This window comes from Bacteroides caccae (genome assembly GCF_002222615.2).
GTDB classification, from domain to species: Bacteria; Bacteroidota; Bacteroidia; order Bacteroidales; family Bacteroidaceae; genus Bacteroides; species Bacteroides caccae.
The window spans coordinates 2,820,802-2,878,472 of record NZ_CP022412.2 but is presented as its reverse complement, the minus strand read 5'-3'; the positions used below and the strand labels follow the sequence as shown (position 1 = coordinate 2,878,472).

At 43.7% G+C, this 57,671-nt stretch carries 44 protein-coding genes, 1 tRNA gene and 1 pseudogene (2 of these 46 only partly in view); 32 read left to right on the top strand and 14 right to left on the bottom strand.

From position 1 onward, the window contains the following. Positions 1–859 carry the 5' portion of a Na(+)-translocating NADH-quinone reductase subunit A gene (locus CGC64_RS11590; RefSeq protein ID WP_005676347.1) on the bottom strand. Its footprint begins 491 nt before the window's first position, so the window shows 859 of its 1,350 coding nt (coding positions 1–859); the start codon lies at positions 857–859; its stop codon lies beyond the left edge, outside the window. 168 nt (positions 860–1,027) lie between these two features. Further along, a complete protein-coding gene (locus CGC64_RS11585) occupies positions 1,028–2,428 on the bottom strand; it encodes a C1 family peptidase (protein ID WP_005676348.1) in 1,401 nt (466 codons plus the stop codon). Between the two features lie 232 nt (positions 2,429–2,660). On the opposite strand from CGC64_RS11585, the gene CGC64_RS11580 reads away from it, so the two are divergent. From CGC64_RS11580 to CGC64_RS11550, 7 genes are all read left to right on the top strand, one after another. After that, positions 2,661–3,896, top strand: coding sequence for a BamA/TamA family outer membrane protein (locus CGC64_RS11580; protein ID WP_005680712.1), 1,236 nt, complete (start codon positions 2,661–2,663; stop codon positions 3,894–3,896). A gap of 127 nt (positions 3,897–4,023) precedes the next feature. Then, positions 4,024–4,770 carry a TolC family protein gene (locus CGC64_RS11575; protein WP_005676350.1) on the top strand — a complete coding sequence of 249 codons (747 nt, stop codon included), beginning with the start codon at positions 4,024–4,026 and terminating at the stop codon, positions 4,768–4,770. A gap of 11 nt (positions 4,771–4,781) precedes the next feature. Beyond that, positions 4,782–7,004 carry a GumC family protein gene (locus tag CGC64_RS11570; protein WP_032854986.1) on the top strand — a complete coding sequence of 741 codons (2,223 nt, stop codon included), beginning with the start codon at positions 4,782–4,784 and terminating at the stop codon, positions 7,002–7,004. After that, on the top strand, positions 6,997–8,307 hold the full coding sequence (locus CGC64_RS11565) for an O-antigen ligase family protein (protein ID WP_005676352.1): 1,311 nt from the start codon (positions 6,997–6,999) through the stop codon (positions 8,305–8,307). The genes CGC64_RS11570 and CGC64_RS11565 overlap by 8 nt, the downstream gene beginning before the upstream one ends. Further along, positions 8,304–9,212: a glycosyltransferase family 2 protein gene (locus CGC64_RS11560; protein WP_005676354.1), complete on the top strand. Its 909-nt coding sequence runs from the start codon at positions 8,304–8,306 to the stop codon at positions 9,210–9,212. Before CGC64_RS11565 ends, CGC64_RS11560 begins: the two co-directional genes overlap by 4 nt. Continuing rightward, positions 9,209–10,369 (top strand): glycosyltransferase family 2 protein, encoded by a 1,161-nt coding sequence (locus CGC64_RS11555; RefSeq protein ID WP_005676355.1) that lies wholly within the window; start codon positions 9,209–9,211, stop codon positions 10,367–10,369. Before CGC64_RS11560 ends, CGC64_RS11555 begins: the two co-directional genes overlap by 4 nt. After that, positions 10,359–11,468 (top strand): glycosyltransferase, encoded by a 1,110-nt coding sequence (locus tag CGC64_RS11550; protein ID WP_005676357.1) that lies wholly within the window; start codon positions 10,359–10,361, stop codon positions 11,466–11,468. The genes CGC64_RS11555 and CGC64_RS11550 overlap by 11 nt, the downstream gene beginning before the upstream one ends. On the opposite strand, the gene CGC64_RS11545 is transcribed toward CGC64_RS11550, so the two are convergent. The 3 genes from CGC64_RS11545 to CGC64_RS11530 form a co-directional block, all read right to left on the bottom strand. Next, entirely contained in the window at positions 11,469–11,912 is a 444-nt protein-coding gene (locus CGC64_RS11545) for an N-acetylmuramoyl-L-alanine amidase (RefSeq protein ID WP_005676358.1), read from the bottom strand. A gap of 119 nt (positions 11,913–12,031) precedes the next feature. After that, positions 12,032–12,562 carry an HU family DNA-binding protein gene (locus CGC64_RS11540; protein ID WP_005676360.1) on the bottom strand — a complete coding sequence of 177 codons (531 nt, stop codon included), beginning with the start codon at positions 12,560–12,562 and terminating at the stop codon, positions 12,032–12,034. Between the two features lie 624 nt (positions 12,563–13,186). After that, entirely contained in the window at positions 13,187–14,272 is a 1,086-nt protein-coding gene (locus CGC64_RS11530) for a DUF4373 domain-containing protein (RefSeq protein WP_005676362.1), read from the bottom strand. Positions 14,273–14,844: 572 nt separating this feature from the next. Here CGC64_RS11530 and CGC64_RS11520 point away from each other — a divergent pair. From CGC64_RS11520 to CGC64_RS11475, 10 genes are all read left to right on the top strand, one after another. Then, positions 14,845–15,972 (top strand): glycosyltransferase family protein, encoded by a 1,128-nt coding sequence (locus CGC64_RS11520; protein ID WP_032855053.1) that lies wholly within the window; start codon positions 14,845–14,847, stop codon positions 15,970–15,972. A gap of 52 nt (positions 15,973–16,024) precedes the next feature. Next, positions 16,025–17,230: a glycosyltransferase gene (locus CGC64_RS11515; RefSeq protein ID WP_005676366.1), complete on the top strand. Its 1,206-nt coding sequence runs from the start codon at positions 16,025–16,027 to the stop codon at positions 17,228–17,230. After that, the gene (locus tag CGC64_RS11510; RefSeq protein ID WP_005680703.1) at positions 17,227–18,681 is read left to right on the top strand and encodes a lipopolysaccharide biosynthesis protein; all 1,455 of its coding nucleotides are present in this window, start codon (positions 17,227–17,229) and stop codon (positions 18,679–18,681) included. The genes CGC64_RS11515 and CGC64_RS11510 overlap by 4 nt, the downstream gene beginning before the upstream one ends. Positions 18,682–18,720: 39 nt before the next feature. Further along, positions 18,721–19,851 (top strand): glycosyltransferase family protein, encoded by a 1,131-nt coding sequence (locus tag CGC64_RS11505; protein ID WP_005676369.1) that lies wholly within the window; start codon positions 18,721–18,723, stop codon positions 19,849–19,851. A 30-nt stretch (positions 19,852–19,881) separates the two neighbouring features. Beyond that, a complete protein-coding gene (locus CGC64_RS11500; RefSeq protein WP_005676370.1) occupies positions 19,882–21,039 on the top strand; it encodes a glycosyltransferase family 4 protein in 1,158 nt (385 codons plus the stop codon). Positions 21,040–21,041: 2 nt separating this feature from the next. Next, positions 21,042–21,899, top strand: a complete 858-nt coding sequence (locus tag CGC64_RS11495) for a glycosyltransferase family 2 protein (RefSeq protein ID WP_005676371.1) — start codon at positions 21,042–21,044, stop codon at positions 21,897–21,899. A gap of 13 nt (positions 21,900–21,912) precedes the next feature. Then, entirely contained in the window at positions 21,913–22,692 is a 780-nt protein-coding gene (locus CGC64_RS11490; protein ID WP_005676373.1) for a class I SAM-dependent methyltransferase, read from the top strand. Between the two features lie 151 nt (positions 22,693–22,843). Further along, the gene (locus tag CGC64_RS11485; RefSeq protein ID WP_005676374.1) at positions 22,844–24,058 is read left to right on the top strand and encodes a glycosyltransferase family 2 protein; all 1,215 of its coding nucleotides are present in this window, start codon (positions 22,844–22,846) and stop codon (positions 24,056–24,058) included. Positions 24,059–24,126: 68 nt separating this feature from the next. After that, positions 24,127–26,829 carry a hybrid sensor histidine kinase/response regulator gene (locus CGC64_RS11480; protein WP_032855055.1) on the top strand — a complete coding sequence of 901 codons (2,703 nt, stop codon included), beginning with the start codon at positions 24,127–24,129 and terminating at the stop codon, positions 26,827–26,829. A 21-nt stretch (positions 26,830–26,850) separates the two neighbouring features. Beyond that, a complete protein-coding gene (locus CGC64_RS11475; protein ID WP_005676376.1) occupies positions 26,851–27,951 on the top strand; it encodes an endonuclease/exonuclease/phosphatase family protein in 1,101 nt (366 codons plus the stop codon). Between the two features lie 109 nt (positions 27,952–28,060). Here the strand turns inward: CGC64_RS11475 and CGC64_RS11470 are convergent, their stop codons facing one another. Continuing rightward, complete coding sequence (locus CGC64_RS11470) at positions 28,061–31,366, bottom strand: TonB-dependent receptor (protein ID WP_032837656.1); 3,306 nt, start codon at positions 31,364–31,366, stop codon at positions 28,061–28,063. Between the two features lie 215 nt (positions 31,367–31,581). Continuing rightward, positions 31,582–33,273 (bottom strand): energy-dependent translational throttle protein EttA, encoded by a 1,692-nt coding sequence (ettA, locus tag CGC64_RS11465; RefSeq protein WP_005676378.1) that lies wholly within the window; start codon positions 33,271–33,273, stop codon positions 31,582–31,584. A 121-nt stretch (positions 33,274–33,394) separates the two neighbouring features. On the opposite strand from ettA, the gene CGC64_RS11460 reads away from it, so the two are divergent. Then, a tRNA-Lys gene (locus CGC64_RS11460) sits at positions 33,395–33,467 on the top strand. 223 nt (positions 33,468–33,690) lie between these two features. Next, positions 33,691–33,966, top strand: coding sequence for a GyrI-like domain-containing protein (locus tag CGC64_RS11455; protein ID WP_005676379.1), 276 nt, complete (start codon positions 33,691–33,693; stop codon positions 33,964–33,966). Positions 33,967–34,010: 44 nt separating this feature from the next. Here CGC64_RS11455 and CGC64_RS11450 read toward each other — a convergent pair whose 3' ends face one another. Continuing rightward, positions 34,011–35,885 carry a PAS domain-containing sensor histidine kinase gene (locus CGC64_RS11450; RefSeq protein ID WP_032855056.1) on the bottom strand — a complete coding sequence of 625 codons (1,875 nt, stop codon included), beginning with the start codon at positions 35,883–35,885 and terminating at the stop codon, positions 34,011–34,013. 246 nt (positions 35,886–36,131) lie between these two features. Next, positions 36,132–37,516: pseudogene (locus CGC64_RS11445) on the bottom strand (GDSL-type esterase/lipase family protein). A 90-nt stretch (positions 37,517–37,606) separates the two neighbouring features. Here CGC64_RS11445 and CGC64_RS11440 point away from each other — a divergent pair. From CGC64_RS11440 to mtgA, 3 genes are all read left to right on the top strand, one after another. Next, positions 37,607–38,962: an MATE family efflux transporter gene (locus CGC64_RS11440; RefSeq protein ID WP_005676383.1), complete on the top strand. Its 1,356-nt coding sequence runs from the start codon at positions 37,607–37,609 to the stop codon at positions 38,960–38,962. 148 nt (positions 38,963–39,110) lie between these two features. Further along, complete coding sequence (locus CGC64_RS11435) at positions 39,111–39,827, top strand: OmpA family protein (protein WP_005676385.1); 717 nt, start codon at positions 39,111–39,113, stop codon at positions 39,825–39,827. Further along, positions 39,805–40,545 (top strand): monofunctional biosynthetic peptidoglycan transglycosylase, encoded by a 741-nt coding sequence (gene mtgA, locus CGC64_RS11430; protein ID WP_005676386.1) that lies wholly within the window; start codon positions 39,805–39,807, stop codon positions 40,543–40,545. The genes CGC64_RS11435 and mtgA overlap by 23 nt, the downstream gene beginning before the upstream one ends. Positions 40,546–40,615: 70 nt before the next feature. On the opposite strand, the gene CGC64_RS11425 is transcribed toward mtgA, so the two are convergent. After that, positions 40,616–41,119: an RNA polymerase sigma factor gene (locus CGC64_RS11425; RefSeq protein WP_005676387.1), complete on the bottom strand. Its 504-nt coding sequence runs from the start codon at positions 41,117–41,119 to the stop codon at positions 40,616–40,618. 239 nt (positions 41,120–41,358) lie between these two features. Here CGC64_RS11425 and CGC64_RS11420 point away from each other — a divergent pair, with 239 nt between their 5' ends. The 3 genes from CGC64_RS11420 (at position 41,359) to CGC64_RS11410 (ending at position 43,549) form a co-directional block, all read left to right on the top strand. Next, positions 41,359–41,919, top strand: a complete 561-nt coding sequence (locus CGC64_RS11420) for a LemA family protein (RefSeq protein ID WP_005676388.1) — start codon at positions 41,359–41,361, stop codon at positions 41,917–41,919. 44 nt (positions 41,920–41,963) lie between these two features. After that, the gene (locus CGC64_RS11415; RefSeq protein WP_022042200.1) at positions 41,964–42,926 is read left to right on the top strand and encodes a M48 family metallopeptidase; all 963 of its coding nucleotides are present in this window, start codon (positions 41,964–41,966) and stop codon (positions 42,924–42,926) included. Positions 42,927–43,054: 128 nt separating this feature from the next. After that, positions 43,055–43,549, top strand: a complete 495-nt coding sequence (locus CGC64_RS11410; protein ID WP_005676390.1) for a DUF4251 domain-containing protein — start codon at positions 43,055–43,057, stop codon at positions 43,547–43,549. Between the two features lie 15 nt (positions 43,550–43,564). Here CGC64_RS11410 and CGC64_RS11405 read toward each other — a convergent pair whose 3' ends face one another. Further along, on the bottom strand, positions 43,565–44,206 hold the full coding sequence (locus CGC64_RS11405) for a trimeric intracellular cation channel family protein (RefSeq protein WP_005676391.1): 642 nt from the start codon (positions 44,204–44,206) through the stop codon (positions 43,565–43,567). Between the two features lie 92 nt (positions 44,207–44,298). On the opposite strand from CGC64_RS11405, the gene wecB reads away from it, so the two are divergent. The 4 genes from wecB to CGC64_RS11385 all read left to right on the top strand — a co-directional run bounded on the left by wecB (position 44,299) and on the right by CGC64_RS11385 (position 50,668). After that, positions 44,299–45,384, top strand: a complete 1,086-nt coding sequence (gene wecB, locus CGC64_RS11400; protein WP_005676392.1) for a non-hydrolyzing UDP-N-acetylglucosamine 2-epimerase — start codon at positions 44,299–44,301, stop codon at positions 45,382–45,384. Positions 45,385–45,792: 408 nt separating this feature from the next. Further along, complete coding sequence (locus tag CGC64_RS11395) at positions 45,793–48,369, top strand: DUF5686 and carboxypeptidase-like regulatory domain-containing protein (RefSeq protein ID WP_005676393.1); 2,577 nt, start codon at positions 45,793–45,795, stop codon at positions 48,367–48,369. A gap of 4 nt (positions 48,370–48,373) precedes the next feature. Next, positions 48,374–49,645 (top strand): replication-associated recombination protein A, encoded by a 1,272-nt coding sequence (locus CGC64_RS11390; RefSeq protein WP_005676396.1) that lies wholly within the window; start codon positions 48,374–48,376, stop codon positions 49,643–49,645. 66 nt (positions 49,646–49,711) lie between these two features. Further along, positions 49,712–50,668: a D-2-hydroxyacid dehydrogenase gene (locus CGC64_RS11385; RefSeq protein ID WP_005676399.1), complete on the top strand. Its 957-nt coding sequence runs from the start codon at positions 49,712–49,714 to the stop codon at positions 50,666–50,668. 125 nt (positions 50,669–50,793) lie between these two features. Here the strand turns inward: CGC64_RS11385 and cydB are convergent, their stop codons facing one another. Genes cydB through CGC64_RS11370 form a run of 3 tightly spaced genes read right to left on the bottom strand, consistent with a single transcriptional unit; the run spans position 50,794 to position 53,801 of the window. Then, positions 50,794–51,936 carry a cytochrome d ubiquinol oxidase subunit II gene (gene cydB / locus CGC64_RS11380; protein WP_005676400.1) on the bottom strand — a complete coding sequence of 381 codons (1,143 nt, stop codon included), beginning with the start codon at positions 51,934–51,936 and terminating at the stop codon, positions 50,794–50,796. A gap of 60 nt (positions 51,937–51,996) precedes the next feature. Continuing rightward, positions 51,997–53,544, bottom strand: coding sequence for a cytochrome ubiquinol oxidase subunit I (locus CGC64_RS11375; RefSeq protein ID WP_005676401.1), 1,548 nt, complete (start codon positions 53,542–53,544; stop codon positions 51,997–51,999). A gap of 20 nt (positions 53,545–53,564) precedes the next feature. Beyond that, positions 53,565–53,801, bottom strand: a complete 237-nt coding sequence (locus CGC64_RS11370) for a DUF4492 domain-containing protein (protein ID WP_005676402.1) — start codon at positions 53,799–53,801, stop codon at positions 53,565–53,567. Positions 53,802–54,019: 218 nt separating this feature from the next. Between CGC64_RS11370 and CGC64_RS11365 the strand changes: the two genes are divergently transcribed. The 3 genes from CGC64_RS11365 to CGC64_RS11355 all read left to right on the top strand — a co-directional run. Further along, complete coding sequence (locus CGC64_RS11365; RefSeq protein ID WP_005676403.1) at positions 54,020–55,417, top strand: TolC family protein; 1,398 nt, start codon at positions 54,020–54,022, stop codon at positions 55,415–55,417. Between the two features lie 46 nt (positions 55,418–55,463). Continuing rightward, positions 55,464–56,684 carry an efflux RND transporter periplasmic adaptor subunit gene (locus CGC64_RS11360; RefSeq protein ID WP_005680682.1) on the top strand — a complete coding sequence of 407 codons (1,221 nt, stop codon included), beginning with the start codon at positions 55,464–55,466 and terminating at the stop codon, positions 56,682–56,684. Between the two features lie 372 nt (positions 56,685–57,056). Continuing rightward, positions 57,057–57,671: the 5' portion of an ABC transporter ATP-binding protein gene (locus tag CGC64_RS11355; protein WP_005676406.1), read on the top strand. The gene runs 129 nt beyond the window's last position; the window shows 615 of its 744 coding nt (coding positions 1–615); it begins with the start codon at positions 57,057–57,059; its stop codon lies beyond the right edge, outside the window.

Below are 57,671 nucleotides of genomic sequence, written 5' to 3'. Positions count from 1 at the left end.
CGTTAGTCAGCAACGCACCTACCTGAAGTTTGCAGTAAGCAGGTTTCAACACTTCGGAACCAGTCACAGCTACTGTACGGGTGAAATCCACACGACCTGTATTAAAGAGACGGCCGATAAAGATAACTGCCTGCGGGTCGATCGTCCACACAGTCTCACCTTTGGATACAGGAGCGATGTGATTGATTTGAACACCTACGTTACCGGCAGGGTTCGGTCCATCGAATGCAGTAATTGTAACGTTCTTAGCCTGAGTCAGTGCAGTAGCGTTTTGTTTTACGCTGATACTCAGGTAAGTTTTTGCCATTTTGGCGAGAGCATCGAGTCCGGTCTGGAAGTTTGCTTCCTCTCCTTTCAAAGCAAATTCGAAGTTGGGAGCCAGCGGATTGGTATCGAATGCAGATACGAAGATTCCCTTCGGGGTAACCGTCGGGTCGGCGATGATGTCATAAGGACGTTGTTTGATAAACGCAAAAATACCGGCTTCCAACAAAGCGGTTTTCACAGCATCAGCATCCATTGAGGCAACATTCTTCTTTCCAAATTCTTCGTAGTCCTGTTCGGCAGCCGCCTCTACTACGATGTTTAACACCTTGCGGCGAGCACCACGTTCAACACTCGTCACCACGCCACTCACGGGCGAAACAAATTTCACTTCAGGATGATACTTGTCGATAAACAAGGGTCCACCAGCCATCACATACTCCTGCTCTTTTACGACTACCTTCGGCGTCACTCCAGGAAAATCATCGGGTACGAGTGCGTAAAATCCCGGTTCTTTCACTGTTGCGTACGTTTCAGCAGCTTTACCTTTCAGGTTTATGTCAAGGCCTTTACGTAACTTTATTACATTTGCCATGCTATATAAAATAATGGTTTCATAAATTTGCCGCAAAAGTAATAAATAAGATTGGGATTCGTGAGGAAAAAAGAAAGGAATTACGGAAAAATATCCGCAATTCCTTTCGTGGTCGCACACAATATTCTTTAGAGTGCCTTTCTTTTGTTCTCAAAAAGAAGAAAAAGACTATTCTTCTCCGACAAACATCGGGTCCCAGGCAGGGAGACGAATCGGTTTCTGCTTGAGTATTTCCTGTATTTTGGAAGACGCATATTTCGTTTCAACCACCAGACGGAACATATATTCGTCAAACCATTCGTCAGTCATGATAAGATGCCCCTGATAACCGGAAGCAGGTCCCCAACTATTCTCAACCATCCATTTGGTCGGTTTTCCATTTTCATCGAGGTCAACCGCCATAAGAGTCATGGCGTGACTTGAGCCGCTGGCAAAGCTTTGGATACGTTCTTTCTTGTCCATGCCGAAAGTGGTGCCCATGAGAGATTCGTAGTCGTAGTTTTTAACATCCAGCAAGCCACGGTCGGAGTTGAGGAATTTGCCGACATCGCAAGAGAAATACATCATCGTACTGTCTTTCAGAGAGGCGATTGCCATTTCCTTGATATCTTCAACGGGTAGGTTGACGTATGTCCAGTTCTTGCCGTCGTAACGGTGGCGGTCATAGTCGATTTCGTAGCATTTGTAGTATTCGCGGCTGGGATCGTTCATTAGCATAATGTAGTTGCTGATGAGGTTTTCGTCACCATACTTCTTCAAGAAAGACAACGGAGTATAATTTTCGGTAGAAACAAGCTTACCTTGGGCATTATACTCAGTCCATGTAAATTCTGTGGGAGGAACGCCCAAGTTCAGAACGAGCAACCGGTAGATAGTGCCGAGCATTTCAGTTTTCGTTTTCTCCAGAGCAGCAGGTTTAGCGCCCTTAGCAGCCATATCGCGAAGCTGAATCCCCTGTTCGCGAAGCTTCAGGGTGATCAGACCGGCCATGCGGGAAGTATTTTCACTACTGTTCGTTTCCGGCATTACATCTTTGGGTACAAGACCATATTTACTTACAATGTCGGCTACCCCGGTGAAAGTTCCGCCGTCACTCAGAGGATTACGGAAAAGCCATTCCACCATTTTGTCGTTCATCGGTTTGTCACTGGTGTCGATGATACCTTGCAGGAAAAGGTTCGCTTTCTCCAGTTGGTCGAAGAAAAAAGGATAAGTCTGAGAGAACTCAAAAGAACCCAGATGATACTTGTCAATCGCTTTGGCACGCATCACGTTCAGCCCCGTAAAGAGCCAGCAACGTCCGGATGATTTCTGGTTCGTGATACCTTTGGAGTTCACTTTAACTGAAAAGTGCGTATCCATTCCTTTCATATTATCCTGGTTGAGAGCCAGTTTGCGGATGTCGTTGCTGCCGATAGCGTTGCGGATAGCTTTGTCGGCAGACGTATTCTGGTAACTCTGTTTGATTTGCTGCATCATAGCGTCACTGATGCCTCCTTTCGCGTCTTGTGCCTGTGCCGAGTAGCAGAGGGCACAGAAAACAAAAACTGGTAAGATTCGTTTATTCATTATAGATAATTCGTTAAGTTACTTTGCCGGTATGCTAATAGATAGACGTGTCGTGTTTATGTTTGCCGCACCGGATATTAGCATATTGGCAAATTGGTTTTACATATATTATTTGGCAAAAATACAATTCTTTTTTAGATTTATTATCTATGAAGATGAAAACTAATCGAAATAAAAGCGTTTTCTTTGCAGTCAGATTCCAAGAAAGAATATGAAAAGATATATAATAGGTATGTGGTTGGCAGTTCTGCCCATCAGCTTTACATTAGCCCAAACAGATCGCACGATAGTAAAAAACGACGAAGTGCAAGGTTCTATGAATTCAATGTCTGCTGGTGAAATTCTCCCGACAGATACCACTCCCACCCTTTCCAAACGTGAACTACGACGTGAACGTGTAGCCAAGAGAAATCTTCACTATAATATATTGGGCGGTCCCAGTTACACACCAGATTTTGGCTTGTTGGTAGGCGGTAGCGCTTTAATGACATTCCGGATGAATCCCAGCGATACTACCCAGCGGCGTTCGATCGTCCCTATGGCGATTGCCCTGATGTTTAAAGGCGGTCTGAACCTGATGACCAAGCCGCAGCTTTTCTTCAAAGGTGACCGTTTCCGTATCTTCGGTACCTTCTCCTACAAAAATACGATTGAGAACTTCTATGGCATCGGATATAGCACCAACAAAGACTATCCTCGCGGAGAAGACACCAGCGAATACCGTTACAGCGGCATTCAGGTGAATCCGTGGTTTCTGTTCCGTCTGGGAAAAAGCAACTTCTTTGCAGGCCCTCAGATTGATTTGAATTATGATAAGATCACGAAACCCGCCGCCGGAATGATCGAGCAACCTTCGTATATTGCAGCCGGAGGGACAGAGCACGGATACACAAATTTTAGTTCGGGGCTCGGATTCTTATTGACGTACGACACACGTGATGTTCCGGCAAATGCTTACCGGGGAACATATCTTGATTTTCGCGGAATGATGTATAGCAAAGTATTCGGAGGTGATGACAATTTTTACCGTTTAGAGATCGATTACCGTCAATATAAGACTGTCGGCAGACGCAAGGTGGTTGCCTGGACGGTACAGACTAAGAACGTCTTCGGAGATGTTCCACTGACGAAATATGCACTCAGCGGAACCCCTTTTGATCTTCGCGGATATTATATGGGACAGTTTCGCGACAAGTCCTCTCATGTAATAATGGCTGAATATCGTCAGATGATAAACACGGACAAAAGCACGTGGGTGAAAAGAATGCTGAATCATGTAGGTTATGTAGCATGGGGAGGATGCGGATTCATGGGTCCTACGCCTGGCAAGATAGAAGGTGTGCTTCCTAACCTCGGATTGGGGTTGCGCATCGAAGTCCAACCTCGTATGAATGTGCGTCTCGACTACGGCAGAGACATGGTGAACAAACAGAATTTGTTCTATTTCAATATGACGGAGGCATTTTAACCGGTAATCCGCGCACAATTAACAAGAAAGATTGCAAAATAGATAGTAAAAGACTGCTCATAAATAAAATTAATCCTTATATTTGCGCAAGCTATAACACAGCAAGAGCAAATAATATGATTTTTTTATGAAGCAATTTATATATCTTTTTTCGGGATTACTACTTTTGTTTGCCTCTACCCCCCGTGTAGTTGCGCAAGAAATCGGCGACTATTCTCAACTGAATGACGAAGATTATAGTAAGATAGATCTTCCTCCCCTGTCCGTTCTATTCGAAAATGCCAAAAACAATCCTATCTATGAGTTGGCAGACGCTAAAACAGCAATAGAGCGTAAATTATTACAAAAGGAAAAATGGGCATTTCTCGGCTTCTTCAGTTTGAGGGGAAGTTATCAATATGGTATGTTCGGCAACGAATCTACCTATACAGATGTGGCGATAGCCCCCTACCTCACCTATTCTACTCAGGCGCAAAACGGTTATACGCTGGGGGCAGGTGTCAGCATTCCGTTAAATGATTTATTTGATCTCAAAGGACGTGTCAGCCGACAAAGGCTTACACTGAAAAGCGCGCAACTGGAGCAGGAAATCAAATACGATGAGATTAAGAAAAACATTATTGAGATGTATGCCATGGCCACTTCGCAGATAAGAGTTCTTCAAATGAAAAGTGAAAGCCTGATTCTTGCCAATGTACAATACGAAATATCCGAAAAGAACTTTGCCAACGGAACCATAGAATCGGCCGATCTGTCAACAGATAAAGAAAGACAGTCACAAGCCCGTGAAGCATACGAAAAGAGTAAATATGAGTTAACAAAAAGCCTGATGATACTCGAGGTTATTTCACGTACCCCCATTATACGAAAATAAAAACAGAAGATATGAATTTTGTTATCTCTACCATACAGACTTTATTCCGCCACCGGTGGTTATTGCTGATTGGAACCACCCTCTTCACTCTATCAGTCATCTATTATACACGCCACATGCAGGGCGGATATGATGTAAAGGCCACTCTGTACACCGGGGTCGCTTCAGGATATAATCTGGAAAGTGACAAGCGGACAGACTGGGCTACCGTACAAAATTCAATGGACAATCTGATCAGTATCATGCAAGCTGAAAGTACACTAAAACGAGTGTGCCTGCGACTATTTGCCAGAGTTCTTATCCAAGGAAATCCGGACAGGGAAACCAATGGTATTACTGTTTCCAGTTATACCACCACATATAACCATTTAAAAAACAGTCCGAACGGGAATGAAATTCTAAAGCTGATAGACAAATCAAGCGAAGACAAAACAGTCTCCAATCTGGAAAAATATATGCGGCCGCATAAAGAGAACTATATTTACGGCCTGTTTTACTATATTCATCCGTTTTATAGCTATAATGCCCTGAAAAATATAAAAGTACAGCGCCGCCTGACCAGCGATCTGCTGGACATCAGCTACTCATCCAGCGACCCGGGTATCGCATACAACACAGTAAGTATCTTAATGGATGAGTTTGTGGAAGAATATCGCCGTATCCGTTATGGAGAGACCGACAAAGTTATCAAATACTTTGATGAAGAACTGAAAAGGATCGGGAAGAAACTTAGTACAGAAGAAGAAGACTTAACTAAATACAACGTAGAAAAACGCGTCATCAATTATCTTGATGAAACGAAGGAAATAGCCGCTATCAACAAAGAATACGCATTGAGAGAGCAGGACGCAATGTTTGCATTAAACAGCAGCAGGTCCATGCTCGACGAATTAGAACGGCACATGGACAGCAACGCCAAACAGATAATTAAAAACATGGAGTTTGTCGGAAAAATAAAAGAAGCTTCCGATATAACAGGAAGAATCTCGGAGGTCGAAGCAATGTCCGATTCCAATAATAAAGACATTACTGCTCTCAATAACAACAAGAAGCGATTGAGTGAACTTAAAAAAGAGCTAAGCGAACTGACAGATGCCTATGTAGGACATAAATACAGCAAAGAAGGTGTTTTGCGAACAAACATCATCGACCAGTGGCTCGAACAAACCCTGTTATATGAAAAGGCCAAAGCCGAACTGCTAATTGCACAGAACTCGCGCCAAGAGCTGAACGAGCGATACGTATTCTTTGCACCGGTAGGTACTACGATCAAACAGAAAGAGCGTATGATTAACTTTACCGAGCGCAACTATCTAACCGTATTGCACAGCTATAACGAGGCCTTATTAAGAAAGAAAAATTTGGAAATGACCTCCGCTACACTGAAGGTGCTGAATGAACCGACCTATCCGATCTCGCCCCATTCAACAAACCGGAAACAAATCGTCATAGCTGCGTGTATAGGCAGTTTTTTAATAATTGTTGCCTTATTGCTGCTAATAGAAATGCTTGACAGAACATTGCGAGATGCCGGTCGCACCAAGCGAGTGACGGGATATAAAGTGGTAGGTGCTGTCCCCAGCCTTTCGGCTTCCCGCTACGGAGGGCTGACCAAGACCTACGTGCAACATTCCGCAAGTGAGCTGACCAATTCGCTGCTTCGTTTTCTGGACAAACGGAAATCTCCGGGTGTATTCATCATCAATTTGTTCAGTATCAATGAAGATTCCGATGAAGAAACAATAGGCAACCTTGTCTGCGGATATATGCAAAGCCGTATGTTGAATACAAGATTTATCACCCACGGAGTGGATTTCAACACCAATTCCACTCAATATTTGTTAGCTAAGAACATCACAGACTTCTACACTTTACAAGGAGAAGACATCCTGATAGTTGCCTATCCGCCGTTATCGGAGAGCAGCATACCCAGTGCACTGTTGCACGATGCCAATGCCAACATCCTGATAGCTTCGGCGAATCATGGTTGGAAAACATTCGACAAACAGCTTTGTGACCAGCTTATGGTCCAGCTGGGAACAACAGATGTTCCGTTCCGTATCTGCCTGACCAATGCCGGACGGGGAGCAGTAGAAGATTTCACCGGTCAGCTGCCACCGTATACGTTATTACGTAAAATCGGTTATCATCTCAGCCAATTATCATTAACTGAAAAAATCATATTCAACTTCAAGAATAAGACCAAAGAAGTAGAAGACGAAGACGATGAATAACAGGATAGTAACTTTTCATATTCTGCTTGCCGCACAGTTTGCACTGGTTGCGGCAAACATTATAATGAATATCAAGATAGGTCTTTTTTCCATGATACTTATCTTGTTGTTAACGACTACTTGCCTGATACAGCTTAACAATGACGAGCAAACAAACTGGAAGCCCGGACGAAACATAATGACATATTTGTTTGTAGCCTGGTTCCTATTCTATTTTCTGGAATTACTGAATCCCAACAATGTAATGGAGGCATGGAATATCAACATCACCCCATATACACTCATAGGCCTGATATGTGCCTTTATAGTTCCGATAGTTATTCGTACCAAAAAAGACATCGAACTGCTACTGATCGTATGGTCTGTATTCGTCATCATATTTACAATCAAAGGATATTGGCAGAAAAGCCATGGTTTCAGTTCCAAGGACCTTTATTTTTTATTTTCAATGGGAGGTGCCCGAACCCATATCATCTGGTCGGGCATCCGCTATTTCTCCTGCTTTACAGATGCGGCAAATTACGGCGTACATTGCGCTATGGCAACCGTAGTTTTCACCATTAGCGCATTTTTCGTAGACTCAAAATGGAAACGCATCTACTTTCTGTGCATTGCAATGGGAGGGCTCTACGGAGTGGGAATCTCCGGAACCAGAGCAGCCATGGGAGTTATCATGGGCGGAATGCTGATGATAACCATTTTGGCCAAAAATTGGAAAGCGCTGTTGGCAGGCATCTTTGTCTCTATCGGAGTTTTTTGTTTTTTCTATTTCACTAACATAGGAAGCGGCAACCAATACATCCATAAAATGCGTTCTTCTTTCCACCCAACCGAAGACGCCTCCTACAATGTGCGTGTCGAGAATCGACAAAGGATGAAAGAATTGATGATAAAGAAACCCATTGGTTACGGTATCGGGCTGTCTAAATCAGGCCATTTCAATTCAAAAGAGCAGATGCCCTATCCTCCTGATTCATGGTTGGTCAGTGTATGGGTAGAAACAGGGATTGTCGGACTGATTCTTTATCTCGGCATACACGGCACCCTTTTCGCCTGGTGCTCCTGGATACTGATGTTTAAGGTACGCAATAAAAGCCTGCGGGGACTCGTAGCGGCCTGGCTCTGCATGGACGCAGGGTTCTTTATAGCCGCCTATGTCAATGATGTGATGCAATATCCCAACCAGTTGCCTGTCTATATAGGCTTTGCCCTCTGTTTTGCCGCACCGCATATAGACAAGCGTATCAGTGAAGAAGAAAACACCCAATCAGTATCCACCCCAGAAACCGACGAGCAAATATGACAAACAATATTCCGGAGATATCCTTTATCACGATCTGCTATAACGGGTTCAAAGACACCTGTGAACTGATAGAATCATTGCAAAATAAAATACATTCCATACGTTATGAGACGATCGTGGTAGACAATGCATCACGTGAAGACGAAGCTGCCAAAATACGTGAACGCTACCCCTCCGTCATTGCTATCCGCAGCAATGAAAACAAAGGATTCTCCGGTGGCAATAACATAGGCATCCGAGAAGCAAAAGGGAAATATATCTTTCTGATAAATAATGACACATACATAGAACAGGATACAATCTCTTTTTTGATAGAGCGACTCGAAAGCCGTGCGGAAATAGGAGGTGTATCTCCCAAAATCCGTTTCGCTTTTCCTCCTCAGAATATACAATTCGCAGGGTTCACTCCACTGACCCCTATCACACTGCGCAATGCAGGCATAGGTTTCGGTTGTCCGGACAACGGGACATTCGACACCCCACATCCCACCCCTTATCTGCATGGGGCAGCTATGCTGGTGAAACGCGAAGTGATTGAAAAAGTAGGGCTGATGCCGGAAATATTCTTTCTTTATTATGAAGAACTGGATTGGAGCACCCATATAACACGTGCCGGCTATGAATTATGGTACGAACCGCGTTGCACTGTTTTCCACAAAGAAAGCCAAAGCACCGGGCAGCTAAGCAAATTGCGCACCTACTATCTGACGCGTAACCGCCTGCTCTATGCCTGGCGGAATCTGGAGGGGAGCAACCGCTGGCTTTCTATCATTTACCAGACAACGCTGGCTGCCGGAAAAAACGGACTGTCTTTTTTATTAAAAGGTCGGCCGGATCTCTTAACGGCTACCATAAAAGGTATATCAGCATTCATCCGTATTCCTCATAAAAAAGAACAAAAATGATAACCATACTACACATTGCAGAAATTATACTCTACATAATCCTGGCCTTCAACACAGGTTACCTGTTATTGTTTGCCATAGCGTCAAAGTTCTGCCGCCCCCGTATCTATCCTCGCACGGCTCCCGGGACCAAGTTTGCTGTGCTCTTTCCTGCCTATAAAGAAGACAAGGTCATTATCCCCGCCATTTATTCCTTCTTACAGCAAGATTACCCACGGGAATTATATGACATTATCGTGATTTCCGACCAGATGCAGGAAAGCACGAACGAAGCTCTGCGACAATTGCCTGTCCGCCTACTGATAGCGGACTATACCGACAGTTCGAAAGCCAAAGCAATGAGTCTGGCAATGAACGCCACCGCAGACATACCATACGACGCAGTGGTCATTATGGACGCGGACAATACTGCCGGTACAAGTTTTCTATCCGAACTCAACCCTGTTTTTCAGTCAGGAGCCAGAGCCGTTCAGGCACACCGCACCGCGAAAAACACCAATACGGATATTGCCGTTCTCGATGCGGCCAGTGAAGAAATCAACAACTCAATATTCCGCAGCGGGCACATCGCACTCGGACTGTCTTCTGCCCTTATCGGTTCAGGCATGGCATTGGAAGCCTGTTGGTTCCGCCAACATATACACCTGCTCGAAACGGCAGGAGAGGATAAGGAAATGGAAGCCCTCCTGCTCAAACAGCGCATCCATATAGAATATCTGGAACACGTCTACGTGAAAGACGAAAAGACCCAAAAGAAAGAAGGAATCAAAAACCAGCGCAAACGCTGGATAGCTGCCCAATTTGACTCATTAGTACGGACACTTCCCGACTTTCCAAAAGAGCTACTGCGCGGCAATATAGACTATTGTGACAAAGTTTTTCAATGGACACTGCTGCCCCGTATCATCCTGATCTTCTGCACATTTTTTTTCACCATACTAGTCACCCTGGTTTCCCCCTATTCAAGCATTAAATGGTGGATACTCGCTTTTGCTTTATTTCTTGCACTGTTTACGGCAATCCCCGGACATTTACTGAACAAGCAACTCTTACGGGCAATCTTCCAGCTACCGTCCTTACTGCTCGGCATTGCAAGTAATCTGTTCAAATTAAAAGGAGTTAACAAAAAATTTATACATACCGAGCATGGCAATTAACGTATTAGAAGTAATCAGACAAGGTCAGGTAGGTGGTGGCGAGTCTCACCTCCTCGATCTCATAGCAGGATTCGACAACCGTGTCAATCCCATTGTCCTATCATTCACAGGCGGACAAATGATTGACGCGCTCACGCAAAGAGGAGTCAAGTGCCACGTTGTCAACACCTCTCACCCATTTGACGTACGCATCACCCGGCAGATCAAAGAGCTGATTCTCAGAGAGAACATACAACTGATCCATGCCCACGGAAGTCGTGCCGCATCCAATGTCGCTTTTATAGCCCGGAAGCTACACATCCCCATGGTATATACCGTTCACGGGTGGAGTTTTCACCAAGACCAGTCGTTTTTCATCAAACGCCTCCGGGCATGGAGTGAAAAAATAATATGCAAGTTGAGCAAAGAAGTAATCTGTGTCTCGGAAAGTAACCGGATTACCGGGCAGAAAACTTTCGGATTAAAACATTCGATCGTCATAGAAAACGGCATTAACCTGACAAAGTTCAACCCCCACCGGGAGTTCAGCAATCTCCGCAACGAGTTCGGGTTTACCGACGAGGATTTCGTGATAGGCTTTGTGGGCAGGATCACCTTGCAGAAAGCTCCTTTGGACTTCGTAAAGAGTATCGCTCTTGCACGGCAGAAAGACAAAAGAATAAAGGCGCTATTAGTGGGTCAGGGTGACATGGAAGAAGAGACTAAAGAAGCAATTCGCCTGTATGGAATGGAAAAACACATCCGGACCTCACCTTTTCGCAGTGACGTACCGGATGTATTGCACGCTATCGATGTTTTTTGCTTACCCAGCTTATGGGAGGGACTTTCCATTGCCCTGCTCGAAGCTATGGCAATGAAAAAAGCGTTGGTAGTAACCCCGACAGACGGTACCAAAGAGGTTATCACTCACCAGCAAAGCGGGTTAATAGTAGACTTCGGCAAACCGGAAGAATTGGCAGAATGCTATTTGGCTTATCTTCATCATCCCGAATGGAAAGAAGATTACGGAGTCACAGCTATGTCCACCATTCAGGAACGTTTCAATAGCCGGCGAGTATCACAGCAGGTTACAGAAGTCTACTATGACATTCTCCGATGATTACCTCCATTCCTTCGTCACGTCGAAGCACGGGCAAGCCTTCACCCATTCCTCCGGCTCGATCTCCCCGTTCCCGTTCAGGTCGGGGCTCAAGTCCCGGTGTCCGCAGATGCGGCAACCGGGATAGTCGCGCAACAGCGTGAGGATGAGTACATTCATCGAATGAATCTGCCATTCAGTGCGGGTGTCGGCAGGACGTCCGTGGCAGTCGAGGCCGCCCTCATAGCAAATACCGATACTATTCAGGTTGTGTCCCTTGGCGTGCGCACCTATCCGTTCAATCTCCCGCGTCGTCTTGATGCTCCCGTTCTTACGGATGTAGAAATGATACCCCACACCGTTGAAACCACGGCGGCGGTGGCACACCTCCAAATCTTCTTCCGTGAAATCCCTGTCCGCCCTGGTGGCGGAACAGTGGATCACAATCAGGTCAATCTTCCTCATCAACCTGTCCTTTCATTCTTCTACCTTTTCTCTTTCTGCGAAAGAAAAACAGGATTTCCAATACAACATCTAAGATTTTGTCAATCATCGCTTCTCATTTTTTATAAATTAGTTATCAACTAGATAGACGGATCCGGAGTCACCCCGCCACCGGAACCGCCCTCTCCCTTGCCGGGCTCCTCGGAACCGGAGCCACCTCCTTCTCCTTCGGAAGCGGCCTTCTTCTCGGTATACAACTCGAACGACACATTATTCTCCCCTCCACGCGTAGTCGCCGTGCTGTCGTTGGCAAGGCGCAGCGAATTGTCAACCTTGAAACGGAGATTGACACGAGAAATATTCTTCACCGTGCAGTCCTTCTCCTGCTCCACACCGGGACAGGTCAGCGTGGTGTAAAAAATCCCCAGCCCGTCCACTTTCACCTTATCGCCTGCCACCAAGACCTTCTTCATCGCACGGACGAAAGATTTCATGACGTGCGACACGTCTTCCACCGAAAGCGACCCGATTGACTCGATTTCACGCGCCAGCGTCTCGATTGAATAGATTTTCGCCTCTCCGGACTTGAGTTTGAGAGCATACACCATTGGCGACTTCTCATCTCCAATTCGTTTTCTGCGCTTGTAGCGCACCACAGTTACTGTTGCCATAATTTAAAATTTTGTTTTCTCCGAAAGGAAGGACATTCTCCCTTTCTGTTGGTGAAACAAAGATACGGCAAGACACCGGCGACTTGCCGGATTGCACCGGGTTACACCTGATTACACCGGATTAAGAAAGAATAAAGGAGATTAAAAGAGACTGGAGAGGGAATAAAAGAGATTAAATAGGAAATAAAAGAGACTGAAAGCTCTTCATCAGATTTGGAAACAAAGTTAATTAGGAAAATAATAGCCAGACAGTTTATAGTCGATAGTATCTGCAACTCTCCTCCTTCGGGAAGGAGGAGTACCCGTAGGGGGAGGTGGTAGGTGAATGCATAAGTCGGTTATTATCAGCATTGTGTATCCACCTACCACCCCGGCTTTCAGCCACCCCTCCTTCCCCGAAGGAGGGGAATGGGAATACTATCGACTAGGAGGCAAGCATCCAAAAGAGGTAGGGACGGAGGACGATGCAAAGTGTGAGCGGAGGACTATCGCGAAGCTATCACGAAGCGTGGGCGAAGCTATCGCGAAGCGTAGGCAAAGCCAATGTGCAACGTGGGCAAAGCCAGTGCAAAGCGTGAGTTAAACAGGTGTGATCCCCCTCCTCACGTCCGTTGACAGCCGGGGTTAATGTCCCCACTTCTTCCGCACATCGTCCCACACTGCGGCTGCATCCGGACGCAGCGGTGCATCGTCCGGGATAAGGTGTCCCAGGTACATCCTCCGACCGTTTGAAAGAGTTTCAAAACGATTGTCGGCTGTGCTTCCCGCCTTCTGAAGTACCGACAATAACGTTTCACGCAACATCCGGCAGGTAGTAGACCCCGGTGCGACATAGTTGGAAAAATAACGTCGGACATCCTCAAGAAACAGCAATTCACCTCCTTTTCCGTAGAGCAGAATATGCTGTTTGAAAAGTTCGATAACCTGCTGCTGATGCTCGAGAAACAGCTTCCCCAGTCCCGAGTGCTGACCTGCCAACTCCATGTACGACCGGGAAGCGGCAAGCTGATCCACCAACTTCTCCCACGGAAGTACTCGCTGCAACGGAATCTCTCCGGCTTCGTCCACCGAAACAATCTTCATCCCGCCAACAGCCTTTTTACTCGCAGCAACCGCTTTTCGACCTTCAACAGATGCCTTGCACCTCTCAGCAGCCACTTTCTTACCCTCAGCAGCCACCTTCCCACTCGTAGCAGCAGCAACAGCAGCATCTCCCGGCACCTCGCCCGCTGTATTGCTGCTGTTGTTCACAACAGGAACAATACTCTTGTTCTCTTCTCCTCTCTTCTCTTGGGTTTCATTCGGTTTTCCGCCTTTGCCGGCGGGCGTTTCAGCGCGTTTTTTAGTCTTTCTCGGACGACCGCCTTTTTTGCCGTTTTCGGCATTTATCCGCCATTTTTCCTCCAATGTTTTCATCACCCTGTCCAGATAAGGAGCGCGAAACATTTGGCGTTCCTCATCCACCTCAAAAAGATCGAACTCTCGGAGTATCCTCCCTATCAAATCCACATCCACATCATAGCGTTTGGCCAAGGCCTTCAACGGCAGCGGTCTGCATGACGCTTCGTAATTGTCCTTCGTGCGCAAATGCAACAGCAACATCACATAAACTCCGAGAGCGTTTGCCGCTCCCAACTCCAACATCATACCGGCAATATTGTCGTCATTCAACAAATTTACCTCCAAATTAAAATACTGATCTTTCTTCATTATCGTAGTTATTTACCTATATTTCAGCTTCTAACAGAAACGGAGGCAAAGGTGAATATTTTTTTTTATTCCGTATGTCGCATAAACGCAACACAACATATCTTTTTTTATCAGAACTTTGCACCATTAATTCTAATTATTTATACAGACAATGAAACAAAAACGTAACTACACGCTAACGGAGCAAGAAGAGAACAAAATAGTAAATCAGATTTATAACAAAAAAATTTTGTTAATAAAGAAATTACTTGAGACGTGCCATTTGACCGTCATGGACTTATGTGTACATCTTAATATCGACACATCTACTTTCCACCGTTGGTTCCAACCGAATCCCTGTATCATCAGTGCCCTCAAATACACACAAGTCTGTGTCTTCTTTGGACAATATATAAAAGAGAAAAAAATCCCTCTTACGAAAGAAATTATCAAGCTGATAGAAGAAACAGAACCGTTCAGCATTTTTTTATTGTCCGCTTCATAGCAATTTTGGCATGAAAAAAGAGAGAGTTATCATATCTTTTCATACCTTTGTAGCACAGCAAAGCGAATCAATATCAAAAGAGAAAAACATGAATGACAGTGAAGATACAAGCGGTTCGTCGATAACAGCGCTCATCGTCTTTAGAGAAAACGGAGATGCGGGCAATCTGTTCGTACCTGTATTGTGTGATGCTATCCGAATGACAGGTGTTGACGTGCGATGTTCCACAAAGGAATTCTGGGAGTCGGACAAGACCTATGACATCATCCATTTCCAATGGCCCGAAGAAGTGGTGGGCCGGATGTGCGACGACCCCGGCATCGTCCGCCGGCTGGAAGAACGAATCGCGTTCTTCCGTTCGCGAGGGACACATTTTGTCTATACCCGCCACAATGTGCGTCCCCATTACGCCAACGAAGTTATCGGCCGGGCATACGACATCATCGAATCGCAAAGTGACGTTGTGGTGCACATGGGGCGTTTCAGTCTGGAGGAGTTCGTCGGCAAACATCCCGACAGCCGGAATGCCGTCATCCTGCATCACATCTATCAGTATACTTACCAAGAGGACATCAGCGTAGAGCGTGCACGGCAATACCTGCAACTTCCACAAGAAGCATTTATCGTCACTGCTTTCGGGGAATTCCGAAACTGCGAAGAGATACGTATGGTGTTGGGAGCCTTCCGTTCGTGGAACGAAAAACAAAAGTTACTGTTAGCCCCCCGCCTCTACCCTTTCTCACGGCACAACCATTACGGCGGAAATTTCCTCAAGCGGTGGGCCTCAAAAACCGGATACTACCTGCTCATGTCCTTGCTCAACCGCGTGATGAAGCTACGCGCCGGTGCCAATGACGAACTAATCGACAATTGCGACCTGCCTTACTACATGGCCGCTTCAAATGTCATATTCATTCAACGAAAAGGACAACTCAACTCAGTCAATATCCCGCTTGCCTTCCTCTTTCATAAAGTCGTTATCGGGCCGGATTCCGGGAATATCGGCGAATTATTGAGAAATACGGGTAATCCGGTTTTCCGTTCCGATAAAAAACAGGACATAATCCGAGCACTGAAAGAGGCACGACATCTGTCTGCCCGGGGAAAAGGGGAAGCGAACTACGCGTATGCGATAAGAAACATGAGTATAAACAAAGTTGGGAAACAATACGCCGAACTCTACGAAGAATTGGCAGACAGGCATCAATTCAACTAATTGAGACAAAGAGTTGAGCCCACTATTAACAGTAAAGAATAAAAAAATCCAAATGATAAAGATATGCTTCTATTGTGACTCTATATTCAGTGTTGGAGGAGTACAGCGTATTTTGGCAGTGATAGCCGGAGCAATCTCTGCCAAACACGAAGTGACAATACTGACCCTGGACAAACCGGAACAAGAAGATCTCAATATGTATGAACTGGGACAAAGGAATATTCGTTTCCGCCACATCAGCCTCCCCCCTATCGGAAAATGGGAATATTTGCCCTGCAAAACATACAGTTATTTATACAAAAAAAGAATCATACCACAAATCCCTATCACCTCACAATGGTATGGATATAGCTCATTCCCACACACACAACGGAAAGTTCTCATCGGTGAATTAAACAACGAGAACTACGACATAATCGTTGGAGTGCACGCTTTTCTGTCACTCCAACTGGCCAGTATCCGCCACCGGCTGAAAGCCCGCCGGGTAGTAGGCTGGATGCACACCTCTTTTAACGCTTTCTTTAACACTCCGGGGTTCTATCTATATGAGCAGAAAAATCAGTTCCGACATGAAATGACGAAACTGGACGGAATCATCGTGCTCACCAATTACGACCGCGGACTGTACGAACGAGAGCTGAACCTCTTTCCTATCGCCATATACAACCCCCTTTCGTTGACACCGGAGGGAGAAGGAAGTCCGGCATACAAACGTTTCCTCTCGGTAGGAAGGATGTCACATCTGACAAAAGGTTTTGACATCCTTATTGAAGCGTTTGCTATCTTTGCACGTGACAACAAGGAATGGACACTGGAAATTGTCGGTGAAGGCCCTGAGAAACCTGCATTACTGAAACAAATAGCCCACCACAAGCTGGAAAACAGGGTAACAATTTCTCCCTTCACCCGACAAATACAAAAACATTATGCCTCGGCAAGCGTATATATACTGAGTTCACGGTGGGAAGGATTCGGGCTCGTCCTGGCAGAAGCCATGAGCCACAGCCTCCCTGTCATAGCCTCCGACCTTCCCTTTGTAAAAGAACTCCTCAAGGAGAAAGACAACCACTTCATGTTTTCAAACGGAAACATAGAAGAACTGGCGGAAGCCATGACTAAAATAACGGAACTTCCCTCGGAACGGTTAATCCAAATGGGAAAAGTATCATTAGAGATAGCCGAATCAATAAAACTGCCCGCCATTATCAAACAGTGGGAAAGTTATCTGGAGTACCTAATTAAAGAAAAAACAAAGTGACGAACAATATTAAACAGCAACTTTTTTCGGGAGTATTCTATACAGCCATAGCCAAATACAGCGGAATCATTATCTCACTGGTTGTGGCCGGTATTCTGGCACGACTGCTTTCGCCGGATGATTTCGGAATAGTGGCCATTGCTACGGTCATCATTTCTTTTTTCGCCATTTTCACAGATATGGGACTGTCTCCCGCCATTATACAGAACAAGGCTCTCACCCAAGACGACCTGACCAACATCTACTCGTTCACGTTTTGGACAGGCATAGCGGTCGCCCTGCTCTTTTTTATAGCCTCATGGCCCATTTCCGCCTATTACGACAGCCCTATATTACGCACTCTTTGCCAGTTGTTATCTATCAACCTGTTCTTTGCATCGGTCAATATCGTGCCGGGAGCCTTGTTTTACAAAAACAAGGAGTTCAAATTCATTGCTATCCGCAGCTTTGTCATTCAAATCACCGCCGGCACCGGAGCTGTCATTGCCGCATTGAGCGGAGCGGGACTGTATGCTTTACTCATCACCCCGATCGTGTCGAGCATATTGATTTATATTATCTCATTCCACCGCTATCCCCAACATCTACGCATGACGTTAGGGCTATCATCCATTCGGAAGATCTTCTCTTATTCCGTCTACCAGTTTCTATTCAATGTCATCTGTTATTTCAGCAGGAATTTAGACAAACTGCTGATCGGCAAACATATGGGAATGTCCGACCTCGGATATTACGAGAAGTCCTACCGCCTCATGATGCTTCCCTTGCAGAATATCACACAAGTGGTCACTCCGGTGATGCACCCTATCTTCAGTGATTTTCAGGATGACAAGATGAAACTGGCAACGTCCTACGAACGGATCATCCGCTTCCTCGCCTTCATCGGACTGCCGCTCAGCGTGTTGCTCTTTTTCACTGCGGAAGAAGTGACACTCATTATTTTCGGTAATCAGTGGTTACCCTCCGTAGCTGTATTCCGGATACTGGCGCTTTCGGTAGGAATTCAGATCATATTGTCCTCATCGGGTTCTATCTTTCAGGCAGCAGGTGACACACGGAGCCTTTTCATCTGCGGCCTGTTCTCGTCTACTCTCAATGTGGCGGGAATAGTGCTCGGAATTTTCTATTTCGGCACACTTACAGCAATAGCGGGTTGTATCGTAACGACGTTCACTATCAACTTCGTGCAATGTTATTGGCAGATGTACCGGGTGACTTTCCGGCGGAACCTCCGGCCGTTCGTACGTCAGCTTATTTCTCCGCTTGCTGTAAGCGGATTAATGGTGTTGGCCCTCATTCCCGTGCAGTACGCAATGGAGGGAATGAATATTTTTGTGACAATTATTGCTAAAGGTATTGTTAGTTTTATTATCTTTGGAGGATATATACAGGCTACGCACGAATTTGACATTATCGGAAAAGTGCGCGGCATGACGAGAAAAGGGAAATAAAAAGACAGAATAAACAATATACAGAGACTTTAAAAACGAATGAAAGCCTTGTTCCTTATCTTCCATGGCTTCGATAAAGCAAATGGAATTAGTAAGAAAATACATTATCAGGTAAAAGCTCTCAAAGAATGTGGAGTGGATGCCCGCTTGTGTTATTATGACATTACCCCTCATTGCGAACGCCGTTTGATGATAGACAACGAAGTCATTGCCGATTTCGGGACAGGAACCACAGCGAAAGTGTGGAAACGCATCTACTACGCCCCCATTATCAAATATGCACGCCGCGAAAAAATAGAATTTGTCTACATCCGGTCGGCCCACAACGCCAACCCTTTCACGCTGCGGCTGGTGAAACATCTGAAAAGTATCGGCGCAAAGGTTGTCATGGAAATACCGACCTACCCGTATGACCAGGAATACATCACCCGGTCTATGAAACTCAGTCTGGCCGTCGACCGTTGCTTCCGCCATTCGTTGGCCAAGATCCTGGACGGTATCGTCACTTTCTCTAATGCCGGCAGGATCTTCGGAGGGAAAACGATACGCATCTCCAACGGAATAGATTTTGACGCTATCCCGCTGAAGCAGAACCGGAACAACACTTCACATGAACTGCACTTAATCGGCGTGGCAGAAGTGCACTACTGGCATGGGTTCGACCGACTGGTTAACGGACTGGCCGAATACTACCGGACAAATCCGGATTACAAAGTCTATTTTCACATCGTAGGACCTCTGACCGGCGAACGCGAACAGGGAGAAATCCTGCCCGTCATCCGCGACAATCATCTGGAGCCTTACGTGATTCTGCACGGACCTCTCCACAGCGAAGAACTGGACGCACAATTTGAAAAAGCAGATTTTGCCATTGGCAGTTTAGGGCGTCACCGGAGTGGCATAGCTCATATTAAAACGCTGAAAAACCGCGAATATGCCGCACGTGGATTAGCGTTCACCTATTCGGAAAATGATGATGATTTCGACTCCGCACCGTATGTATGGAAAGCTCCCGCAGACGAATCACCGGTTGACATCATGGGACTGGTCGAATTTCAACGTGCGCTGACCATGACGCCGCTTGAGATCAGAGAATCCGTCTATCCGCTATCATGGAAGGCGCAAATGCAGAAAGTTATCAAAGAAGCCGGATTCGGATCACTAGAATAGTATTCCCCAATAAATAACAAACAATGGTTGATGAATAAAAAAATTAAAATAGTCTATTGCCTTCCTTCGCTTTATATACCGGGGGGAATGGAACGGGTACTTACCATAAAAGCCAACTATTTTGCCGAGAAACTAGGATATGACATATACATCATCCTGACAGACGGCAAAGGGCTGGAACCTTTTTACGCCTTATCGCCTAAAGTACATTTGATTCATCTGGATATTAATTTCAACGAGCTATGGAACAAACCTCTGTACAAGAAGTTATTCATCTATGCCTGCAAACAGCGTTTATACAAAAAACGCCTCACGAAGTGTTTGTTTGAAATACGGCCGGACATCACCGTATCCATGCTCAGAAGGGAAATTAACTTTATAAACTCTATCCACGACGGCAGCGTGAAAATAGGAGAAATCCATGTCAACAAGTCGAATTTCAGAGATCTTGCAGAAGCCAAAAATACCGGATTCATCAAAAGCAGACTTTCCAGACTTTGGATGAAGCAGTTGGATCGGCAAGTAAAACAATTGTCTAAGTTTATTATCCTGACGGAAGAGGACCGGAAGAATTTCTCATCTTATCTGGATAATACCACCGTCATCTACAACCCGTTGCCTTTCTATCCGAAGCAAACGTCGGACTGCACGGCTAAGGAGGTTATTGCAGTAGGGAGATATGCGTACCAAAAAGGGTTTGACTTATTAATAGAAACATGGAGAATCGTAGCCCAAAAGCATCCTGATTGGAATTTAAGAATATATGGCGGAGGAGACAGGAGCGATTTTCTTGCCCTAAAAGACAAATATCACTTGGATACGCTTTATCTTGAGGAGCAAACACCCGACATTATCCGGAACTATTGCCGGAGTTCTATCTTTGTGCTTTCCTCGCGCTATGAGGGATTCGGAATGGTCATTACCGAAGCGATGTCGTGCGGTGTTCCCCCTGTTTCTTTCACTTGCCCGTGCGGGCCACGCGACATTATTGACGACGGTAAGAATGGCTTGCTGGTAGAAAACGGAAATATAGAAATGCTGGCAGAAAAGATATGTTACTTGATAGAGAATGACGAAATACGCCGGAAAATGGGACAACAAGCCCGAATTGACGTGGAACGTTTCAAGATAGAGCAGATTGCCGAACAATGGAAACAGTTGTTTGAAAGCCTCACTTTAAAGAATTGATTATGAAATGGTATTCGAAATATTTGCAGGTTTACGAGCAACCATTTGCTTCGGCACCGCCGGAGGTGGTCGGTTTTGTGAAGAAAAAGTTGCGGAAGTTATCCGAAAACAAGCAACCGCTGGCTTCGGTTGTTCTCATTTGCCATAACGAGGAAACGCGTTTGTTGAGTTGTTTGTGGTCGCTTTGCGACAATGAATGTGATTTCCCGATAGAAATCTTAGCGGTCAACAACAACTCCACAGACCGCACGGAAGCGGTGATGCAACAGCTGGGAGTGACTTATTTCAATGAAACCAAGAAGGGCCCCGGACACGCCCGCCAATGCGGACTTAATCAGGCTAAAGGAAAGTATCATATCTGCATCGATACTGATACGATATATCCTTCCCGCTATATAAAGACGCACGTAAAGCAACTGATGAAGCCGGGAGTGGCTTGCACGTTCAGCCTGTGGAGTTTTATTCCCGATGAACGCCATTCCGCCACGGGACTGTGGTGGTACGAAGCATTGAGGGATCTTCATTTGCGTATTCAGTCGATACAGCGTCCGGAACTTTGTGTACGGGGAATGACATTCGGGTTTAACACCGAGCTGGGCAGAAAATTCGGTTTCCGGACAGATATTATCCGGGGCGAGGACGGGTCACTGGCTTTGGCAATGAAGCCTTATGGAAAATTGGTCTTTATCCATTCCGGAAAAGCCAGGGTCATGACAGGATATGGCACTCTAAATAACGACGGTTCGCTCTTTAATAGTTTCAAAACGAGACTAGTCAAAGCGTTCAAAGGAGCAGGCAGTATGTTTACCAGGAAAAATGAATATAAAGACGAAGATAATAATCTGATAAAAAACAAATAAAACAAATGCTATTATGATAACGCGTACTCCTTACGATAGAGATAACCTGAAAATAGGCAAGAAAGACAAGGTGTTGGAAGTGGGGCCGGGACACAGCCCTACGTTTCGTTCAAACGTGCTTGTGGACTTATTTGTAGACTCTAACTACCATAGATGCGGGAATCTGAAGATTTATCCACATCAGCAGTTTATTAATGCGAATGGAGAAGCTCTCCCCTTTAAAGATAAAGAATTTGATTATGTTATTTGTAACCAGGTACTTGAGCACGCGGAAAATCCTGCCGAGTTTATCCGCGAACAATGCAGAGTTGCCAAAAGGGGGTATATGGAAACGCCCAGTCTGCTGGGAGAATTTCTTTTCCCCAAGAAATCACATAAATGGATTATTCTCCACCTGGACAACAAACTGATTCTTTTTGAGAAGTCGAGAATGCCGGGAAACTATGAAAATAATTATGGTGAATTATTTCTCAATTATCTTCCTTATCAATCGCTGACCTATAAATTGTTATGGCTCACCGAAGGAGACTTGATGCTGAACCGGTGTGAATGGAAAGATGATATAGAATTTATTATTAACCCGACCAATGAGAAGTATACTGCTTTCTTCACCCAACCGTGGAGCCGACAAATGGTAGAACAGATGTATCCACGCAGAAGTGCAATAAAAGAGATACAAAAGATATGGAATGCTTTCTTTTATATCATAAAAAACAAGGTTAAATATAAGATTCATGGACATATTCCAATCAGTTTGGAAGAATATATGAGGCTTAAAGAAGAAAATAAGTAATATACTGTCTCTATGGCTCTTCTTCTAATTTTAAGTGGTAAAGTGAATTAGTAAAACCCCGGAAAAGAAGGAGGAACTGAAAAAACGAATCAAATAAACGGTTGGCAAAAGGCGAATATAAACGATACGAAAAACAAATAATAATATAGTTATGAACGGAAGTCTTACTCTTTGTCTCGAAGTTATTTTCTGGTTTGCCCTGTTCGTCGTGTTCTACACGTATCTGGGCTACGGAATCGTGCTCTATATTCTCGTCAAACTGAAAGAGCTTTTCGTGAAACCGGTGAAATACTCATTACCTGCATCGAACGATGAATTGCCGGAAGTGACACTGTTCATCACTGCTTTCAACGAGGAAGATGTAGTGGACGAGAAAATGGAGAATAGCCTGGAACTGGATTATCCGGCGGATAAGTTGCGCATTGTTTGGGTGACGGACGGCAGTGATGACGGAACGAACGAGCGTTTGCAAACTCGCTGGGCAGGAAAGGCAACGGTGCACTTCCAACCGCTACGGCAAGGCAAGACGGCTGCCATGACACGCGGCATGACACTGGTTGACACCCCGTTGGTGGTCTTTACGGATGCGAACACAATGGTGAACCGGGAGGCAATCCGGGAGATTGTGCTTGCTTTCCGGAATCCGAAAGTGGGCTGCGTGGCAGGTGAAAAACGGATTGCCGTGCAAGCGAAGGACGGGGCGGCAGCCGGTGGCGAAGGTATTTACTGGAAATATGAATCAACGTTGAAGGCGCTTGATGCACGGTTGTATTCGGCGGTGGGAGCTGCGGGAGAGCTGTTTGCCGTGCGGCGGGAATTGTTTGAGACAATGGAGCCGGACACGTTGCTTGATGATTTCATCCTTTCACTGCGTATCACGATGAAGGGGTATATCATTGCTTATTGTACGAATGCTTACGCCATTGAAAGCGGTTCGGCCGATATGCGCGAGGAGGAAAAACGGAAGGTGCGTATCGCTGCCGGAGGATTGCAGTCAATCCGTAGGCTTCGCCCATTGCTGAACCCTTTCCGCTACGGGGTACTTAGTTTTCAGTACACGTCGCACCGGGTGTTGAGGTGGTCTGTCACGCCTTTTCTATTGTTCGCACTTCTCCCGCTGAATGTTGCGATTTTACTGACGGGCGGCTCGCCTGTGTTCTACGGCGTCCTGCTCGTGTTACAGGTGTTTTTCTACGGACTGGGATACTGGGGATATTATCTGTCTACCAGACAGATAAAGAATAAATTGCTGTTTATCCCCTATTACTTCCTCTTTATGAATATAAATGTCTTGAGAGGAATCCGCTATCTGAAGAAGAAAAGAGGGAGCGGGACTTGGGAAAAAGCAAAGCGGGCAGAAAAATAAAAACAAATAATCAAATCTTTTGTTATCTTTGTAAGATGCAATAGTCTTAATCATCTAATCGAATGGACATGAACAGAACATTACATGATACAAATAACGCGCAAAGGATATTGAAACTGACAGCCGATACAATGTTGTTGGTCGACAAGAATGGTGTTTGCATAGACATTGATCCTCATTGTGACCTATGGTTCTTACAGGATGAGATACTTCTAGGAAAAAACATATTTGAACTCCTGCCCGAATATACGCGGGAAAGGGTTGTTCCTGTCTTCCAATCGGTACTTGAAGGGAAAAAGAGCGTCAGTAAAAACTTCAAACTGGTACTAAAGGAAGATGTTTATTATTTTAAATGCATCATGCATCCTTATGATGACATGGTGCTCTGCCAGTATCGCGACATCACCCAAAGAAGCAACGTGAAACGCCAACTGGAACAAACGAACCGAACGCTGCGGGAGATCCAGAAAGTGGCGCAAATCGGTCAGTGGGTGTACAATACGAATGAAAACGTTTTTCATTATCTGGGACATACCGGCGTGTTGTGCGAAGAAACGGTACGAAGCATTTCTTTCGAGAAATACAGGGAGTATATCGTTGAAGAAGACCGGCAGACGTTTATCAACTGGAAACTTAGAAATCTGGAGAGGTTCAATACGGACAGTATCAGCTACCGCGTACAGGTGAACGGAGAGATATATTATATGCGTATCCAGGCTTATCTGCGTGAGGAACTCCCGGACGGCAGCCTTACGATCGAGGGATATATCCAGAATATCACCGATATCCAGCGCCGCAGAAACGATATCAATACGCTGACGCACGCTATCAACAACGCCAAGGAGAGTATCTTTGCCGCCAGAGAGGACGGTACGATCATCTTTGCCAACCGGCGTTTTCTCCACAATCACGGGATTTGCGAGAATGTGGATATCTGTAAACTGAAAATTTATGATATTGCCGCAGATATGCCTACGCAGAAAGCGTGGAACGAACGTTGTAAGGACATCATGCACGGCGGAAGCAGCAATTTTATCGCTCATCATCCTTCGAAAATCAACAGGGATATTCTGGCATACGAAGGCACAATGTATAATGTGACCAATGATTCCGGAGAAGAAAGTTACTGGTCGTTTGCACATGATATTTCCGAACGAATCCGGTATGAGGCGCAAATCAAGCGACTCAACTTGATTATGGATACTACTATCAATAATCTGCCTGCGGGAATTGTGGTGAAGGAGATCAATAATGATTTCCGGTATCTCTACCGTAACCGTGAGTCGTACAACCGTGATCTCTGCGTCGGTGAGTCGTTCGGAAAGAATGACTTTGACTATTATCCGCCCATAGTGGCCGATAAAAAGAGACAGGAGGATATACAAGTGGCAACCACCGGAAAGGGATTGCATTGGACGACCGAAGGGAGGGATAAAAACGGTAACCGGATTATCCTCGACAAACGGAAAATCCGGGTGGACGGGGATGAATTGTCCTCTCCTATCATCGTCAGCATCGAATGGGATATCACGGAACTGGAGATGATCAAACGTGAACTTCAATCGTCAAAAGAGAAAGCGGAAATGTCCGACAAGCTAAAATCGGCTTTCCTCGCCAACATGAGTCACGAGATTCGTACTCCTTTGAACGCCATTGTCGGCTTCTCGCAACTTATCGCCGAAAGTAATGATGAGGAGGAAAGAAAGACGTATTATGGTATCGTTGAGTCCAATAATGGTCGCCTGCTGGAGCTTATCAACGAGATTCTTGATCTTTCGAAAATTGAATCGGGAATTATCGAATTTACCATAGGACCTACAAGCCTGCACAACTTATGCAGGGAAGTGCACGACGCTCATATTTTCCGTATGCCGGTAGGCGTGAGCCTCGTTCACGAGCCTTCGGACGAAAGTCTGATGATTGAAACGGACAAGAATCGGGTGTTCCAGGTGATTTCTAATTTGATTGGCAATGCCGCCAAATTCACGAAAGAAGGGAGCATTAGTTATGGATACAAACGGGTCGGCGACCAAATCGTTTTTCATGTGACCGACACGGGCACAGGCATCGAACCGGAAAAGGTGGGACGTGTGTTCGAACGTTTTGCCAAGCTGAATAATCATGCGCAGGGCACGGGATTGGGATTGTCTATCTGTAAGTCGATCGTTGAACGACTGGGTGGAAAGATTACTGTCAACTCTGAATTTGGAGTAGGAACGACGTTTAATTTTACGTTGCCTTATAATATTATAAAGAAGGCTGCGGACACAACAGAAGGTATGCAATCTTCACTGTCTTCGCAGTCCTCACAACTTTCGCAGTCTTCTCAACCTTCTGACCTGACTGAACAACCCTCCAATGAAACACCACAGGAACAAATTCCTGAGAAACAAGCCTGCATCTTGATTGCCGAAGACACGGACAGTAACTATGATTTGCTGAATGCTATCCTTGGCAAGAATTATCGGTTGGTTCATGCACACGACGGTATGGAAGCCGTCATAATGTATGATGAAGTGAAACCTGACCTCATCTTAATGGATATCAAAATGCCGAATCTGGACGGACTGGAAGCTACGAAAATCATTCGCGAACTGTCTGCCACCGTTCCTATTGTTGTTCAAAGTGCATACGCTTATCCGCAAGACCAGAAAGCTGCCAAAGAAGCGGGATGTAGTGATTTCATATCCAAGCCGATCGTGCAGTCGGAATTGAAAAAAATGCTCAATAAATGGCTGTCTCCAGAATTAAATAATAAAATACAAGAGTGATATAAACATAACCAAGAAAAGATGAAAGCCTTTTATAGACTATTTTACTACATCTCTATTCTTTTATCGTGTATCCTGGCGGGTGTCACAATAGCAGGAGCATTTAGCGGTACTGCTTCACCGGACAGTTTCAAGTTTATGCCTTTTATCGGTTTGGGACTACCGATACTTTTGTTGGTCAATCTGGCGTCTGCTGTTTATTGGACGATTCGTTGGCGATGCTGGGTTTTCATTCCGCTAATTGCCATATTCAGTAATTGGGGTTACATCAACTGTGTTCTCCAATTCCCGCTTCTCGATCCGGCTTCTAAACCGACAGTCAAAGTTAACGCATATACTCCCGGAGTGTTGACCGTAGCCACTTACAACGTTGACGGATTCAACCGCGAACACACCGGGTATTCATGTAAGGAGATCGCTGCACAGATGAGAAATCTGAAAGCGGACATTCTCTGTTTTCAAGAGTTCGGTATTGATGATGAGTTTGGCGTCGACAGTCTATGTACTGCGTTGTCTGACTGGCCTTATCATTATATTCCTTCTTCTCCCGAAAGACAACATCTTTTACAACTTGCTGTTTTCAGCCGTTATTCTATCAAAAAGGAGCATCTGATTATTTATCCCAACTCCGGTAATTGTAGTCTCTGGTGTGATATTGAAGTCAACGGTCGTATGATCCGTCTGTTTAATAATCACCTGCAAACTACGGAAGTGAGCCGCAATAAGCGCAAACTGGAAAAAGAACTTCGCCAAGACAACTCTCAAAGAGCCAAACGTGCCGCCCTTACGCTCGCCGACGGCCTGCATGAGAACTTCCGGAAACGTGCAGTACAAGCTAATTTTATCAATCAACTGGTGTCTGCCTCCCCCTATCCTACTCTTGTCTGCGGTGACTTCAACTCACTCCCTTCTTCTTACGTTTACCACACCGTGAAAGGTGATAAATTGCTAGACGGCTTTCAGACCGGCGGACACGGATATATGTATACTTTCAAATATTTTAAGCACCTGTTGAGAATTGACTATATTCTTCACTCGCCCGAACTGAAAGGTTTGGATTATTTCTCACCGGACTGGGAATATAGTGATCATAATCCGGTGGTGATGAGGATGAAGCTATAAAAGGTGTTCTTTGTAATGGGACTCAACTGGATATTCAGCAATAAAAACAAAAAAGCAACTAAATCGTTATGAATTAGTTGCTTTTAATTTTCAGTTATACTATATTGTCTTAATTGAAAATATAACGTACACTAAACTGTACTGAATAAGTAGATTTAAAACTTTGGAAATCACGATAAGTGCTTGTCAATGTCTCACCTGCATTCTTATTCATAGTAAATTCTCCGTTTTTATATTGCAACAAGCTCGAATTGATTACCTGCTTATAAAGTCCCCAACTGTTGTTCAATAAGTTAGGAAGGTTTTTAATATCAACTCCTACTTGCAGCAAGTTACGCTTTCCACCAACATTCAAATAGAAATCTTGATTCAATTTAAAATCAACTTGATGATGCCATGGCATAACAGCTCCACCTCTCTCGGCATACTTACCTTTGCGATTCTTCAGGTATTTATCTTGGTTAATATAATTCCAGAAATCATCTCTTTGCTCCTTAGCCGGATAAGAAGCAGCATCACTAAACTTCCAGCTATCCAATTCTTCACGTGTTGCAGGAATATACAATAAACTATTAGCGCCTGCATCACCAACAACATTACTAGAGAAAGTATACGAGTAGCGGCTATATCCCCATGACCCGGAATATCCCATCTGCATTCCTTCATACAACAAAGAAACGCTAGTAGCAAAATGCTTTCCATATTCCTTTTTATAACCGATTGTAGCCAAGATACGATCAGGAGCTACATAGGTACCATAACCCAATTCATGTTCATTGATACCATTTACCGAATAAGTATTAGTCTTATAGGCAGAAGTTACCTGGTCACCAATACCATCACTATATGAACGAGATTTTGAATGTGTATAAGCAAATGATAAATCTAAACCAAAATCAAAGTTCTTACGCAATTGCGCTGAAATAGAATAGTAATAAGCACCCTTTTTCCAGTTCTCTAAAAGATAAACATTCCGACCGCTGTTATATATCTTATAAGTATCACGAACATCATTGGGAGAAAGAGTCAATTTTGCCTCTTGCAATTCATAACCGCGGTTAGTTATCACAACCGGATTATAATCACGGCTATAAATTCCTTCCAAAGTAAAGTTAACATCTCCCGGCAATCTCATATCAAGAGCTAATGAGGTCTTCCAAGTAGAAGGCATCTTCAAATCTTTATCAATAATTGTCGGATCTTTAGGAAGCTCTACTTTTGAATGCGTCTGACCACCATACAAGTCCTTCAAAATCTCATCACGATTTGCATGGAAATGAGGTTTATATTGGGCAGTAGCAGCATCCGTATAATAATAGGTAGTTTGTCCCACGCCTGAATTTCCGACAGCAGAAATCAACCAAACGAAAGGCATACGTCCAACAAACAAACCTGTACCACCACGAAGTACATACTTACGATCTCCTGTTATATCCCAATTAAAACCAACACGTGGAGATACTGATACTTTTGCACCCGGAAGTTGGTCTGTTGAATAATGCTGACCTCCAAAATCTAATTTGGCAAATTCTTCATTATAATTATTCTTTAAAGAAGGGTAAGTCGGTAGTTCAAAACGAAGTCCACCTGTTACTTTAAAGTTTTCTGAAACAGAAACCTCATCTTGCAAATATAAAGAATATTGTTGGAATTTCAATTCTGCAAGGAATTGAGACATATCAGGTGAATTTGAATGGGTTATAGCAAAGGCCTTCGGAGTCTCATCATTTACAAAATCACTCCAACTTGAATAAACATAGTAACCAGCACCTCCCAGCATATAACCATTAATAGCCTTTGTATGCTCATATTGGAAACCGGCCATGAACTTATTAATACCTACGTTCCAGTTAAACTCATCTGTAATGGTGAATACTTTTGTCTGACGCAGATTGCCCGCAGTAAAAAGGTCTGCACCAAAATTGGCATATACAGCACCATCCTGCAAAATATCAACTGTTGGGAAAAGAGGACCATCAAACGAACGAGGCTCATCTTGATAAGAATATGCAAAACGTAGCATATTATTCATTGCTCCTTGAGCCATACGAGAGTTCCATTCACCTGCAACAGAAGTAAAATCACGCACTTGATAATAGTTGGAATTCGAAAAGCTAAGCGCATATTTAGAAGTACGTCCCTGTCCAGGAGCAATGGTACCAACAGGTTTACCATCTATGACTTCAGTGGATGTTCCTCCCGGATAAAGAGCTGATGTAGATAATGGACTGACTGAACTGGTAGGGAAGTTAGAATCTTTGGTATGTGTCTTGGTAAAACGGAAACTAACTTTATTGTTTTGATTAGCATTCCAGTCAACACGTGCCATAACACGATAAGCAGGGGTATCCGTTGAATAGTCATTATACTTTCCCGGATCAAAATTATATTTGTTTAGTAAGAAACCACGCATATCATCCATGTCACTTTGGAGAGGGCGATGTATATTACCACCACTATAGCTTTCTCCAAGTGCAGTACGAGGACGATAGTTTGATCCCGCTGTTACATTATCTTCATATTCTCCATTTACAAAGAAGAATAATTTATCTTTTATAATCGGACCACCGAAGCTTGCACCATAAGTATAATATTGAGCTTTGGAACGTAAAAGTTCATAATCATCAACTTTACTTCCTTTTAGATTCTCATTATTAAAATACATATAAGCAGTTCCACGAAATTGGTTATCTCCCGAACGAGTTACTGCATTAATTGCACCTCCTGTAAAACCGCTCTGACGAACATCAAACGGGGTTACAGCTACTGTAACCTGTTCCAAAGCATCCAAAGAAATTGGAGAGCCGTTAGCCGGAAGATTACCTCCCAACCCGAATGTATTGTTGAAAGCAGCACCGTCAACTGTCACAAATGATTGGCGATAATTACCACCACCGACTGCAAAACCATTACCAACATCAGCACCTTGTGGAGAAAGACGCATAATATCGCTAATACTACGGGAAATAGTTGGGGTGTTACTAATCATATCACGATTAGCATTCATAATAGCACCTGCCCTATCAGACTTCATGTTACTTTCTTTAGAAGCAGTCACCACCACTTCGTCCAACAGTTCAGAACTCTCTTTTAAAGAAACATTTAAAACATAATTCTCTCCTAATAAAAGATTGATTCCTTTGTAAATAGCTGTCTGATAACCGACATAAGAAATTTCTACCTTGTATGGTCCACCAGTACGCATACCTTGCAAATTGAATTGACCACTAACATTAGTCACAGTTCCATACCGAGTTCCTGAAGGCTCGTGAATGGCAACAATAGTTGCTCCGATAATCGGTTCATCTTGTGCTGTCACTTTACCACTCATAGTGGCTGTGGTAACCTGTGCACTCATTGTGACTGTCATTAGCAACATTACTAGCACCAAAAAAGACCGCGTTCTTTTTAACATAATGTAATTGATTAGTTTATACTAATTGTTTGCTTTTAAAAACTGCGCACAAATATAATTAATATTATTTAGACTTACGTTACAATTATACTACAAAATTTTAAGAGAGATAAACGTTTTATTGCGTTATAAAACAAGAAAGGCTCTACATAACTTGCAGAGCCTTTTATTTTGAAACAGAAAGCATTAGAAATGCTTCAATCTATTATTTTACACTAGTCGGTCATTAACTTTCTATAACGAACACGCTTCGGTTCTTCATTCCCTAAACGCTTCAATTTATTTTCTTCGTACTCCGAATAGGAACCTTCAAAGTAGAACACATTGGAGTCTCCTTCAAAAGCCAGAATGTGTGTACAAATACGATCGAGGAACCAACGGTCGTGTGAAATGACAACTGCACAACCAGCAAAGTCTTCCAGACCTTCTTCCAAAGCACGCAGTGTATTTACGTCGATATCATTGGTAGGCTCATCGAGCAACAACACGTTACCTTCTTCTTTCAAAGCCATTGCTAGGTGCAAACGATTTCTCTCACCACCGGAGAGCACACCACAAAGTTTTTCCTGATCGGCTCCGGAGAAATTGAAACGAGAAAGATAAGCACGTGCATTAATATCACGTCCGCCCATACGAAGCAAATCATTACCACCGGAAATTACCTGATAAACACTCTTGTTCGGGTCAATGTCTTTATGCTGCTGGTCGACATAGGCTACTTTTACAGTTTCTCCTACTTCAAATTCCCCCTTATCTACGGTTTCCAGTCCCATAATCAAACGGAAAAGTGTAGTTTTTCCTGCACCATTCGGACCGATTACGCCGACAATGCCATTCGGGGGAAGCACAAAATTCAAATCGTCAAACAGCAGTTTATCACCGTATGCTTTAGCCACATGTTTAGCTTCGATAACTCTATTACCTAAACGAGGACCATTCGGAATAAAGATTTCCAGTTTTTCCTCCTTCTCTTTCACGTCTTCATTCAACAACTTGTCGTATGAATTAAGGCGGGCTTTCCCTTTTGCCTGACGAGCTTTCGGAGCCATACGAACCCATTCCAACTCGCGCTCCAGCGTCTTACGACGTTTGCTCGCAGTTTTTTCCTCCATTTCCATGCGTTTCGTCTTCTGTTCCAGCCAGGAAGAGTAGTTTCCTTTCCATGGAATACCTTCACCACGATCTAGTTCGAGAATCCAGCCGGCAACGTGGTCAAGGAAGTAACGGTCGTGGGTTACAGCAATAACAGTCCCTTCATATTGTTGAAGATGTTGTTCCAACCAATCGATAGATTCTGCATCCAAATGGTTGGTAGGCTCGTCCAGCAACAACACATCCGGTTTCTGCAACAGCAAACGACAAAGAGCTACCCGTCGACGTTCACCTCCGGAAAGATTTGCCACAGACTGATTTTCAGGCGGACAACGAAGTGCGTCCATTGCACGTTCCAGTTTACTATCCAGATTCCATGCATCTGTTGCATCAATAATATCTTGCAATTCGCCTTGACGAGTAAAAAGAGCATCCATTTTATCCTGGTCTTCGTAATACTCCGGCAAACCGAATTTTTGATTGATTTCTTCGTATTCTGTCAGTGCGTCAACAATGGGTTGCACACCTTCCATTACTACTTCTTTTACTGTCTTCGTGTTGTCAAGATAGGGTTCCTGCGCCAAATAACCTACGGAATACCCCGGAGAGAAGACCACTTCTCCCTGATAGGATTTCTCTAAACCTGCGATAATCTTCATTAACGTTGACTTACCGGAACCATTCAGACCAATAATACCGATTTTCGCTCCATAAAAGAATGACAGGTAAATGTCTTTCAACACATTTTTATTTGGAGTGAATGCTTTGCTCACCCCTACCATTGAGAAGATAATTTTTTTATCGTCAGCAGCCATATATTAATAATGTATATTGTTGATAATGGCACAAAGATAAGAAAAATGTTTGAAATCCTTTGGAGTTATAAAAAAATGTTCTACCTTTGCACCCGCATTTCGAAAGAAAGTAACAAGGATTGATTCGCTAGCTCAGCAGGTAGAGCACAACACTTTTAATGTTGGGGTCCTGGGTTCGAGCCCCAGGCGGATCACTAGACAAAGAATAAATCCCTGATAATCATTGATTATCAGGGATTTATTCTTTGTCTTTCTCTTGATTTCATCATTACAAGCGGTAGAAGTCGTCGTTGATAAGTCGTACTTTTAGGATATTCAGGAAAATAGGTATTATCTATTAGCCCAAATTCAGTGTAGCCAATACCACAAGCCGAACAACCGACCTTAATTATTGAATAACAAACGGATATACTAAGAATGTCACAGGCTATTAGAGAAAGTTTTATGAAAATAAGTTCTTTGTTTGAAGAACAAGATGCAGCTACAACAGATATTCCTTTTGTTAAGTATCCTGATTATGAAAATCTGACTGAAGAAAATATTAGAATGGTTATCGGATTTAAATCAGCAAAATTATTACAGAGGAAAGATGATATTACTCTTCGGGTAATTCCTGCCCGAAAAGTAGTATCATGCCTGCACAGAGGAACATATAACGAACTGGCTAATTTATATAATGAGATATCCGAATGAATAAATGCAAACAGGTATAAAACCACAGAAACATCAATTGTTTTTTATTCATTGACTAATATGGAATGACAAGGTAGCTCTGCAATAAAAGTAGTGCCCAATCCTAGCTGAGAGTATACTTGTATTCGTCCGTTCATTTTATCGACAATAGATTTACAAATAGATAACCCCAACCCCACACCTTGTGCAAAAGAGTCCACTTTTTCAAATCTTTCAAATATCTTCTCCAACATATTCTGAGGAATACCACAACCGGTATCTTTTACCCCAATTCTAACGCAATGCTTATCTATTTCATAAAACACTTCCACATATCCACGAATCGTATTCTTCAAAGCATTTGAAAGAAAATTATTCAATATCTGCTTGATACGCAACTTATCAAGTTCCACCAAAGCATCATGTTCCGGATAACTGGTCAGAAGTTCCACACCAGAAGGAAGAAGACGAGCATATTCTGCCACACACTCATCAAGAAGCTCCGTAAGATTAAACCAATTCTGATGTAACTCCAAATATCCGGCTTCAATTTTAGACAAATCAATGATATCATTGATCAGATTAAGCAAAAGTTCGTTATTATGACTAATTAAAGAATTATAAAGCTCCTTTTCCACTACATTTTCCGCACTGGCCAACAGACTTGAAAAACCAACAATAGCATTCAACGGAGTACGGATTTCATGACTCATATTAGCCAAGAAAGCTGACTTTAAACGATCTGAAGCTTCAGCTCTATCACGTTCATTAACGAGCATTTCTTCTATCTGTTTCAAATCTGTAATATCATAATTAATACTAATCAATTCTATGACTTTATCTTGGGGTGCATATTTTCTGACAAAGAGATTAACATGCGTCCATGTACACTCTCCATTCTCCCTAAAGACACGTATTTTATGACTTAACTTATCAGCATTTCCTTTTTGTACCTCCTCAAAAAACTGAAGAATCAAATCACGGTCATCAGGATGAAAAGATTTATATGTACCAATAATCTCGGATAAAGGAGTTCCAGACTCTTCTCCTATATTTTTATACCAACTTTTCTGTGCATGTCCCTGCTTGCTTAGAATATTAAAATGAGCATAACCCACTTTCGCATAGTCACCTATTAACTCAAAAAATTCCTCAAATTCCTGAATCTTATTATAAGCAACCGTAGTCTCCGTTTTATCAGCATTAATCAGTAGATAATTAACCGGATTATGATTCTCATCATACAAAGTAGTTACTTTAGTCACAAGATCGATTGTACCTTCCGCCTTATTATTCGAATAATATTCTCCTAACTTTGAGAAATCATAGCGAAAGGTAAAGTCCGCATCCTCATTATTCCTCAACCTCTCCTTCATCTCTTCCGGGAAAACTGGATTCTCGAAAATATTGATGCCTAGAAGTTCCTCCTTACTATCTACATGAAACAAATCCAATTCTTTATCATTGAGGTCGACCAATACTCCCTCCTTATTATACAACTCAATACCAACAGGCAAATTCTTATAAATATTATGTAAAAGCCGTTCGCTACGTTGTAAAGCCTGACAAGCTATTGCAGTATCCGGTCCGTCCTGCATTTCTGCAATGCCATACACAATCGTATTTCCCTTATCATCTACTTCTCGAAAACAAATCTTACTACGCATCCAAACTGACCCTTTTGGGGTTTTTAATAAATAAACGACTTCCGACATCGACTGTACATCGAAAGAGCGAACCGTTGTCGGACCTTGTTCTTCATTCAAAATACGTTTATTGAAATCCTCAAAACTAATAGTCCCTGTTTCATCCAAATTCAGAATCTCAGATATATATTCGGAACAGGTATAACATTCCGTTGCCAAATTAGCTTCCCACCACCCCATATTGGCATTAGCCATTAACTTTGATAAGAACACAAAATCTTGTTGTTTGCTCATAATTGATGAAGTAAAGACATTATCCATTAATCATTTCAACACATTTACGAGCACAAAATTAGATATTACAGGCTTCCCATTCTTTCAAAATGACACTTTTTTAGCATATTATAAGAAGAATAGCCACTAATACCTACTTTCTATAGTATTAGTGGCTATAACATTTACAAATATTTGCTTAAATAGTTTTTCGTATGATTACCAGCATTTTAGAAGGCTAAATAATCAAAGTAAAAAGATATGCTTCTATTTTCTAATTGATTCGTAAACAGTTTTTGCCATTATTTTGGCACCTTCTTCATTCGGATGAATTTTGTCCGGAAAGAGTTGTGGTATTCCATCCATTGCCGTATGAAGATCAATTATATCCAACTTGTTTTTCTTGGCAACTTTTTTAATCATCGGAATAATTTCTTTAGAAATAATATCATCGTTGATACTTTCATTAGCTTGGTATGCCTTAGAAGGGAACAGAGATAGATTTTCGGTTGGGCAGGCAATGCCTTGAAAGCATCAATCATAGTCTGCATATCTTTCGTGAAGTCGGCTTTATGTTTCCAATTAAACGATTTACTGTCGTTTGTTCCCAGTTTGATAACCACAACATTAGGATTGAAAGCTAATGCATCCTGATAAGCCTTTTCATTCATATAAGGACGATCACCCTTATTCAGCAACGTGCGGGCACTTACTCCGAAATTCTTTACCCAATAACCGTCACCCAGCATACGACTTAAAACAGAAGGATAACTATCACGATCACGATTCTTAATCCGTGCTCCATACGTAATACTATTGCCAATACAAGCTACACGAACGGCATCCTTACGGGGAGCTTTGAAACTACGTAACCATGAAGTCAGTTCGTTCAACATCTCATCCTTATAAAGGAAACCTTCACGAATTCCCCAACCATGACCACCGGAAGGGTAAATATGCAGAACAGCAGGAACACCATTCTTATTCAGAGCCAGATAATAATTCACTCCATTAGCGGGCGGAACAGCCTTATCATCATCACTATAAACGATAAAAGCACGCGGTGTTTCTTTTGTCACTTGCTTCTCATTAGAATACTCCTTTTCCAACTCAGCAGAAGCATCCTTACCCAAAAGGCTGTTATGGGAACCCATGTGAGTATACGACTTATCCATTGTAATTACCGGATAGAAAAGAATCTGGAAATCAGGACGAAGTTCCGGTTTGGCATGAGTCGCGATTGTCGATGCAAGATGTCCGCCGGCAGAAGATCCCATGATACCGATATCTCTCGGATTCAGATTCCATACATCAGCACTGTCCCGCACTATCTTCATGGCAGCCTCGGCATCCGAAATAGGAAGTGTACGGTCACCATTCGGCATACGATATTTCAGAACGATCAATGCGATACCTTGTTTGTTGAAATACGGTGCCCAATCATATCCTTCGTGGTCTACAGCCAAGTGCGAATATCCACCACCCGGGCACGCCACTACAGCACGACCTGTAGCCAAATCCGGCGCCGGAAGAAATACGCGAAGCGAAGGTTGTTCAATATCAAAAGGGTTCGGAGCATTCTGAGCTACCGCCTGAGAACCTGTGAACCATAAAAGCAACAGGAATAAAAGAATAGAAAATTTCTGTTTCATAGTATCTGTATACTTTGATTAATGAATGATTTAATGTGCGAAGATAGTAAATTTATGTATCTTTGCGCCTCCTTTTAAATAGAAAAAGAAATGCAAGGAATTAAAAACCTGACACACGGGCCAATCAATCGTCAACTATTCAATTTAGCAATGCCTATCATGGCTACGTCATTTATCCAAATGGCATACAGTCTCACGGATATGGCATGGGTAGGACGGCTGGGTAGTGAAGCCGTAGCAGCCATTGGTTCTGTCGGAATCCTGACATGGATGTCCGGTTCTATCTCCCTATTAAATAAGGTAGGTTCCGAAGTCAGTGTAGGACAATCTATCGGCGCACAAAATCAAGAAGATGCCCGTCACTTTGCCTCCCATAACATTACGATTGCACTTATCATTTCTCTCTGTTGGGGCGGATTACTTTTCATCCTTGCAGAACCCATCATCTGTATCTACGAACTTGAGGTACACATTACCGCCAATGCAATAGAATATCTACGGATTATCTCTACCGGAATGCCGTTTATTTTCCTTTCCGCCGCCTTTACAGGTATCTACAATGCCGCAGGACGAAGTAAAATCCCGTTCTATATCAGTGGTACCGGACTTCTTTTGAATATCATTCTTGATCCTCTGTTCATCTTCGGTTTCGGTTTGGAGACCAATGGCGCCGCTTATGCAACCTGGATTTCACAAGCTACTGTTTTCTCTATCTTCATCTACCAACTACGTTTCCGAAAAGACTCACTGCTCGGTGGATTTCCTTTCTTCACTCAATTAAAGAAGAGATACACACGACGTATCCTAAAACTAGGATTACCCGTAGCCACATTGAATACCCTGTTTGCATTTGTCAATATGTTCCTCTGCCGTACCGCCTCTGAGCAAGGCGGCCACATCGGCTTAATGACTTTCACGACCGGAGGACAAATCGAAGCAATTACCTGGAACACTTCACAAGGATTCTCAACCGCACTCAGTGCTTTTATCGCCCAAAACTATGCTGCCGGACGAACCGAACGAGTGCTCAAAGCATGGTATACCACCTTATGGATGACAGGAATCTTCGGAACTTTCTGTACACTGCTATTCATCTTCTTCGGAAACGAAGTCTTTTCAATATTCGTACCCGAGCAGGCAGCCTATGAGGCCGGAGGTGTATTTCTACGCATTGACGGGTATTCCCAGCTTTTCATGATGCTCGAAATCACCATGCAAGGAGTATTCTATGGTATCGGGCGTACCGTACCTCCTGCTATTATCAGTATCGGATGTAATTATATGCGTATCCCGCTTGCCATTCTATTTGTACGAATGGGCATGGGAGTAGAAGGTATCTGGTGGGCAGTCAGCGTCACAACTGTTGCCAAAGGACTTATCCTCCTAAGCTGGTTTATCATCATTAGGAAGAAATGCCTGAACCTCCCGTCCGTAGTCGGAAAGTAACAGTTTATCGACATTTTTCAGCACTCTGCCAAGAGTGTGCGAGTTATTTTAACTTAAAAAGTATCACCTTGGCAAATAATATGTATCTTTGCGTTGTTATTTAAAATATAAAAACAGATTATTATTAAACAATTAAAACATCAACATTATGAACAAGATGAAATTTATGGTTCTCTTTATGAGTATAACCATGATATTCAGTGGATGTGCAAGTATGAATAACACTGGTAAAGGTGCTGCTATTGGTGGCGGTTCGGGTGCTGCATTGGGTGCTATCCTAGGTGGTGTTATCGGTAAAGGTAAAGGCGCTGCTATCGGTGCTGCTATCGGTACGGCGGTAGGTGCAGGAACAGGTGCTCTCATTGGTAAAAAAATGGATAAGGCCGCAGCAGAAGCAAAACAAATTGAAGGCGCACAAGTAGAACAGATAACAGACAACAACGGATTGCAAGCCGTGAAAGTGACATTCGATTCAGGAATCCTTTTCACAACAGGTAATGCTAATCTGAGTGCTGCTGCTAAATCTGCATTAAGCAAATTCGCCAACAATGTGCTCAACCAGAACAGAGATATGGATGTATCTATCTATGGATACACCGACAATCAGGGCTGGAAGAACAGTACTGCCGCACAAAGCCAGCAAAAGAACCTGAACCTGTCACAAGAACGTGCACAGAGTGTATCCAGTTACTTATTAAGTTGCGGTGTTTCTACCAACCAGATTAAAGGCGTGCAAGGTATGGGTGAAAGCGATCCCGTTGCCAGCAACGATACAGCCGCAGGTCGTGAACAGAACCGTCGTGTAGAAGTGTACATGTACGCAAGTGAGCAAATGATTAAAGATGCACAGGCAGCTTCTAATTAAAAAAATTCTGCGTTATACACGCAATCTGTTGATTCTCTTTTTTACATCGACCTTACTGACGGTCATTATTTATCGGTTCATGCCGGTTTATATTACTCCGTTAATGGTCATTCGAAGTGTTCAACAGATCATTTCAGGAGATAAACCCACGTGGAAGCACACGTGGGTTTCTTTTGATAAGATATCTCCTAGCCTGCCAATGGCAGTGATAGCTTCCGAAGACAACCGTTTTGCCGAACACAACGGATTCGATTTCGTGGAAATCAAAAAAGCGATGAAAGAAAATGAAACAAGGAAACGGAAACGTGGAGCAAGCACTATCAGCCAGCAGACAGCAAAAAATGTATTCCTATGGCCACAATCTTCATGGGTGCGGAAAGGCCTGGAAGTATATTTCACTTTTCTCATAGAACTGTTCTGGCCGAAAGAACGGATTATGGAAGTTTATCTCAACTCAATCGAAATGGGTAAAGGGATTTATGGCGCACAGGCTGCTGCAAAATATAAGTTCAACACTACAGCTGCCAAGCTGACCAAAGGTCAATGTGCACTAATCGCCGCCACTCTCCCGAATCCGATACGGTTTAACTCGGCGAAACCTTCGGCTTATATATTAAAACGGCAGAAGCAAATATTACGGCTTATGAATCTCGTCCCCAAGTTTCCACCGGAGGGAAAAGCCGCAAAGAAAGAGATAAAGAAGAAGAAGAAAAAATAAAGGAGCAACCGAAGTCTACTTCGTTGCTCCTTGCATTATCAATAAGCTTGTTTGAATGTATTATCCCCATTTATACAAAATCCTTCAATTCCTGTTGTAAACGTTGTCGTGTAAAAAATATGCGGCTCTTCACAGTTCCCAAAGGAAGGCCCAATTTGTCTGCAATCTCACGGTATTTAAATCCGGATACATGCATAGAAAAAGGCACCTTATACTCCTTAGGCAATGCGTTGACAATACGATGCATTTCTTTCAAGTCATAGGCACCTTCCGTACTTATGAATCCCGAGTCCTGCGGTAAATTCAAGTGATAATAATTATCAGTCTGATCGACGAAAGTCTGGTCACGTACTATTTTTCGGTAGTTATTAATAAAGATGTTACGCATGATTGTGTACATCCATCCTTTGAAATTTGTGTCCGGAACATATTTTTCCTCATTATCTAATGCTTTTAATGATGTTTCTTGCAATAAATCATTCGCCTCTTCACGATCGGCAGTCAACTTATACGCAAAACGAAGCAATTCCTCCTGAACTCCAATTAAATCTTTTCTGAAACTTAAACTTTTCATACTTTAAGGGTTTTATGGTTAATATTTCGTTTTTCTCGATGATGCAAGTTTAAAGGTATTTTGAATACCAGACAGGGGGAAATTCGTCATTTCTTAGGGGTTAATTCTATCAAATGACAGTTTTCGGGTGCATTTGGATAGATTTCAGGTGGTAATTAATGATTTTTATTCTGTTCTGTTTGGCAGAAAAAAACAAATAGCCTACTTTTGATTAATATATTTAAATAAAATGAAAGGCTATGACTATACTTATTATTGTAGGTATTATTGTACTATTGGGAATTATTTTCGCATCCATGTACAACTCCCTGGTGAAACTCAGAAACAATCGTGAAAACGCATTTGCCGACATTGACGTGCAACTGAAACAACGTCACGACCTTATCCCTCAACTAGTAGACACTGTGAAAGGATATGCCGCACACGAGAAAGAAACTCTCGACCGGGTGATTCAGGCACGCAACGGTGCGGTCAGTGCCAGAACTATCGATGAAAAGATAGCCGCCGAAAACCAACTATCCTCGGCCCTGTCAGGACTGAAAATTACATTGGAAGCCTATCCCGACCTGAAAGCAAACCAGAATTTCCTGCAATTACAGGAAGAAATTGCCGATGTAGAGAATAAGTTAGCTGCTGTCCGCCGTTATTTCAACTCGGCAACCAAAGAATATAATAATGCCGTTCAGACATTCCCTTCAAACATTATTGCGGGAATGACCGGATTCCAAAGAGAAATTATGTTCGATTTGGGAAAGAACGAACGTGCTAATCTGGAACAGGCACCCAAAATTAGTTTCTAATCCGAACACCACCGTCCCACCCAACTGCAAAAAATAAACACGCGATGCAATACGTCGGAATCCAAACACAACAGAACCGGAACAACTTACGTTCCGGATTCCTATTACTACTTTTTCCTTGTTTGGTAACAGCACTCCTTTATCTGTCCTGTTACTTACTCGTTCTCTTTGGATACGGAAAGAGTATGGAGATTGAAATGATGCCTATGGTCAATCATTTCTTTCTCTCTTCTCTACCGTATACTTTAGGAGTGGTGGTAATTTGGTTTCTCATTGCCTATTGGGCCAATACAAGTATCATTAATTCTGCCACATGTTCCAAACCACTAGACCGCAAAGAGAACAAACGCGTTTATAATTTAGTAGAAAACCTCTGTATGTCTCAAGGCATGAGCATGCCGAAAATAAATATCATTTATGATGATTCACTGAATGCATTTGCAAGCGGTATCAATGACCGCACATACACTATTACTCTTTCAAGAGGCATCATCCAGAAGCTGAATGACGAGGAACTGGAAGCAGTAATCGGGCATGAGCTTACTCATATCCGCAATCGGGATGTACGTTTGCTGATAATCTCTATCGTGTTTGTCGGCATCTTCTCCATGCTGACGGAAATCACGTTCTATGCGATTACACATATACGTGTACGTAGCAATAGTAAAGGTAGCGGAGGAATTTTCATCTTCATATTTATCGCTTTACTGATAGCTGCTATCGGTTTCCTTTTTGCCAGCCTGATGCGTTTTGCCATTTCACGCAAACGCGAATATATGGCAGACGCAGGGTCGGCGGAAATGACGAAGAATCCGCTGGCACTCGCCAGTGCCTTGCGTAAAATATCCGCCGATCCGGCAATAGAAGCAGTGCAACGGAAAGACATAGCACAATTATTTATTCAAAATCCTAAAAAGAAAACCAAAGGCTTATATAGCAAATTCAGCGGTTTGTTTGCTACGCACCCTCCCATTGAAAAGCGGATTGAGATATTGGAACAGTTCTAAGTTCTTCTGAAATATAAGATAAAGGTCAGGATTTCTGTTTAATTTTCATTAAAGAAAAGAGAGGAGTTCCTGACTTTTTAGTATATTTGATTGTTATACATATATATATCAACCTAAATGCAACTGACATGAAAATGAAAAAACAAATCCTTATGCTGTTGCTAGCTTTGCTAGTTGGTCTTCCTACTCTTTCGGCTCAAAGCAAGAAAGAGAAAAAGGAACAGAAGAAAGAAGCTGTGAAAGAACTGATTGTTTCAGAGAATTATAAGATAGACGTCAATACCGCCATGCCTATGCGCGGCCGGTCTATTCCATTGACCAGTTTATACTCACTGGAAATCAGAAACGATTCGGTAATCTCCTATTTACCTTATTATGGTCGGGCTTACAGTATCCCTTACGGAGGAGGCAATGGACTCAATTTCAAAGCCCCTCTTAAAGAGTATAACATGAAACTGGACAAGAAAGGCAATTCAGTAATCACATTCACCGCCCGCAACCCGGAAGATAAGTTTGATTTCAGAGTGAAAGTATATTCAAATGGTTCGACAAGTATTGACGTCAATATGCAAAACCGTCAATCCATAAGCTTCCAGGGGGAACTGGACGTGAAGGAAGAATAAACCAACTTCCTTCCGTCATTGCTCTTTGTTCTCGTTTGCCTCCACTTCGTCACTACCTTTTAATATAGGCAGGCAGATGTGGTATTTCACGGCGAGAATACGGGCAAGAAAAACTGTCGAACCGCCAACCAATTGACATCCGTACGACTCCATGCCTGCGACATGACAAAGCCAGTAAGTGATGCCGCCTACTACGCACGCCATTGCATAAATCTCTTTTCTGAAAATTAGCGGGATTTCGTTGATAAAGACATCACGAATCACACCGCCTGCCGCTCCCGTAATGCTACCCATGATGATAGCCACCCAGAAAGGATAGCCCAAAGCAATGCTCTTGCCTACACCTACAACAGTAAACAGTGCCAGACCGATCGAGTCGAAAATAAAGAAAGTATTATTGAGGCGGATCAGCCAGCGTCCGAAACAAATCACCCAAAGCAATGCTACGCCTGTACAAATTAAATAAATAGGGTCTGTCATCCACCCGGGAGTAACATCGAGCAGAACATCACGGATTGTACCACCACCAATAGCCGTAGCAAGACCTACGACGTAAGCTCCGAACCAGTCGAATCGCTTTGCCGAAGCTAGCCGGATACCACTAATAGCAAAGGCAAATGTGCCTATAAAATCAAGAATTTGAACGAATGTGGGCATATATTTGTTATTTTGTTTGCAAAGTAACAAATAAATTCCGTAAGAAAATGTACTTTTGCTTCAAGAATTAAACTGAATTTGATAGAAACAGTATGAAAATAACAATTGTTGCCGGGGCACGCCCCAATTTCATGAAGATAGCACCCATTACACGGGCTATTGAAGCCGCACGGGCGCTGGGTAAAAGTATCTCTTACCGCCTGGTATATACAGGTAGAAAAGATGATACCAGTTTGGATGCTTCACTGTTTTCAGACCTCGACATGAAGGCTCCCGATGTGTATTTGGGAGTAGAAAGCAGTAATCCAACAAGTTTGACAGCCGGAATCATGGTAGCCTTCGAGCAGGAATTGACTGAAAACCCGGCACACGTTGTTCTCGTGGTAGACGACCTCACTGCCACCATGAGCTGCGCTATCGTTGCCAAGAAACAAGGAATCAAAGTTGCCCACCTCGTAGCCGGTACCCGTTCTTTCGATATGAAAATGCCGAAAGAAGTGAACCGCATGATTACGGACGGATTGTCCGACTATCTGTTCACAGCCGGAATGGTTGCCAACCGTAACCTGAACCAAACAGGAACAGAAAGCGAAAATGTATATTATGTCGGTAATATCTTGATTGATACGATTCGCTATAACCGGAACCGGTTACTCAAACCGATTTGGTTTTCCGTATTGGGACTGAAAGAAGGTAACTATCTCCTGCTCACTCTCAACCGCCGCGTACTCCTCAACGACAAAGAGAACCTGCGCCAGCTTTTGAATACAATCATTGAAAAATCAGCAGGAACGCCTATCGTTGCACCTTTACATACTTATGTACGCAACGCGATCAAAGAGTTAGGCATCGAAGCCCCGAATCTTCATATCATGCCACCGCAGAACTACCTCTTCTTCGGATATCTCATCAACAAAGCAAAAGGAATCATCACAGATTCCGGCAATGTGGCCGAAGAAGCTACTTTCCTGGGCATTCCCTGCATCACGCTGAATACGTATGCCGAACACCCGGAAACTTGGCGAATGGGGACTAACGAATTAGTCGGTGAAGACCCTGCCGAACTTGCCAAGGCAATGGATACACTGATGAAAGGTGAATGGAAACGAGGTGAGCTTCCCGAACGCTGGGACGGACGTACAGCCGAACGCATTGTACAAATCCTTACCGGCAAATAATATCGCCCTATATACCTTTTATCATTTCCCGGCATACCAATTTTAGTTTCGTGCCGGGAAACTAAAAGTTTCCTTATGAGAAACCATAGTTTCATCAATGGGAAACTTTAGTTTCATCACGGAGAAACTTTAGTTTCAGACGCTTGAAACTTTGGGTTTCATATAGCGAAACCAAAGATTTCTCATGAGGGAACAAAGTGTTTCAAGCCGGGAAACCAAATGTAACAAGCAAGGGAACCCAATGTAACAAGCGGGATACTCATTTATAGAAAGGCGAATCACCCACTAATTCCTTTCATTGTCAAACGATAACAGCTTGCAAATAACAAAAAACTATGGGTAAAAAAAGTTATATATTCTGTTAACATCCGAGTTATTTGTTAACTTTGCAGCCCTACTACGAACGTTATGAAACAACGATATAGCAAAATACTTATACTGTTCTTACTCGTATTGGCAGGTTCAAATGCTTTTGCGCAGCAAATTAAAGGGGTGGTTACAGATTCCGTAACCCATGAGCCATTGATGTATATCTCTGTCTACTATCAGGAAAAAAGAGACATGGGAACTATCACCAATATCGACGGAGAATATAAGCTTGAAACCCGCAGAAACGGGGGGACACTCGTGTTCTCCGCAGTGGGGTATATCAGTAAAACGGTGAAAGTCGGTTCAGGCAACCAGACAATCAACATACAACTGGCCCCGGACAATGTCGTATTGAACGAAGTAGTAGTAAAGCCCAAAAAGGAAAAGTACTCCCGCAAGAATAACCCGGCAGTCGAATTTATGAAGAAAGTCATCGAACACAAAAAGGCACAAGTCCTCGAAGTGAACGATTACTACCAGTACGACAAATACGAGAAGATGAAAATGTCGATCAACGATCTCACACCGGAAAAACTGGAAAAAGGGATTTATAAGAAATATTCTTTCCTGAAAGATCAGGTGGAAGTTTCGGAAACTACCAACAAACTGATTCTTCCTATCTCCGTGCAAGAAACAGCTTCGCAAACTATCTTCCGCAAAGACCCTCAGAACAAAAAGACCATTATTAAAGGAAAAAACTCTAACGGTATCGAAGAGTTCTTCAACACCGGAGATATGCTCGGCACCGTATTAAAGGATGTTTTTGCCGATATTAACATCTACGAGGACGATATCCGTTTGTTGCAACAACGCTTTGTCAGCCCTATCGGCAGTAGTGCCATTTCATTTTATAAATACTACCTAATGGATACATTAATGGTTGACAAACGCGAATGTGTACATCTTACTTTCGTTCCGCAAAACTCACAGGATTTCGGTTTTACCGGACATCTATACGTGCTGAACGATTCTACATATGCCGTTCAGAAATGTACCATGAACCTGCCAAAAAAGACCGGAGTCAACTTCGTCAACCGCATGGATATCGTGCAACAATACGAACAACTCCCCAACGGAAACTGGGTATTGTCGGATGACAACATGACCGTAGACCTTTCATGGAGTTCCAACAAAACGGCAGGAGGACTACAAGTAGAACGTACCACGAAATATACGAATTATCAGTTCGACCCGATAGAGCCGCGACTCTTCCGATTGAAAGGAGAGGTGATAAAAGAGGCGGATATGCTTTCGAAAAGTGACGAATACTGGGCAAGCGTGCGCCAGGTGCCGCTGACTAAAAAAGAAAGCACTATGGACCTTTTCGTTAATCGTCTCGAACAGATTCCGGGATTCAAATACATCATCTTCGGTGCAAAAGCCCTGATTGAGAACTTTGTGGAAACATCCGGCAAAGGCCGCCCGAACAAGTTCGACATCGGCCCTATCAACACCATGATTTCGAGCAACTACATCGACGGAACCCGTTTCCGGTTGAGTGGTATGACGACCGCAAACCTCAATCCACACTGGTTCCTTAGCGGTTACGGAGCATACGGTCTGAAAGACAAGCGCTGGAAATATAGCGGAACGCTGACTTATTCGTTCAACAAACGTGATTATGTGGTATGGGAATTTCCCAAACATTACATCTCCGCCACTTATAGTTATGATGTAATGTCTCCAATGGACAAGTTTCTGTTTACTGACAAGGATAATATCTTCCTGTCACTGAAAACGACCACCGTAGACCAGATGTCATACATGCGCGACGCGACTATCAATTATGAACTGGAAACGCCTACCGGATTCGGTGTAAAAGCCATGCTCCGTCACCGTAACGACGAGCCGACCGGGAAACTGGAATATCTGCGGAATGACGCTGCGCAGACACGCGTACACGACGTCACAACCTCCGAAGCCAGCATGACATTGCGTTATGCACCGGGAGAGTCGTTCGTCAACTCAAAACAACGCCGTGTCCCCGTATCTTTAGACGCTCCGGTCTTTACGCTGACTCATGCCATGGGATTCAAAGGAGTGCTGGGAGGAGAATATAATTTCAACCGTACGGAAGCAAGTATCTGGAAACGTTTCTGGCTTCCCGCCTCATGGGGCAAGATTGATTGCAGCGTGAAGGCAGGCGCAGAGTGGAATACCGTTCCTTTCCCACTGTTGATTTTGCCGGAAGCCAACTTGTCATATATCACCCAGCGCGAAACGTTCTGTTTGATTAACAATATGGAATTCCTGAACGACCGCTTCGCTTCCATGTCCATATCCTACGATATGAATGGAAAGTTGTTCAACCGCATTCCTTTACTCAAAAACTTGAAATGGAGAGAAATGTTCCGTGTCCGCGCATTGTGGGGTACGTTGACAGACAAGAACAATCCGTTTAAAAGCAGCAATCCCGACTTGTTCCGTTTCCCGACGCGCGACGGTAAATTCACCAGTTTCGTAATGGACCCGAAAGTACCTTACGTAGAAGCAAGCGTCGGCATTTACAACATTTTCAAGTTGCTGCACGTTGAATATGTACATCGTTTCACTTACCGTGATAATCCGGGTATCAACAAAAACGGTATTCGTTTCATGGTATTAATGGTATTCTAAACTTATGCAACCTTTAGCAGAACGGTTACGGCCAAAAACTCTGGATGAATATATCGGTCAGAAACACTTAGTGGGACCGGGCGCTATCCTGCGGAAGATGATTGACGCAGGACGCATTTCTTCGTTTATTCTTTGGGGACCTCCCGGAGTGGGAAAAACGACACTGGCACAGATTATCGCCAACAAACTGGAAACTCCGTTTTATACTTTAAGTGCAGTAACTTCCGGCGTGAAAGATGTCCGCGAAGTGATAGACCGTGCCAAGAGCAACCGATTTTTCTCCCAATCCAGCCCGATTCTGTTTATCGATGAAATTCATCGGTTTAGCAAGTCGCAGCAGGACTCTTTGTTGGGAGCAGTGGAAAACGGTACGGTGACACTCATCGGTGCCACCACGGAGAACCCGTCGTTCGAAGTGATTCGTCCTCTCTTGTCCCGCTGCCAGCTTTATGTGCTGAAATCTCTGGAGAAAGAAGATCTACTGGAACTTCTGGAACGTGCCATTAGTACAGACACGGTGCTGAAAGAACGTAAGATTGAACTGAAAGAAACCACAGCTATGTTGCGCTTCTCCGGTGGAGACGCACGCAAGTTGCTTAATATACTGGAACTCGTTGTAGAGTCGGACACTGACGATACTGTTGTCATCACTGACGATATGGTGACAGAACGACTGCAACAGAATCCGCTTGCTTATGACAAAGACGGGGAAATGCATTATGACATCATCTCCGCTTTCATCAAGTCTATCCGCGGCAGCGATCCCGACGGTGCTATCTACTGGCTTGCCCGTATGGTTGAAGGAGGTGAAGATCCTGCTTTCATTGCCCGCAGACTTGTTATTTCTGCTGCCGAAGACATCGGTTTGGCTAATCCGAATGCATTACTTCTTGCCAACGCCTGTTTTGAGACATTGATGAAAATCGGTTGGCCCGAAGGAAGAATTCCTCTGGCCGAAACGACCATTTATCTGGCCACCAGTCCCAAAAGTAATTCTGCTTATAGCGCTATTAATGACGCATTGGAATTAGTCCGTTCTACGGGTAATCTGCCTGTCCCCCTGCACTTGCGCAATGCACCGACAAAGCTGATGAAGCAATTAGGGTACGGACAGGAATATAAATATGCCCACAGCTACGAAGGCAATTTCGTCAAACAGCAATTCCTGCCGGATGAACTGAAAGACAAACGGATATGGCAACCGCAGAACAATCCTGCCGAACAGAAACATGCCGAACGGATGATACAGCTCTGGGGAGACAAATTCAAGAAGTAGGCTAATGGCAGAAACAAAATAAAACAACAAGAAACGTATAACATATTATTAATACTAAAATAGAAAATGAAAATTGTTATTTTAGACGGCTTTGCCGCCAATCCCGGAGATATATCCTGGGAAGGTTTAAAGGCTCTCGGAGAATGTACGATTTACGACCGTACCGCCCCCGAAGAAGTATTAGAACGTTCAGCCGGTGCAGAAGTAATTCTGACTAACAAGGTAATCATCAATGCAGACCACATGGCTGCCTTGCCCGAACTGAAATATATCGGTGTATTGGCTACCGGATACAACGTTGTCGATACGGCTGCTGCCAAAGAACGCGGTATCATTGTTACCAATATTCCCGCATACAGCACCGCTTCCGTAGCTCAAATGGTATTTGCACATATCCTGAATATCTCCCAACAAGTACAGCGCCATTCGGAAGAAGTCCACAAAGGTCGTTGGACAAACAGCAAGGATTTCTGTTTTTGGGATACTCCTTTAATGGAACTGAGAGACAAGAAAATCGGTTTGGTCGGACTGGGAAATACAGGTTACACAACTGCTCGTGTTGCTATCGGTTTCGGTATGCAGGTTTATGCACTGACTTCCAAGTCACACTTCCAGTTGCCGCCGGAAATCAAGAAAATGGACTTAGACCAACTGTTCAGCGAATGTGATATTGTCAGCCTTCACTGCCCGCTTACCCCAGAAACTCACGAACTGGTGAACGCCCGCCGTCTCGCTATGATGAAGCCGAACGCTATTCTTATCAATACAGGCCGTGGTCCGCTCATCAACGAACAAGACTTGGCAGACGCACTGAACAGCGGGAAGATTTATGCTGCCGGAGTAGACGTGCTTTCTACCGAACCTCCTCGTGCCGACAATCCGTTACTGACTGCAAAGAACTGCTACATCACCCCGCATATCGCATGGGCTACAACCGAAGCTCGCGAACGCCTGATGAATATGGCGATCAGTAACCTCCAAGCATACATTGCCGGAACACCGGAAAACGTTGTGAATAAATAAAACGACGGAGAACGATAAAAATGAACGGTGAACAAGTTACGCATCTATCGCAGGCTTGTTCACCGTTTATCGTTTTAATCAAAATTATCGTTCCTGATTCATTATCAACGTCCGACCCGTATCATTTAGTAAGAATGCCCTCCCTCATCCATTTCTTTCTCTGTAATCTTATGACGGTCGATGCTGCGCCATGCATAGAATATATAGGCAAGAACGAACGGAACAAGAATAGAAACATACGCCATTGTTTTAAGCGTAAATTCGCTGGAACAGCTATTGGCCAGAGTCAATGAACTTTGCAAATCCGTATAAGACGGATAATAAGCAGTATTGTTGTATCCGGCTACCAATAACAGGGATAAAACCGTCAGCACAGTGCCAATGCCCGTAAACCAGATTCCCTTATCAAAAGTCTTTTTAAGAACCGTCTTTCCGATTCCAAAGAGAACCAATACCACTCCGATAAGGAAAAGGATTAATACAACCGGCATTTCGATAAAGTTAGTAAAGTACTTGAATGGCTGCATATAAACCTCCTGCGTATCAGGATTTACGGCAAAACCGTCGGATACCAATGTACGGATGACGAAAGCCAGAAAGAATAATAAGAATAAAACCGTATTATTCAGTACGGCACGACGGCATTTATCGGTCAATTCTTTATCATCTATATTATTAATGAAATAAAGTGCGCCCAACACACGAGCGAGGAAAAATACAGCCAGCCCCAGAATCACATTCCAGATATTGGTCAATGCATCAAGTCCATGCCACCCATTGCCCCAATGACTGATAACCGGCATAATGGTATCCGTCATATTCGCCTTATTGATATAAAAATCAGAACCGGTGAAAAAAGTAGCAACTGCCCCGCCAAGCAACAAAGGCCCCACTACCCCGTTAATCACCAAAAACGTCCGGTATGTCTTTTTACCTAACAGATTGCCTGCCTTACTCTGAAATTCATAGCTGACAGCCTGCAACACAAAACTGAAAAGAATAATCATCCAAAGCCAATAAGCTCCGCCGAAACTGGTACTATAAAATAAAGGAAATGAAGCAAAGAAAGCACCTCCGAACGTTACCAATGTAGTAAACGTAAACTCCCATTTGCGACCGGTAGAATTTACCAACATCTTGCGATGTTCTTCCGTCTTGCCCAGACAGAACAATAACGAATTACCTCCTTGCACAAACAATAAGAACACAAGTATGGCTCCCAGCAAGGAAACGATCAGCCACCAATATTGTTGTAGAAATATATACATATATTTTAAGTATTAAGTTTTAAGTATTATGTATGACGCTCTGATATCAGATTCCAGGTATTAAACCTCCGGCCCCTTCTTGATAGCCCTTATCATGATTCCTATTTCCGCAATCAGCATTACGGTAAATAAAAACAGGAAGATAAAGAAAGTAGTCTGAACAGAGCCGACATCCAACTTGGAGATAGCCGCCGATGTAGGAAGCAGATCCCGGATAGCCCACGGTTGACGGCCACATTCGGCAACCACCCAACCGGCTTGTCCGGCAATGTAAGCCAGAGGAATCGTCAGTAAAGCCACCCAATGCATCCAGCGCATTTTGCTTAAATCCTTTTTATAGATAAAGAACAGTACAACAATAAAGAACAGAATGAAATATCCACCCAGAATCACCATGACACGGAAGGCATAAAAGTTCAGAGGAACATTCGGAACCAACTGATTCACATCCTTAATATATCCGTATCCGAAATAAGGAATATTCTCCTGCAACACTTTGTATGCCACTTGCGCATCCTCCTCGTTCCCGGCACTCTTCGCAGCACGGTAAGCAGCCAGCGCACCGATAGCCGTTTTACCCCGTTCAATCTTTTCGGCAGCCGAAAGAGCAATCGTACCGTCTTTCTGTTGATAGCCACCTTCGATAATATTCGTAATTCCCGGAACATAAGCATTGGCGTCACGCTCGGCAAGGAAAGAAAGCATACTCGGTATCTCAATACGGAACAGGAAAGGTTCTTTTCCGTCATTATAAGTCTTCTTTTCGGGATTCAGCATGCCGATTCCCACCAAACCCACATTCGTACCACCCTCATACAATCCTTCCACAGCGGCAAGTTTCATCGGCTGCGTCTGCGCAATCTGATAACCGGAGCCGTCTCCTGTCCAAACGGAAAGCAGTGATGCCACCAATCCGAAGATAGCACCAATCTTTATGCTGGCAAGTGCAAACTCACGATTGCGCTTCTTCAACAAATACCAGCAACCAATGCCTACTACAAACACGCCACCCAGCACCCAGCCGGACAACACCGTATGAAAGAATTTATTGACGGCCACAGGCGAAGTAGCCACCGCCCAAAAGTCCACCATTTCATTACGAACCGTATCAGGATTGAACTCCATGCCCACCGGATGTTGCATCCAAGCATTGGCAACAAGAATCCACCAGGCGGAAATTGTAGCTCCCAGACCTGTCAGCCAGGTAGAAGCCAAATGAAAACGCTTGCTCACTTTCTCCCAGCCGAAGAACATCACCGCTATAAACGTAGCTTCCATGAAGAAGGCCAAAATCCCTTCAATAGCCAACGGCGCACCGAAGATATCGCCTACGAACCACGAATAATTACTCCAATTCGTACCAAATTCAAATTCCAAAATCAAACCGGTTGCCACACCAATGGCAAAGTTAATACCGAAAAGTTTCATCCAGAATTTGGCTGTCCGTTTCCAGAATTCATTGCCTGTTTTATAATACAGCGTCTCCATTATTCCCATTACCACCGCCAGTCCGAGCGTAAGGGGAACAAAAATCCAGTGGTACATAGCTGTCATCGCAAATTGGGCTCTCGACCAATCGATCAGCGAGGTGTCAATACTTTCAATCATAATCTTATGTAGTTTAAAAGTTAAAAATCAGTAGATTTCTCGGGAAGAGCACGTTGTATCAGTTCATTTCCCACATACGTTCCCTTGTCGGCATCCGTAGGGTGGTCGCCAAGAAAGTCGGGGAAGAAGAACAACTTCAGAATAAAGAACATGATGAATAATTTCAAAAGGATAATAATCCACAGAGTACGCCCCAAAGTCATACTTCGAAAGCCTTCCAGGTAGAAGTTCCAGACGGAAAGTAGTGTATTCTTCATATTTCTACGTCAAGATTTGTAATGAGTACAAATATACAATTTTTATAATTAAAACAAACAAATCCCTTGAATTGTTGCAGAATTTGTCGTGTTTTTCTAAAAAAACCTGCCTATCGACAGAAAAAAATCATTTAACGGCGAAATTCCGCAATCCGTCTATCACTTTTGCTGCTATTATAATATGTACGTACCTTCGTTTCCGGTTAATTAATAGAAGAATGAATATGATAAACGTAAGAAGATTGACAGTGATAGCATTTTTAGGTGCAGGTATGCTGCCCGGCATATCTGCCCAAAATTCTTCTCTGCAAGTCGATACACTGAACGAAACAAAGCTTCCCGCTCAATGGGACTTGCAATCGTGTATCGACTATGCCCTTGAGCAGAATATTACGATTCGTAAAAATCGGGTTACTGCGGCAAGCACGCAGATTGATGTGAAGACAGCCAAGGCTGCCTTGTTCCCCAGCCTCTCTTTCTCTACCAGCCAGCAGGTTGTGAACCGACCGTATCAGGAATCAAGTAGCAGAGTCAGTGGCAGTGAGATTATCAGTACCAACAGTAAAACCAGTTACAATGGAAACTACGGACTAAATGCCTCGTGGACTCTTTATAATGGTAGCAAACGGCTGAAGACAATCCAACAGGAGAAACTGAACAATCAGGTAGCCGAACTGGATGTAGCGACTTCGGAGAACAGTATTCAGGAGTCTATTGCACAAATATATATTCAGATACTTTATGCAGCAGAGTCTGTCAGAGTAAATGAAAATACGCTGCAAGTCTCCATTGCACAGCGCGACCGCGGTCAGGAACTTCTGAATGCCGGAAGCATTGCCAAAAGCGATTTCGCACAATTGGAAGCGCAGGTCAGTACCGACCGTTACCAACTTGTCACAGCGCAAGCCACTCTGCAAGATTACAAATTACAACTGAAACAACTGCTCGAACTCGACGGGGAGAATGAAATGAACATCTATCTCCCCGCTCTGTCCGACGAGAATGTACTGTCTCCGTTGCCCGCCAAAAGAGATGTGTATGTGAGTGCCCTTGCCCTTCGTCCCGAAATCGAAGCGAGCAAACTCAATGTGAACGCTTCCGAATTGGGAATCGACATTGCCAAGTCCGGCTACCTTCCTACCGTCAGCCTCAGCGCGGGAATCGGAACGAATCATACCAGTGGTAGTGATTTCACTTTCGGCGAACAAGTAAAAAATGGCTGGAACAATTCCATCGGATTGTCTGTCAGCGTGCCTATTTTTAATAATCGACAGACAAAGAGTGCCGTACAGAAAGCCAAGTTACAATATGAAACGAGTATGCTGTCATTGCTCGACGAACAGAAAGCCTTATACAAAACGATTGAAGGACTTTGGCTCGACGCCAACAGTGCACAGCAACGCTATGCAGCAGCCAACGAGAAACTGAAAAGTACGCAAATCAGCTACAACCTGATTAGCGAGCAATTCAATCTGGGAATGAAAAATACAGTAGAACTTCTCACTGAAAAGAACAACTTGCTGCAAGCACAGCAAGAACAGCTTCAAGCCAAATATATGGCAATACTGAATACACAGTTGTTGAAGTTCTATCAAGGCGACAAACTAGCTTTGTAAGGAATCGAATATCAGCATTATAAATAAGTAAAAGCATAATAAACGAATGAAAACGAAAAAGATTATTCTAATCGCTGTGGCAGTCGTTGTGGTTGTGGGAGCAGGAATCTGGTTCTTTGCAGGTTCACCCGCCAAACACAAGGTTACGTATGCCACCACTACTGTCAGCAAAGGCGATATTTCAAATTCGGTGACTGCTACCGGAACGATCGAACCGGTAACGGAAGTAGAAGTCGGTACACAGGTATCCGGTATCATCGACAAAATCTATGTGGACTATAACTCGGTAGTAACCAAAGGACAGTTGATAGCCGAAATGGACCGCGTCACCCTGCAAAGCGAACTGGCTTCACAGAAAGCAACCTATGACGGTGCGAAAGCCGAATACGAATATCAGGAAAAGAACTTCCAACGCAGCAAAGGTCTGCACGAGAAATCATTAATCAGTGATACGGACTACGAACAGGCCCTCTATAACTACCAGAAAGCCAAAAGTAACTACGACAGCAGCAAAGCCTCTCTGGCAAAAGCAGAGCGTAACCTGTCCTACGCCACGATTACCTCACCGATTGACGGTGTAGTTATCAGCCGTGATGTGGAAGCCGGACAGACTGTTGCTTCCGGATTCGAAACTCCGACCTTGTTCACCATTGCTGCGGACTTGACAAAGATGCAGGTAGTGGCCGACGTGGACGAAGCTGATATAGGCGGTATCGAAGAAGGTCAACGTGCCAGCTTCACGGTAGACGCTTATCCGAACGACACATTCGAAGGAGTAGTGACACAGATTCGCCTGGGAGATGCGAGCAGTACCAGCAGTACAAGTTCCAGCACCAGCACGGTGGTTACTTATGAGGTGGTAATCTCCGCCCATAATCCGGATCTGAAACTGAAACCACGTCTGACTGCCAATATCACAATCTATATTCTCGACAAGAAAGATGTACTGTCTGTTCCTAACAAGGCTTTGCGCTTTACACCGGAAGAACCTCTGATCGGTAAAAACGATATTGTGAAGGATTGCGAAAGCGAACATAAAGTCTGGACACGCGAAGGCACCACATTCACTGCTCATCCGGTAGAAATAGGAATTACAAACGGAATCTCCACAGAGATCATCAGCGGTGTCGCCGAAGGAACAAGAGTAGTGACAGAAGCTACCATAGGTGGCATGCCGGGCGAAAGCATGGAAGCCCCGACAGGTCAGGAAGGCGGAGAAAGAAGTCCGTTCATGCCGGGCCCTCCGGGAAGCAAAAAGAAAAAATGAATCCATTTTAAGAAATCAGTCTAAGAGGATAGAGCTGATTTCCTAAAATTAAAATAATGTGAGTTCGATATAAGTCTATACTATTCACAACTCTCCTCCTTCGGGAAGGAGGAGTACCCGTAGGGGGAGGTGGTAGGTGAATATATAGGTATATGAAATATACTGTCTTACGATTAAAAGCAAATGGCCGCACCTACCACCCCGCCCTTTGTTTTCCCCTCCTTCCCAGAGGGGAAAACATGCGGATGATAGCTGTTATATCGAACTCACATTAAAACAGGCTAAAATAAACTTTGCGCAAATCCGAGAAGTATGCAAAATCGATTCTGAAAACCAGCAGACATTTTGCAAATGAGAAATAAAGAATAAAAGATGAAAAAAGTAATTGAACTTCAAAATATCAAACGTGACTTTCAGGTAGGAGAAGAAACCGTCCATGCGTTACGAGGCGTTTCTTTCACTATCAACGAAGGAGAGTTTGTTACTATCATGGGAACTTCCGGTTCGGGAAAATCCACGCTGCTCAACACATTGGGCTGTCTGGATACCCCAACCAGCGGAGAGTATCTGCTCGACGGAATCTCCGTCCGCACAATGAGCAAACCTCAACGGGCGGTACTCAGAAACCGGAAAATCGGTTTTGTGTTCCAGAGCTACAACCTCCTCCCCAAAACAACGGCAGTAGAAAACGTGGAGTTGCCGCTGATGTACAACTCCGCCGTCAGTGCCTCCGAACGTCGCCGCCGTGCTATCGAGTCTCTACAAGCGGTGGGACTGGGCGACCGTCTCGAACATAAGTCGAACCAAATGTCCGGCGGACAGATGCAACGTGTTGCCATCGCCCGCGCACTGGTGAACAATCCTGCCGTTATCCTTGCCGACGAAGCCACCGGAAATCTCGACACCCGTACCTCTTTTGAGATACTTGTCCTATTTCAGAAACTTCACGCGGAAGGACGTACAATTATATTCGTAACGCATAATCCC

What these genes read in the sequence shown, in the direction of transcription:
- CGC64_RS11585 (WP_005676348.1), bottom strand. Translation starts at nt 2,428, where the DNA reads ATGAATAAACGAATCTTACCAGTTTTTGTTTTCTGTGCCCTCTGCTAC.
- CGC64_RS11580 (WP_005680712.1), top strand. Translation starts at nt 2,661, where the DNA reads ATGTGGTTGGCAGTTCTGCCCATCAGCTTTACATTAGCCCAAACAGAT.
- CGC64_RS11575 (WP_005676350.1), top strand. Translation starts at nt 4,024, where the DNA reads ATGAAGCAATTTATATATCTTTTTTCGGGATTACTACTTTTGTTTGCC.
- CGC64_RS11570 (WP_032854986.1), top strand. Translation starts at nt 4,782, where the DNA reads ATGAATTTTGTTATCTCTACCATACAGACTTTATTCCGCCACCGGTGG.
- CGC64_RS11565 (WP_005676352.1), top strand. Translation starts at nt 6,997, where the DNA reads ATGAATAACAGGATAGTAACTTTTCATATTCTGCTTGCCGCACAGTTT.
- CGC64_RS11560 (WP_005676354.1), top strand. Translation starts at nt 8,304, where the DNA reads ATGACAAACAATATTCCGGAGATATCCTTTATCACGATCTGCTATAAC.
- CGC64_RS11555 (WP_005676355.1), top strand. Translation starts at nt 9,209, where the DNA reads ATGATAACCATACTACACATTGCAGAAATTATACTCTACATAATCCTG.
- CGC64_RS11550 (WP_005676357.1), top strand. Translation starts at nt 10,359, where the DNA reads ATGGCAATTAACGTATTAGAAGTAATCAGACAAGGTCAGGTAGGTGGT.
- CGC64_RS11545 (WP_005676358.1), bottom strand. Translation starts at nt 11,912, where the DNA reads ATGAGGAAGATTGACCTGATTGTGATCCACTGTTCCGCCACCAGGGCG.
- CGC64_RS11540 (WP_005676360.1), bottom strand. Translation starts at nt 12,562, where the DNA reads ATGGCAACAGTAACTGTGGTGCGCTACAAGCGCAGAAAACGAATTGGA.
- CGC64_RS11530 (WP_005676362.1), bottom strand. Translation starts at nt 14,272, where the DNA reads ATGAAGAAAGATCAGTATTTTAATTTGGAGGTAAATTTGTTGAATGAC.
- CGC64_RS11520 (WP_032855053.1), top strand. Translation starts at nt 14,845, where the DNA reads ATGAATGACAGTGAAGATACAAGCGGTTCGTCGATAACAGCGCTCATC.
- CGC64_RS11515 (WP_005676366.1), top strand. Translation starts at nt 16,025, where the DNA reads ATGATAAAGATATGCTTCTATTGTGACTCTATATTCAGTGTTGGAGGA.
- CGC64_RS11505 (WP_005676369.1), top strand. Translation starts at nt 18,721, where the DNA reads ATGAAAGCCTTGTTCCTTATCTTCCATGGCTTCGATAAAGCAAATGGA.
- CGC64_RS11500 (WP_005676370.1), top strand. Translation starts at nt 19,882, where the DNA reads ATGAATAAAAAAATTAAAATAGTCTATTGCCTTCCTTCGCTTTATATA.
- CGC64_RS11495 (WP_005676371.1), top strand. Translation starts at nt 21,042, where the DNA reads ATGAAATGGTATTCGAAATATTTGCAGGTTTACGAGCAACCATTTGCT.
- CGC64_RS11490 (WP_005676373.1), top strand. Translation starts at nt 21,913, where the DNA reads ATGATAACGCGTACTCCTTACGATAGAGATAACCTGAAAATAGGCAAG.
- CGC64_RS11485 (WP_005676374.1), top strand. Translation starts at nt 22,844, where the DNA reads ATGAACGGAAGTCTTACTCTTTGTCTCGAAGTTATTTTCTGGTTTGCC.
- CGC64_RS11480 (WP_032855055.1), top strand. Translation starts at nt 24,127, where the DNA reads ATGAACAGAACATTACATGATACAAATAACGCGCAAAGGATATTGAAA.
- CGC64_RS11475 (WP_005676376.1), top strand. Translation starts at nt 26,851, where the DNA reads ATGAAAGCCTTTTATAGACTATTTTACTACATCTCTATTCTTTTATCG.
- CGC64_RS11470 (WP_032837656.1), bottom strand. Translation starts at nt 31,366, where the DNA reads ATGTTAAAAAGAACGCGGTCTTTTTTGGTGCTAGTAATGTTGCTAATG.
- ettA (WP_005676378.1), bottom strand. Translation starts at nt 33,273, where the DNA reads ATGGCTGCTGACGATAAAAAAATTATCTTCTCAATGGTAGGGGTGAGC.
- CGC64_RS11455 (WP_005676379.1), top strand. Translation starts at nt 33,691, where the DNA reads ATGTCACAGGCTATTAGAGAAAGTTTTATGAAAATAAGTTCTTTGTTT.
- CGC64_RS11450 (WP_032855056.1), bottom strand. Translation starts at nt 35,885, where the DNA reads ATGAGCAAACAACAAGATTTTGTGTTCTTATCAAAGTTAATGGCTAAT.
- CGC64_RS11440 (WP_005676383.1), top strand. Translation starts at nt 37,607, where the DNA reads ATGCAAGGAATTAAAAACCTGACACACGGGCCAATCAATCGTCAACTA.
- CGC64_RS11435 (WP_005676385.1), top strand. Translation starts at nt 39,111, where the DNA reads ATGAACAAGATGAAATTTATGGTTCTCTTTATGAGTATAACCATGATA.
- mtgA (WP_005676386.1), top strand. Translation starts at nt 39,805, where the DNA reads ATGCACAGGCAGCTTCTAATTAAAAAAATTCTGCGTTATACACGCAAT.
- CGC64_RS11425 (WP_005676387.1), bottom strand. Translation starts at nt 41,119, where the DNA reads ATGAAAAGTTTAAGTTTCAGAAAAGATTTAATTGGAGTTCAGGAGGAA.
- CGC64_RS11420 (WP_005676388.1), top strand. Translation starts at nt 41,359, where the DNA reads ATGACTATACTTATTATTGTAGGTATTATTGTACTATTGGGAATTATT.
- CGC64_RS11415 (WP_022042200.1), top strand. Translation starts at nt 41,964, where the DNA reads ATGCAATACGTCGGAATCCAAACACAACAGAACCGGAACAACTTACGT.
- CGC64_RS11410 (WP_005676390.1), top strand. Translation starts at nt 43,055, where the DNA reads ATGAAAATGAAAAAACAAATCCTTATGCTGTTGCTAGCTTTGCTAGTT.
- CGC64_RS11405 (WP_005676391.1), bottom strand. Translation starts at nt 44,206, where the DNA reads ATGCCCACATTCGTTCAAATTCTTGATTTTATAGGCACATTTGCCTTT.
- wecB (WP_005676392.1), top strand. Translation starts at nt 44,299, where the DNA reads ATGAAAATAACAATTGTTGCCGGGGCACGCCCCAATTTCATGAAGATA.
- CGC64_RS11395 (WP_005676393.1), top strand. Translation starts at nt 45,793, where the DNA reads ATGAAACAACGATATAGCAAAATACTTATACTGTTCTTACTCGTATTG.
- CGC64_RS11390 (WP_005676396.1), top strand. Translation starts at nt 48,374, where the DNA reads ATGCAACCTTTAGCAGAACGGTTACGGCCAAAAACTCTGGATGAATAT.
- CGC64_RS11385 (WP_005676399.1), top strand. Translation starts at nt 49,712, where the DNA reads ATGAAAATTGTTATTTTAGACGGCTTTGCCGCCAATCCCGGAGATATA.
- cydB (WP_005676400.1), bottom strand. Translation starts at nt 51,936, where the DNA reads ATGTATATATTTCTACAACAATATTGGTGGCTGATCGTTTCCTTGCTG.
- CGC64_RS11375 (WP_005676401.1), bottom strand. Translation starts at nt 53,544, where the DNA reads ATGATTGAAAGTATTGACACCTCGCTGATCGATTGGTCGAGAGCCCAA.
- CGC64_RS11370 (WP_005676402.1), bottom strand. Translation starts at nt 53,801, where the DNA reads ATGAAGAATACACTACTTTCCGTCTGGAACTTCTACCTGGAAGGCTTT.
- CGC64_RS11365 (WP_005676403.1), top strand. Translation starts at nt 54,020, where the DNA reads ATGAATATGATAAACGTAAGAAGATTGACAGTGATAGCATTTTTAGGT.
- CGC64_RS11360 (WP_005680682.1), top strand. Translation starts at nt 55,464, where the DNA reads ATGAAAACGAAAAAGATTATTCTAATCGCTGTGGCAGTCGTTGTGGTT.